This window comes from Faecalispora sporosphaeroides DSM 1294, assembly GCA_000383295.1.
In the GTDB taxonomy this organism is placed as follows: Bacteria; Bacillota; Clostridia; order Oscillospirales; family Acutalibacteraceae; genus Faecalispora; species Faecalispora sporosphaeroides.
Map to the genome: position 1 here is coordinate 344,109 of KB911066.1, position 56,810 is coordinate 400,918.

A 56,810-nucleotide genomic window follows, 5' to 3' on the forward strand; every position below is an offset into this window, starting at 1 on the left:
GGGTCTTTGGGGTTATCCTCTATTTTTTGCCGCAAATTCTTGATGTGACTGTCCACCGTGCGGTCATAGCCGTCAAACGCGCTGCCGAGCGCCACGGCGATCAGATCGTCGCGGGTAAACACCTTGCCCGGGTACTTCATCAGGGCGGCCAGCACCCGCGTTTCAATCGGCGTCAGGTTCACCGGCCGCCCCGATTTTAAAAAGATGTTTTTTTCAAAATCAACCACCAGATCGCCCCCGCAAAATGAATTGCGGGCCATGAGCGGCACCAAATCATCCTGCGCTCTGCGAAGCACCGCTTCCGCCCGCGCGGAAAGCTCTTTCAGGCTAAACGGCTTGGTGATGTAGTCATCCGCGCCGATCCCGAGGCCCGCGACCAGATCGTCCTCTTCCGACTTGGCCGTGAGCATTAAAATCGGCACACGCGAAATTCTGCGGATCGCTTTGCAGACCTCCTCGCCGGAAATATCCGGGAGCATGAGATCGAGAATCACGAGCGCTATATTCTGCGAATGAAAGATTTTCAGCGCTTCGCCACCGCTTTCCGCGGAAAAGACCTGAAAGCCCTTGCTCTCAAAAAGGGCTTTCAGGACTTCCAGAATTTTGGGTTCGTCGTCCACCAGCAGGATATTTTTGTTTTTCGGTGACATTTTCTTCCCCTCAACCGTAAAGGATGCGCCAAACGGGAACCGCACAATCGCGGTTCCCGTGCTCAAATGCGGCAATGTGTTACCTTCAGTTTACCGGATCGGGCGCGATTCGGCAACGTTTATTTTCAGAAAGCGGCAAAGCGCCCAATAAACGCTTTCCCTTCTTCCCGCCCGCCGTCTTCCCGTTTCTTTTAGTCGCAATGCCCATTTTAAAAAAGCTTTGATTCCCTCCCCGCCGAAACGGGGAAGGGAATTGCTTTTATCCTGACTTTTCAAAAAAAACTGAACTATCCCCGAAGCGCTCTTCCTTAGTAGGTCCGCTTCCAGTTTGCAAAGATATCCTTTGATTTTTTCAGAAAATCATACGAGACGGTGATGGATTCCTCTTTCACCGTCTTATCCTGCGCAAAAATCGGCCACGGATTGCAGCCGCCCGCTTCTACCTCCACACGATCCATAGAGAATTTGTTCCCGCAGCTTTGGCAGATGAGCAGATCGCCGGACTGCTCGTAATACCCCCGGCCGGAATCATAGCAGACCTGGCAGGTATTGAACGCCGTGCGGATTGTTCCGTCCGGGGCCTTGACAGCGATGACCTCCATTTTGGTGCCGTCTACCACCACCGGGTAAAAGGCTGCCTGTTCCGTCACGTTCGAGGCGGGGATCACGAGATCGCCGTCCTGTACGGCCGCCTGGCCGGAAGCCTGCTGTGTGCTCTGCTGCTCCGCCGCACCGGCCGGATTTTCGGAGGGCGCTCCGCCGCTCGCGGAACAGGCGGTCAGCGCGAATGTCACCGCAAGTGTGAAAAGGATGGCCGATACCGCCTTGCGCGCCGGTTTTCGACCTGCCGTAATTTGTTTCGTCATCTCCATAACTCCTTCTCTTCCAGGGAATCCTGGGGGGTTCTTTCGTCCGCAGGGAGTTTGCTCTGTGCCCTTTAGTCTCTGCCCGTCAAAGCCAAACCGATCAGAATGGCCGCGGCCGGTAATATGCAATGCCAGTGGAGCAAGAAAAACTGCATGCTGTTCCTGCCTTTCCCGCTATCCGCAGCAGCCGTCGGGCAGTTCATCAGAGCCGTCATCCTGTGCGGCCGCCACCGTACCGTCTTTGCCCACTACCGTAATGCTGGAGCGCACCATACCCATCCAGCAGCTGAACGCAAAGGTTCCGGATCGTTTCGGCGTAAATGCAATCCGATTATCGCCGGTTTTCAGGTCGATTTTCAGATCGTATTCCGGTATCACAATGGATTGGTTGCAGCCGTTCAGGGAACCCTCCGGCGCTTTCAGCGTCCATTTGACGGGAACCCCCTGCTGAACCCGGATCGCCCCGTACCCACCGCTGCTCACCGTGGACGTGACGTATTGCACGCCGTCCTTTACTGTGGACTCAGCCGCCCGGGCCGCGTCGGCGTCCGCTTCCCCCGCGCCCGTCTCAAAGGTCTCCGGCGGCCAGATCATCGTGCGAAACGCCGCCGCTTCTTTTTTGACCGCGGCTTCATCCACGTTTTTCAGGCTGTCCACCACCTTCACGTACCCATAATAGGCGTTGTCTCCGGTGGAGAAATCAAAGCTCTTTTCCGGAGAAAAGAACACCGGGTTCTCCCCTTGATTTACGATGAGCTTCGTGGCATAATCAGGGATTAAAATCTGCGTTGTGCTCTGTTGATCCGAAGCGGCGTTTACGATATTCCACTTGACGTCCATTCCCGACTGAACCACGACAACCGCGGGGCTGAAGCCCTGCTCGGTCAGCTTGACGGTGACCTCCTGTACCCGGTAGCTGCTCGCGTACTTCGTTTCCTTTGCAATGGCCAGCCGGTCGGTCGGGATTTGATACCCGGCAGGAACCGCCCCAGCCGCGTTATTGCCGACCGGGTTCGGGGAAGCGCTTGCCGGAGCGCCCGCCTGCGTTACCGTAATCGAGCCGTGTATCATTCCCATCCAGCAGCTGTACTGGAATTTGCCAGCCGCGGTGGGATTGAATTCAATCACGTTCTCTCCCGTTTGAAAGGAATATTTTGTAATTCCGAATTCCGGAATGTTGATTTGATAATTGCAGCCGTTGATGCTCCCCTCCGGCGCGTTGATCACCCATTTGACGGGAGTTCCCGCCTGTACGGTGATATTGGGGTATTGCCCCGAAGAGAGGGTGCTGGCAACGACCTGCTTGCCGTCCACAATTTGAATTCCGCTGCCCGCGGAACTGCTGCCGGCTGCCGCCGCCGTCGTGCTCCACGTGCTCCACGCGGCTATGGCCATCACCGCCACAACGGACGCCGCGATGGTGGAGGCCGTTTTCTGGTCGGGCTTGCGGAAGGGAACACTGGCCACGACCCCGACCGCGCAAAGCGCTAAAATCACAGCGAGCAGGCGATCCGGCGGCAGGAAGCCCGAAAGGCTCCCCCCCTGGGAGAGCATCGCCAGCCCCAGCACGACAACCAGCACCGCACCGACGCGCATAACCCTGTTCGCGAATTTCTTGCCCAAAGCCGAAACCAGCGAACCAAGCCCCAGCATCAGCGGCACGGTGCCCAGGCTGAACAGCAGCATCGAAAGGGCGCCCGCAAACGGATTGCCGGAGGCCAGCGCGACGATCTGCATGGACTGCAGGGGGCCGCACGGCATGAACCCGTTGAGCAGCCCGACAATCAGGGGGCTTTTGTTTCTCGCCTTTTCCATGTTGACCCTGCGGGCGATAAATCCGGGTACTCTCGGCTGCAATCTGCGCAGCCACGGGAACAGGCCGAGCATATTTATGCCCATGACGACCATGAACACGCCCGCAATCAGCTTTAAAATTCCCTGCGCCAGCACCGGTACCCCCGCACCGGAGCCGCCGCCGAACAGCAGGCCGATCGCCCCCAGAATAAAACCGACGGCAGTGTACGAGACGACCCGCCCCAGGTTATACCAGGCAGCCGGTGCAACGGTGGAAAATCGGCTGGTCTTTGCGTCTTCCGGTGCTCCCGGGCCTTGAGCCTCCCCGCGCGGAATGCATTGGGAAAGATTGATGCCGCCGCACATCGCAACACAGTGGAGCGACGTGATCAGTCCGACCACAAACAGCATTCCGTACCCCATCCGGGTGTCCGCAAGCTGGCTCGGCACGAGCAGATTCAAAATTCCGAACTGCTGTAAAAGCACATACAGCGACACAATAATGACCAGCATCCCGACGATGCCGCCCACCCCCGGCGAGGAGCTTTTGCGTTCGGCAAGCACCTGATAATCCAGCTTTTCGATCACCGCGCAGATGTCGTGCAGAGAAACGAGATCCGTATCGTAGGTGATTTCGGCGATTCCGTCGTTGTAGCTCACCTTCGCGCTTTTCACGCCGGCGGTGTTGCGCAGCTTTGCTTCAATTTTGTTTTGACAGTTGACGCACGTCATTCCGCCAATGTGCAGCCGTTTGCTCTTTACAGCGGATTCCATTGGGAAGCCTCCTCCCGAGTGATTCTGAAAGAAAGTATACCGTGTAAATTTGAAGAAGTTATGAAGGAAAAAGCAGCGGCTTTTGCCGTTACGCCGAACAGCCTTGCGCACTGAAATGCGGTTTTGCCTCCCGATTTGTCAAAATAAAAATGGCACGAATGGGGAATCGCCCGTCATCCATGCCATATCCCAAATTTTTTTTGGCCCTGAAACAGCAACCGTCCGGAGCGCCTGCTGAAAGCGCTCCGGACGGTTCAAAAACGGATTGTATATTTTATAAGGGGACAATTCTGCTTTGGAACAGCCGGTTCAGCCGTATTTTTCCTGCAGCTCCCGCAGCATTTGCAGGTAGGTCTCCTGCGTTTGGGTCTGCTGCGCGTTTTTCTCAAATTCCTGCACCCGCTCATCCACCGACTGCAGAACATCCTGCGCCAGATGCTTTTCCGCGTAGGTATAAACAATCTGGTTTTCTTTTTCGATATGGCGCTGCAGCAGATTGGCATAGCCGGCCGCCTCGGCCAGAATATTCAGCTTGTAAATGGTTTTCGGGTCGTCCCGGTACTGATTGAGCGCTGTTTCCAGATTGGAAAGGTGCAGCCGCCCCAGGTCGTGCTCTACCAACATGCCGTGCTGAATCAGATTGACGCCGATTTGGCCCAGACGCTGCGTCATCTCCTGAAACAGAATCTGCTCCTCCTTGCCATGGTGGTGCTTGTCGGCATAGTTTCGGGCGAAAGCAAGCATCCTGCGAAAATCGCCGTCGTCCACTTTCTTTCCCTCCAGCACACCGCAGCAGGCCTTCCTGATGACAGTCAGCAGCTCCAAAATATGATCGTGTTCCTCTACCATCAATTCAATGCTGTACATTTCGTCATCCCTTTCCAACTGTAAACCGTCCGTTTTCTCCGGCGGAAAAAGTCAGTCCGCTCCCGGAGAGCATCCCCTGTATCATTCTCGCGCGAAGCGCGTAATATACGGCCGCGTCGCCGCCGGCCTGCTCCCAAAATTCGTGATGCAGGCACTGGGTCTGCCGCCACGCGACATGATCCTCCTCCTGCTCCAGAACCTGATTGACATGGTCGCAGGGCATACCGTCCAAAAGGGTGTCGCCAAGGAGCCGGAACGCCCCTGCGGCGCTCGTCCCTTGCGGCACGGCATTGGCCTGCCCAAATCGGTAAGAAATCTCTTCCAGCGCAGAAAGCCGGGAGGCGTCCGCCTTTAAAAGCTCCGTAACGAGCACGGCGAAGCGCGCTTCCTCCGCATGGATTTTCTGCTGCAGCCACCCGTGAATATTCCCCTGGTCGATGCTCTCTTCCAGCGGGCGCAGATCGGCGGGGCCGCAGTCGGCATCCAGCTTTTCGGCAAAGGAGCCCCAGCCGTTTTGCTCCGCCGCATGCAGAATGCTTTGAATCCACTCCTCCTGAAACTGAATCTTATGATAAAGCCAATGGTGAATCGGGCCTAAAAAAGCGCTCATATCGGTATCCTTTCCTGAAAAAGAGGGCTGTGAACGACACACATATGCATCTTTCACGGCCCCCTCTGCTCTGTTTTATTTTAGATTATCTCGCAACCCGCTGATTGAGCTGACCAAGCACCGCTTTCGGGTCAAGACCGTGCACCATGCAGGCCTCCGAAAGGGACTCCATCTGGGAAGAAGGGCAGCCCAGGCAGTGCATGCCGCACTCCACCAGAACGGGGGCGGCGTCCGGATACTGCCGCAGGATTTCGCCGATCAGCATATCCTCGGTGATGGAGGGCTTGCTCGCCGCATCCTTGCCGAAAAACAGCTCCAGGTCGTCCTCTACGCTGCCGATTCCGGCAATGCCGAAGTTCTCAACCAGTACCTTTGCCACATTGGGAGAAAGGAAGGCGGGCAGCGTCGGGCCAAGGTGAATGTTCTTTACGCCGAGGTGCAGCAGCGCCAGCAAAACGATGACGGCTTTCTGCTCGTACCAGGCAATGTTGTATACGATCGGCAGGTCGTTGATATCGTCCAGGCCGAACACTTCCTTCAGCTTGAGCGCGATCACAGCCAGCGAGTAAGAGTCGTTGCACTGTCCGGCGTCGAGCACGCGGGGAATGCCGCCGATATCGCCGAGGGCGAGCTTATTGTATTTGTATTTTGCGCAGCCCGCAGTCAAAATAACCGTGTCCTTCGGCAGTTCTCTGGCAAAATCGGTGTAGTAATTTCTCGATTTCGCACGGCCGTCACAGCCGGCCATGACCACAAACTTTTTGATCGCGCCGGACTTAACCGCATCAACCACGGCGTCTGCCAGAGCCAGCACCTGATTGTGCGCGAAGCCGCCGATGATCTCGCCGCGCTCGATCTCCGCGGGGGAGGCGCAGCGCTTTGCGTGCTCGATGATCTCAGAGAAATCCTTCTCATCGCCGATCTCGCCCGGGATATGCTTGCAGCCGGGGAAGCCTGCGGCGCCTGTGGTATAAAGGCGGTCCTTGTAGCTGGCCTTCGGCGGCACGATGCAGTTGGTGGTCATCAGGATCGGGCCGTTGAAGCTCTCGAACTCTTCCTTCTGCTTCCACCATGCGTTGCCGTAGTTGCCGACAAAGTGGGAATATTTCTTGAACGCCGGGTAGTAATGGGCGGGCAGCATTTCGGAATGGGTATATACGTCCACGCCGGTGCCCTCGGTCTGCTTGAGCAGCATTTCCAAATCGCGCAAATCGTGACCGGAAACGAGAATGCCGGGGCGTGTGCCAACGCCGATATTCACCTTGGTTATCTCCGGGTTGCCGTAGGCGGAGGTGTTGGCCTCGTCCAGAAGCGCCATGCCCTTCACGCCGTACTCACCGGTTTGGAGCGTCAGAGCGATCAGGTCGTTCACCGTCAGGGAATCGTCGAGCGTTTTCGCCAGCGCGCTCTGCAGGAACGCGTCGACCTCTCCGTCGTCCTTCAGCAGCGCATTTGCGTGCTTGCTGTAAGCGGAAAGGCCCTTGAGGCCATAGGTGATCAGCTCGCGCAGGCTGCGCACATCCTCATCCTTTGTGGAAAGCACGCCCACCTCGGCCGCTTTTGCCTGAAAATCCGCACGGCTTGAAGAGGTCCAGCGCGCCGCCTCGGGCAGAGCCTCGGGGTGAGCGACCTGCTTGAGCAGATCCTGCTTGCGGAACAGCGTTTCAAAAACGCGGTCAATGATCGCGTCCTCATCAAAATTCGCGTTGGTGATCGTGGCAAACAGATTCAGCGTAATCAGGTGATTGGTCTCGGCGGAAATCTCCTTGCCCTCTGCCCGCAGCTGTGTGGTAACAGCGGACAGGCCCTTTGTCACATATACCAGCAGATCCTGCATGGCGGCAACCTCCGGATTTTTTCCGCAGACACCCATCTGCGTGCACCCGGTGCAGCCGGCAGTCTCCTGACACTGATAGCAAAACATTTTATTTTCCATGAAAGTATCCTCCTTCATTTTTGCTCGGTGGCCTCGCAGCCTTTTGTTGTTCTCATCATACCAGCCGAAATTAAAAAAATCCGTAACACCGGTTACGGATTGGGAAAATTATCATCCAGTTTTTTGAAAAATTGATTTTGCGTGAAAATAGAAATGTCTTCCCCTGCCGCAGGCGAGAGAAGACATAAACGGCCTATTCAAAATGAAATAACAATATCAATTGTTTTGCAGTGCATCAAAATCGACAATTTGAATCTTTCGTTTTTCGATTTGGATGATTCCCTCCTCCTGCATCTTCATCAGCTCTCTGGATAAAGAGGGCCGCGCGGTGTTCATAAAATCGGCCAGCTCCTCCCGGTTCATTGAGAGCGTCACCCGGCCGTCGGGCGACGCATTTTGCAGCAGCACCTTCGCGATCTTCTGCCGGAGGGTAGCACACGATACGATTTGAAGCTTGCGGTTCAGGTAATACGCCTTCTGCGCAAGAATCGACAGCATATTGGAAATCAGCTTTGTGTGGTAGCCGCAGTTTTCCCCGCAGGTGTTGTACAGAAAATCCCTTGGAATCTGCAAAATCTGCGCGGGAGCAACCGCCTGCGCATAGTGGTCGTATTCCTGCTTGTTCAAAAACAGAAATACCTCCCCAAACAATTCCCCGGGCTGCTCCAGCGTGGCCACAATACTGCGCTTCCCCGAGCTGGAATCGTTGCCTACAACGACCGCCCCCTCCAGCAGCACCAACAGCTTTCGGGGAACATCGTGCTGGCGGAAAATCATCTCGTCCTTTTCGTAGCGCACGATTTCCGACCGGCTGCATGTCAGGCAGTTTTCGATGTCGCTCTCCGACATTTCAAAAAACAGCGGGCTCTTTTTCATTTTTGAAATCATAGTTCATTCCCTTCCTACCGCAATGCCGTAAACCGGAAGACAGTGAAATCCTTCCTCCGCATTTCTATTGTACCATGGCCCCCGCACGAAGCAAAGAGATTCTTATTTCTAAAAATAAATTGAAATACATTGCAGTCAAACACAAAATCAGATATCATCTAGGTGAAGGTGATAACATGACGCATTTGACAGAACAACTGAAGAGCTTTTCCCTTTTTGAGGGAATGGTTCAGGAAAACATACAATCCGTCCTGCATTGCATTGGCTATACCGTTCGCACCTACAACAAAGGGGAATTTATTTCTCTGACCAGCGAACAGGTGAAATGGGTTGGAATCCCGCTCACCGGCTCCGTACAAGTGCTCAAGGAAGATTTGTGGGGCGACAGGGTGATCCTGGCATCCATCTCGCAGGGCCAGGTGTTCGGCGAAACCTTTGCCTGCAGCCGGGACACCGTCTCGACCGTGTCGTTTCTTTCGGCGGAAACGTCGCAGATTCTGTTTCTGCCGTTCCACCAGCTTTTAACCTCCTGCGGCCGTTCCTGCGCGTTTCATCACAGGCTGATTGAAAACATGGTGACGCTGATTGCAGAAAAGAATTTTCAGCTCATGGAAAAAATCGAAATCATTTCCAAAAAGAGCCTGCGGGCAAAGATACTCACCTACCTGGGGCAGGAAGCCCGCCAAAATGGCAGCCTGCGGTTTGAAGCGCCGTTTGGGCGGGTGGCGCTCGCGGAATATCTGGGTGCGGACCGAAGCGCATTGACCCGCGAGCTGCACAGCATGAAAGCGGACGGGCTGATCGAATTCCACAAAAACACGTTCACCCTTCTTCAGCCTCAGGCTGGGGGGTACGACGGCTAACGGGCCATTTTAACCCGCCGTACATTTCGGAAGGGTCATCCCTTCCCGTTTTCTTCGTACAGCCTGCGCAGCTCCTGAACATTGTATTTTAAAATCAGCCCGTGTCCCGGGGCGATGATCTGAATAGGAAGCTTCGTTATCTCGAACACCACTTGTTTTTCTTCCGAAGAAGCGGGGCCGAACACCTTGGTGTAATACTCCTTTGCCGCCTCCAGCAGCCGGCCGGCCGGGTAATCGCGGTCAATCGGCGGCTCCGCCGCGGCATACTGCCCAAACAGGTCATTCGAGAACAAAATACGGGGCGCCTGCCAGAAGGTGACCATGTTGTCGTCCCAGTGCAGGCCCGGCGTTTCAATAAAAGAAAAACGGTGCTCCCCCATTTCTATGGTGTCTCCGGTGTGAACAACCCGGTAATCCGCCGCAGGCAGCACCGCCGAAAGGCGTTTGCGGCAGTTCTCCGTACAATAAACCGGCACATTCGGATTTTTTTGAAGCACCGCAGGCAGCGCGCCGCTGTGATCCTCCTCCGAGTGATTCATGATGACGGCGTCCAGCGGCTTTTCGTCAATCGCGTCTGCCAGCTCCTCCAGGAGCATGGGGGCAAAGCGCTCCGGCAAAGTATCGATCAGAACATTCACCTTCCCGGTGATCAGGTAGGCCAGAAAAGAAAATTCCCTGTCCGGCTTGATAATTGTTTTTGCGATGGTACGGCATTGATTTGAAATGAGATATCTCATTGTTTTTACCTCCTTATTCCTTTGGCATTATTCAAGCAGAAAAAATCCGTCAAAGATGTTGCGTGTGCAACATCTTTCAAAAAATATCTCTTATATACTGTTTTTGATGGAAACAAGTGATACCCTGACCATTTTTCGGTAAACTAACGAAAGATAAATCGAACGGAGGTACTCCAATGGGAAAGAAATTAACAGATAAAGTCAGCTGGGTCGGCAAGGTGGACTGGGAGCTTACCAGATTTCACGGGGATGAATATTCTACACACAGAGGGTCGTCCTACAATTCTTATTTGATACGCGACCAGAAAACCGTGCTGATGGATACGGTGTGGCAGCCCTTTGACAAGGAGTTCGTCGCCCGCCTGAAGCAGGAGGTTGACCTGAACAGCATAGATTACATTGTGATGAACCACAACGAGGTCGACCACAGCGGCGCTTTGCCGGAGCTGATGCGTGAAATTCCGAATACGCCGATTTACTGCACGGCCAACGGCGCAAAGATTTTGAAAGGCCACTACCATGAGGACTGGAACTTTGTGACCGTGAAAACCGGCGACACGCTCGAGATCGGAGACAGCAAGCTGATTTTTGTGGAAGCGCAGATGCTTCACTGGCCCGACACCATGTTCACCTATATGACGGGAGAAAACATTCTTTTCAGCAACGACGCCTTTGGGCAGCACTACGCAACCGAGTCTTTGTATGACGACGTGGTGGATCAGGCGGAGCTGTTTGCCGAGGCTTTGAAATATTATGCCAATATTCTCACTCCGTTCAGCAAATTCGTCACCAAAAAAATTCACGAGGTTTTGGGTCTGAACCTGCCGGTCAGCATGATCTGCCCGAGCCACGGCGTGATCTGGCGGTCTAACCCGACGGCGATTGTGGAGCAGTACCTGAAATGGGCGGACGATTACGAGGAAAACCAGATCACGCTGGTATACGATACCATGTGGAACTCCACCCGCAAAATGGCGGAGGCCATCGCGGCGGGCATCCGCGACACAGACCCCTCCATCACCGTTAAGCTGATGAACTCCGCAAAGGAAGATAAAAACGATATCGTTTCCGAGGTATTCCGATCCAAGGCCATTTTGGTAGGCTCCTCGACCATCAACAACGGCTACCTGTTTTCCATCGGCGGCATGCTCGAGATGATCAAGGGGCTGAAGTTCAAAAACAAGCGTGCGGCGGCCTTCGGCAGCTACGGCTGGAGCGGCGAGGCAGTTAAGCAGATGACCGAAGAGCTGGAAAAGGGAGGCTTTCAAATCGTGAACAGCGGGCACCGGGCCCTGTGGGTTCCCGACGAAGACGAGCTGGAAAGCTGCCGGGAATTCGGCAGGCAGTTTGCCGCCGCCCTTTAAAAAGAAAGACAGGCTTTCACAGGCCGCAATCAGCAGATAAAGGAGGAATTCTATGAGCGCTGAAATCAACAACAGAGAATACCGCCAGCAAGTGTTAAAGGAACTGATTTCTCAGCTGCACGACGGCAAAAGCGTGGATGAGGTAAAAGAACGGTTTGCCGAAGTGTTCGGCAATGTTTCCGCGGAAGAGATCGCGCAGGCAGAGCAGGCTTTGATTCTGGGCGGGCTGCCCGTGGGCGAGGTGCAGCGTCTCTGCGATGTTCACGCCGCGGTTTTTAAGGGGTCGATTGAGGAAATCCACCGGCCGTCCGACCCGGCCAAGATTCCCGGCCACCCGATCAACACGCTGTGGCGGGAAAACCGGGCGCTGGAAGCGCTGATTCAGGACTTGCAGAGCAAGCTGTCCTCCGAAGCCGGCACGCAGAGCGAGCTGAAGGACGGCCTTGCCGGACTGATGGAAATCGACCGGCATTACAGCAAAAAAGAGAATCTGCTCTTCCCTTATCTGGAGCGGTATGGGATCACCGCTCCGCCCAAGGTGATGTGGGGCGTGGACGACGAAATCCGGGACGAGCTCAAGGAGATTGTGAAAGAGCTTGCGGCGGAATCCGCCGGCCGGCTTGCGCCGCGGCTGGAGGCACTGTTCAATCGGATTACCGAAATGATCTTTAAAGAGGAGAACATCCTCTTCCCCATGCTGATTGAAAACCTGACGCAGGACGAATGGAAAACCATCGCCGACGAAATCGCCGACCTGGGGTATTGCCTGATTGACGGCGCCCCCGACTGGAAGCCCGCGGCGGAGAACAAACCGCAGGCGGAGCTGCGGGAGGAGGCCGGCCTCGGCGTTATCACCCTGCCGACCGGCGTCTTGAAAACGCAGGAGCTTGTCCGGATGCTCGACACCTTGCCGATCGACATCACCTTTGTTGACAAGGACGACACCGTAAAATACTTTTCGCAGGGTGCGGAACGGGTCTTCCCGCGGACAAAGGCCATCATCGGGCGAAAGGTTTCCAACTGCCATCCCCCGGCCAGCGTGCACATTGTGGAAAAGCTGGTGGAGGATTTTCGGGCCGGCCGGAAGGATCAGGAGGACTTTTGGATCAAGATGGGCGACAAATATATCCTGATCCGGTACTTTGCGGTCCGAAGCGAGGCCGGCGAATACCTGGGAGTGCTGGAGGTCACGCAGAACATCCGGCCCATACAGGAGATTACTGGGGAAAAGCGGCTCGTTGAGGACGCCGCACAAACAAATTAGGAGGGCATTCATATGAGCGCACAGTATTTGAAAAACATTGAATTTGAAAAGGAACTGGAGCTTTCCTCTTTGGTGCAGTACCAGGAGGGTCAGGTCGTAAGCCGCACTCTGGCCCAGAATCCGGCGGTCAGCATCACGCTCTTCTCCTTTGACCGGGGAGAGGAAATCAGCACGCACTCCTCCGACGGCGATGCCATGGTGACCGTGCTGGAGGGCGATGCGCAGATCACCATTGGCGGGCAGGTGCATTCCGTAACACAGGGGCAGACCATCGTGATGCCGGCGGGAATTCCGCATGCGGTCGCCGCGGAAAAGCCCTTTAAAATGCTGCTGACAGTGGTGTTCCCCTACCCCAGAGCCTGATCATTCTTCGGCAGGCGCTTTCCGTTATGACGAATACCGACAAGCTGAATCAACCGGGCGGCGGCCGTATTCAATGGCCGCCGCTTTTTTATCGGTTGATTTCTCCTTACCGAACAAAATTCAATCACATCAGAAACAGAAATGTGTTTTCATGTTGCAAATCCAACGGAAATGCGCTTTTAAATGAAGTATGATAATACCAGAGTTTTCCACAGACAAGAGCCGTCATAACCCGCATCGAGGAGGAAAAGCATATGGGGAATCTGGATATGCTAAAAAAACAGCACGAAGAAGTTCTTGCGCTTATAAAAACCATCCGTGGCATGGTTGCCGAGCATCCGGAAGAAAAATCGAAGGAGATTGCATTCCATATCAACGCCTTGTCCGGCAAATTAAAAATGCACCTGATGTCGGAGGATCAGTTCCTTTACCCCTCACTGATGCAGAGCAGGAGCCAGACCATTCGGAACACGGCGCAGACCTTCAACCGCGAAATGGGAAATCTTGCGCAATTATTTCATTCCTTTGCGCAGCAATACAACACCCCCTCCAAAATCATTCAGAACAAACATCAGTTTATTGCGGAAAGCCAGAAGATTTTTCGGCTGATTGAAGAGAGAACAAAAAATGAAGACACTAAGCTGTATCCGCTGATCACAGCGAAATAATGCGAATACACTGGGATTTGACCCCATTGCCCACCCCCGGCGCGCCGCGAAAAAGCGGCGGGAAAAAACAATGTAAATGCACAGAGACGAAGGGACGGTTTCGGTACCGCCCCTTTTTTGTTTGCGGATATAGGGAAATCCACAACCGCATTTCCATATTTGATATCCACCCGGTGTCATCCAATCCTCATATTCCATTCTGTCTGTTCTATGGATGATGGATCCCGGAAAAAACGAACCGAGCCAACGTTCTTTGGTTAAGCCCCCTTCACATGCTTGTATTTTCCAACATAGTATATTTCATATATCAACACCTGTGAAAAAGGGGGGCGATCCGTTGGTAACTTTAAGCTATCTACACATCTTATATATCGCGCTGATCCTCGTTATGCTCGTCCTGATGGCCTTTCGCAAAAGCATTGTTCTGCCCTGCGTGGCAGGCATACTCATCATCGGTTTGGCAGCTTCCCAAAGCGCGATCGGCGGCATACAGGCGCTGTTCAACGCGCTTGTCTGGTCCGGGGGAGAATTCTGGGGCGTTATCGCCGTGATATCACTCGTCGTGGCAATGTCCAAGGCACTCTCTGCCCTCGGCGCGGATGCGCTGATGATCCGCCCGTTCAGCCGCTACATGAAAAGCAGGAGCGTAACCTTCCTCCTGCTGGGCTTCGTCATGTTTGCCGTTTCCATCTGTATATGGCCTTCCCCGGCAGTCGCGCTCGTAGGGGCCGTCATTCTGCCCCTTGCACTTGAGACGGGCATCCCCGTTGTGTGGGCCGCGGTAGCGATGAACCTGTTCGGCCACGGCATGGCGCTTTCGGGAGATTTCTTCATACAGGGCGCCCCCACCATCACCGCAAAAGCCGCAGATACAACGGTTGGCGCGCTGATGCGAGAAAGCGTTGTGCTCTGGGCCGTGATGGCCGTTGTCACCGCAACGGTGGCGTTCATCATGTTCCGGCGCGATGTGAAGGGACTGCCGCCGGTCAAGGTGGAGCGGGCCGCCGTTTCTGCGGAAAAACCCCAACCGGCCGCGGTGGCGATCGCGATCGCCACGCCCGTCGCATTCTTGCTGGACGTTATATTCATGCTGTCCTTCAAGCTGCAGGGCGGGGACGCCACAGCGCTTGTGGGCGGCACGGCGCTGCTGATCCTCGTGGCCGCAACCTGCGTCAACGGCGGTGTTATGAAGGCGTTCGACAAGGTCATAGAGCATCTTAAGGCAGGCTTCGGCTTCGGCATCGACATTTTCACGCCGGTCATCTTCATTGGGGGATTTTTCTTTCTCGGCGGTGCGGACGGCGCGAAGGCCGTTCTTGGCAGCGATACGGGCATCATGAATGATATCGGCCTCTACCTTGCGCAAAACGTGCCGATTTCGCGCGTGCCCGTGGTGATTGCGGAGGCGCTCGCGGGCTTTGTCACCGGGCTTGACGGCTCCGGCTTCTCCGGGCTGCCCATTGTCGGCGCGACAGCAGCCACCTTTGCGCAAGCGCTGCCCGTCAACAAGGAAATGCTCGCCGCTCTCGGCCAGATCGTCACCATATGGGTGGACGGCGGTACGCTCATTCCGTGGGCGGTCATTCCCGTCGCCGCGATCTGCGGTGTAAGACCGGAGGATCTGGTGCGCAAAAACCTCCTCCCCGTGTGCTCCGGGCTCGCCGCGACCATCCTCGTCGCCTGCATTCTTGTGTAAATGAAATAAGATGATAATGCCCTATTGCCTTGGTATCCTCCCACAACCGAGGTTCTCCGGGTACGGATTCTTCGCTTTGGGGCACCCGTTTACCTGCCGCACTTCCATTGTGAATTCAAGATGCAAAAGAGCGGTTACAAAATACACCTGCCGAAAAACAGTGTACAAAAATGCGCGTTGATCCGGCATGCCGAATCAATGCGCATTTTCCTGTTTTTTTCGTCTGTTCGTCTGTTTGAATCTGCCTGTTTCCATAAATCAGGCTCCCCCTTTCGGGGCGGTCTCAATTCGCCGCACGCTCTGGCAGGCTGTTCATTCAAAGTGTTCAGGGGGCGGTCCGCCGAGGCATATTCCGGATTGGGGTCGGGTCAGGGCTCGATGATCGGACGGGCCTTCTCTTTTGTATGCTTCGCTTTCCCTTGCAGCTCCGGAACAGGCGGAACATCGTTTTTGGGCAGATGCGTTTTGTGATTGCTCTCTGTTCCGTGCGGCTCCTTCGGGTCAGGCCGGCGCATTCCTGCTTTTGCCATAGACTTGCTCCTTTCGTTTGTTTTTCTTAGCATTCCCGCACCGGCGCGGCGTCATCCTCCCGTTTTGTTTCTAAAAAAAGCGACTGCGCCTAACGCCAAAAAGCCGGATGCAAAAAGCATCCGGCGCTAAAACAATTCCGCAGCGTCAGCTGCGGTTCTTTACCAGCTTGTTGAGTTCGTCCATAAAGGTGTTAAGATCTTTAAACTGCCGGTATACCGACGCAAAACGGACATACGCAACCTCGTCGATATTCTTGAGCTTTTCCATCACGTACGTTCCAATCAGGCTGGAGGGAACCTCACGATCCAGAGAATTTTGCAGCATCGTTTCGATCTCGTCCACAACGCGTTCGAGCGTATCAATGGAGACCGGACGCTTCTCGCATGCACGCAAAAGGCCGTTGAGCAGCTTGTTGCGGTCAAACGTCTGACGGGATTTGTCCTTTTTAATCACCACAATGGGAACCGTTTCGATCACCTCATAGGTGGTAAAGCGTTTGGCGCATTTCAGGCATTCCCTGCGGCGCCGGATTCGCTCGCCCTCGTCCGTTGGGCGGGAATCGATTACCTTGCTTTCCTCAAAACCGCAATACGGGCATTTCACAGGCATGACCCTCCTCTGTTCTTTTACAGCAGCTTTTAAAATTATAGCATTATCCTTGCGTAATTTGCAATATTTTCGGCGATTTATTTCACCAGTTGTTCTACAAAATGCCTGCTGTGAAGCAAATGATCCAGATTCGGGAAGCTTTTCCGGTAAACCTCGATGATAAAATCTCCGCTGTACCCGAAGTCATCCAGCAGCCTCATCAGCCGCGCATAGTCCATGGTGCCGTCGCCGGGCAAAAGGCAGTCGGATTTGCCGTTGTTGTCATTCAGATGGATGTGCACCAGCCGATCCCCCATGGCGCGGCACATCTCATAGGGGTCCTTGCCGGCGCGCACGGCCTGCTTGATATCGAACACAAAGCAGCAGCCATCGCCCAGATACTCCCGCATTCGGCGGATAAAGCCGGGGTCTTCGCTGCGAAAGCGATTGACGTTCTCCTGCGCCACCTGTATTCCGCATCGGCGGCCGGCCTCATGGAGCAGCGCGTACCGCTCGAAGTATTCTTCTTCGCTCAGCGTGCTGTACAGGTAATCGCGCTGGCCGTGCAGCACCAGAATTTCAGCCCCGAGCCGGCCGGCGGCTTCAAAATATTTACGGTAAAAATCCAGAGAATCCGTAAAGCGGCTGTCGTAATCCGAAAAGAACATCATGCTTTCAAAGCCGGATGTAAAGGGGTGGATCGATTTGACAGCTGATCCCGAAGAATCCAGAATCGATTTCAAATTGTTCAGATAATCCGGCCTGAGCTCGCCATAGGTATTAAAAAAGATCTCGAATAACCGAAACCCCATATTGGTCAGCTGGGCCAAGGACCGGGCGGTCTCCTGCGGATACAGGCACGCCGTAGATATACCGTATTGGATAAGCAGTCCCCTCCTTTGGCGGTGATACTTGTACACAGGTACATAAGTTTATTATATCATCTGCTGCCCTGTTTGGTGCAACAAACAGGCAGAATGTTTTGTTTTTTCAATGATTCAGGGTTGCATTTTCCCGATCGCCCGGCGGTTCGCATGCCCCGGCCTGTGGGGCATGCCCGCGCAAGCGGAATCTCACGCGGGGGAGCACTCACAGAAAAATGGCAGAAAAAACAAATCAATGCTTTGGCTCGAAAAGCAAGCCTTGCGCCGGCAGCATTCACCTTCAGCGAAACTTAAAAAATTGAACGCAACCATGTGGTTATTATATCACCGACGCTGCAAAAATGTCCACAAAATTGCCCGTTTTCCCTCAAAGGAGCCGATGTTGCGCGTTGTTCTTGATTTCATCGCGAAATTCCTCTATAATAATATGGAAAGAGAAGCGGCGGCCGGTCTACGGCCTTTGGGCGGTTGAACACCGCCTTTTCTATTGTTCTGCCGTTTTAAGAAGGAGCTTGCATTAACATGGCTTTGCTGAGTACGAGCAATTTAAGAAAGACATTCGGCGCCGAGGATCTGTTCAGCGGCGTCTCCTTTGAAATACAGTCCGGCGACCGGATTGGCCTTGTGGGGGTCAACGGCTCCGGAAAAACCACCCTGTTTAAGATGCTGACGGGCGATCTGCCGAGCGACGGAGGAGAAATTCACCTTTCACGCGACGCTGTGATCGGCTATATGGAGCAGCATGTATGCAATAATCTGGAGCAAACTGCTTACGCCGAGGTGCTCAGCGTATTCGCCCCCCTGCTCGGGATGGAGCGCGAGCTCGAGGAGCTCAGCCTTGCTCTGCAGGGCAAGCCGCAGAACCAGGCCGAGCTGATTGAGCGCCAGATGCTTCTCAATGAGCGCTTTCTGCGTGAAGGCGGCCTTACCTGCCGCTCTCGTGCCCGCTCCGCACTGCTGGGCCTGGGGTTTGACGACGAGCAGGCCGCCATGCCGGTCGGCGTGCTGAGCGGCGGGCAAAAGGCCAAGCTGCAGCTGGCAAAGCTTCTGCTTTCCGGCGCGAATCTGCTTTTGCTGGATGAGCCGACAAACCATCTGGACATCGCCTCCGTCGAATGGCTGGAGGATTTTCTCAAAGGGTATTCCGGCGCTTTTCTGGTCATTTCGCATGACCGTTATTTTTTGGACCGCGTGACGGGGCGTACCTTTGAACTGGCAAATCACCGGCTGACGTGCTATAAGGGGAATTACACCGCGTATCTGGCGCAAAAGCAGGAAAACGACCTGACGGCGCAAAGAAAATACGAGAACACCAAAAAAGAAATCTCCCGCCTGGAGGGAATGGTGGCGCAGCAGCGGCAATGGAACCGCGAGCGCAACATCCGCATGGCGGAAAGTAAAATGAAGGTGATCGAGCGGCTCGAAAGCACGCTCGTAAAGCCCGACGAGGCGGAGGACAGCATCCGCTTCCGCTTTGAGCCCTCGCAGCGCGGCGGCAACGATGTTCTGGATGCCGCGGGCCTTTCGCTGAGCTTTGACGGAGCCCTCCTGTTCCGCAATGTCAATCTGGAAATCCGACGCGGCGAGCGCATTTTTTTGATCGGCCCAAACGGCTGCGGCAAGACCTCTTTGCTGAAAACGCTGCTCTCACGCTACCTGCCGGACAGCGGCGAAATCCGCTTCGGCGCGGGGATCGACGTCGGCTACTACGACCAGATTCAGGAGGATCTGCACCCCGAAAAAACCGTGATCGACGAAATCTGGGATTCGTACCCGTCCATGACGCAGACGGAGGTTCGCAACGCGCTGGCGATCTTCCTGTTTCAGGATGACGACGTATTCAAGCCGGTCGCCGCTTTGAGCGGCGGGGAGCGCGCCCGCGTTCTGCTGCTGCGCCTGATGCTCTCGCGCGCGAATTTTCTGCTGCTGGACGAACCGACGAACCATTTGGACATCGGCTCCTGCGAGGCGCTGGAAAACGCGCTGCAAAATTACGAGGGCACTTTGCTGATCGTGTCGCATGACCGCTACCTGATCAACAAGCTGGCCGACCGAATCTATTTTCTGGACAAAGACGGTACCACGGAATACATCGGCAATTACGACGCGTACCTGGAACGCGCCAAGGAGACGGCCAAGGAGCCTGTGAAGGAGCAGCAGGAGCCGGAGCAGAAAAGCCTCTACAAGCAGCGCAAGGAACAGGAAGCAAAGCTGCGCAAAACCCGCGCCGCCATCAAACGCGCGGAGCAGGAGATGGAGCGGCTTGAGCAGGAAATGGAGCGGGTGCAGGCCCGCCTGCACGCACCGGAAATCGCTGCCGACTACGAAGCGGTGATGGAGCTGACGAAGGAGCTGGCCCGGCTGAAGGAGCAGGCCGATTCTGTCTTTTTCACCTGGAGCGAGCTGTCCGAGGAGCTGGAGCAGGCAGGCGAAAGCGCATAAAAAAAGCCCGGAATATCCGGGCTTGAGACTGCTGAAAAAACGTGCGGCCGCGGTACTTGCCGCCCTGCCCCACGCAATTTTCGGCAGTCTGCGTTCCTATCACCATGCGATCTACTATGCGTTCTTATGCGTTCTGCGGCTGAAATTCCGCAAGCTCCGCAATAAAATGTTCCGCCTGAGGCCCTTCAAGCTCTACCGTGACCGGTTTGGACAGGTCTAAGCTGAATACGCCCATAATGGACTTTGCATCTATTGTGTACTTGTCGGTTCTTAGATTGATCGGAAAATCATATCGGTTCGCCAAAGTGACAAACTTTTTGACTGCTTCTATGCTGGACAACAGAATATCGGTCGTATACATGGTCGACATCTCCTATTCTTTGAATCAATCTGTGAAGATCTGTACGATTCCTATCATAGCGTACAGTCGTCTGTTGGTCAATATCAAAAATCCAGTTATTTCTACTTGTTTTGACATTTTTTTGGATTTTGATCAATTATCTTCCTTTATCTTCATTTTTGTCGGGGACGGCCTTCAAAAGATTTTTCTAAAATGAAATCAGGAGAATCCGCCGATCTGACAATGAAAAATTTTCCCTGAAAGGATCCTTCCATGAAAGTACATGTGATTACACTGGGCTGTAAGGTCAATCAGTATGAATCGCAGGCGATGCTTCAGCAGCTGCTGCACGCCGGATTTTCCCCTTCGATGGGGGAATCGGCGGACGTGGTGCTGATCAACTCCTGCACCGTGACCGCAACCAGCGACCATAAGGTGCGCCAGACGCTGCACCGCGCCCGTCGGCAGAACCCCGGCGCGGTGATCGTGCTGACCGGCTGCATGCCGCAGGCGTTCCCCGAGGAGGCCGAGGCCCTCACGGAGGCGGACGTCATTCTCGGCAACTCGAACCGCGGCTCCCTGCTGCCGGATATTCTGACGTATCTTTCAACACACCAGAGGATTGTGGATATTGTTCCCCACGAGCGCAAGGGTTCGTTTGAGCCGATGCAGATCGAGGACTTTCAGGAACGCACCCGCGCCTTCATTAAAATTCAGGACGGGTGCAACCGGTTCTGCTCCTACTGCATCATCCCCTATGCCAGAGGGCGGGTGCGCTCAAAGCCGCTGGAGGATTTGGAGCGGGAGCTGCGGCTTTTGGGGGAACGGGGCTTCCGCGAGGTCGTTCTGACCGGCATCAACCTTTCCGCCTATGGGCAGGAGCTCGACCTGCACCTGTGCGACGCGGTGGAAGCGGCGTGCCGCACGCCGGGCATCGAGCGGGTGCGGCTCGGCTCGCTGGAGCCGGAGCAGCTCAGCCAGCCGGTGATTCAGCGGCTGGCGGCACAGAAAAAGCTGTGCCCGCAGTTTCACCTCTCCCTGCAGAGCGGCTGCGACGCGACCCTGCGCCGCATGAACCGCCACTACGACACCGCGGAATACCGCGAGATCGTTCGGAATCTGCGTGCGGCATTCCCGAACGCGGCCATCACGACCGACATCATGGTCGGCTTTGCCGGGGAAACTGAGCAGGAATTCTCCGAATCCCTCGCGTTTGCCAAAGAAATCGGCTTTGCGAAGGTGCATGTATTCGCCTACTCCCGCCGCCCCGGTACCGCGGCCTATTCCGCGCCGGATCAGCTGACAAAGGAAATCAAGGACCGCCGCAGCAAGGCGATGATCGAAGTGACCCTCGGCACCATGCGGGAATTCTTTCAGAGGCAGGTTGGTCAAACCGCCGGCGTCCTGTTTGAGCGGGAATGCGCCCCCGGCGTTTACGAGGGCTACACCGAAAACTACACCCCGGTCACGGTTTCCTCCGAACAGCCGCTGCACGCGCAGATTCTGCCGGTACGCATCACATCTGCCGGCAGGGACGGCTGCACCGGAGCGCTTCTTTCTCATTGATAAGCCGGACGGATGGTGAAAAGAATACGGGCCCGCGCGGCCCGACCCGGTCAATTGAGCAGCTTGATGACATTCTGCACCTCTTCGCGGCTGTGCTCGGCGTCGAGCTGATCGTAGGCGTAGAACATAAATCCGCCGCCGCCGATCTGCCGCCCCAACTCCACCTGCTTTTGCAGAATATCATTGGATTTTTTCCAGGTGCCCTCATCCGCATCGGAGCCGGCCTTGTAGACCGCGAGCCCGAAATACAGCTGCACGCCTTTGGCCGTGACCATCTGCCGCCACTGCTTGGCGCCGTCGTCAAACGGGAGGATGGGGTGTTCAAAATTCACATACAGCTGCGGGCATATGTAATCGACGTACCCGGCTGTGGAAGCCCACGAAACCACATCCGCACCCATGCGCAAGTCGTTCTGCACATTCCCCTGCGGAGAAATTCCGAACACCACGCCCGGCTTGATGCTCTTGATCTCGCGGTACACCATCGACACCATTTTGTTGATATTGGCGCGCCGCCACTCGAACAAATCCATGGCGCTGCCGTTCTTCTTCGCCTCGGCCAGGTAAGCCCCGTAGGAGCCGGTATCGAAGATGCTGCTTTCCGTGGGGTAAAAATAATCGTCGAACTGCACGCCGTCCACATCGTATTTTTTCACGATTTCGGCCACACCGTCGGTGATGAGCTTAAGCACCTCAGGGTATGCGGGATTATAATAAATGCCGTTGTCGAGCGTCACCGTCCGCCCCGAAAGCTTTTGGAGCTGCCATTTGTTATAGGGATTGCTCTGCGCGAGCGCCGTGGGCGTATTGTTTGTCCGAATGCGAAGCGGATTGATCCACGCGTGGATTTTCAGGCCCGCCTTGTGCGTGGCCTGTACCATATACGCGAGCGGGTCGTACCCGGGGTTGACCCCCTGCACCCCCGTTAAAATGTGCGACCACGGAAAATAATCCGACGGATACAGTGCGTCCCCGAACGGGCGCACGTGAACAATCAGGGCGTTCATCCCCTTGCTTTTGGCATTCGCCACAATCGCGTCGAATTTTTTCTGAAAGGCGGCCTTGCTTTGATCTGCCTGCGCATTCATCGCCAGACTCATATAGGGAACCCATACGGCCCGCATTTCGTCCTTCGGAACGGTGTTCACCGGATTGCCGCCGGAGCCGGGCGACGACTCCGAGGCAAAGGGCGCTGCGGAGGACGCTGCTGGCTCCCGGCCGGATGACTCCGAACCCGATTGTTCCCGCCCGGGAGGCCCTCCCTGCACCGCCATGGTCAGAAGAACCGAGGCGATCAGCAAAGCCACCGCCGCCACGCTGGCCCCGCAGCCCTGCCAAAGACGCTCGTGTTTCATTTTTACAATCCTCCCTTTTTGAAAAATCAATTCGCTTTCAGAATCACTGTACGCGAAATCAACAGCTTTTGTAAAGGACTGCCAAACCTGTCCCTGCCGTTCTCTATATTTATAATGCGGCACTCGCCAAAAAAGACCTGTCCGCTCTTATTTGAGGAAAAATTCGGACAAGAAAGAGAGTACAAATATGTTTGAGCTTATTTTCTCACACCCGACGGGAATCGTTTTGTACCTGGGCGTGATCAATCTGATCGCCGCCGCGGTGACGATATACGATAAAAAGCAGGCCCGCACGCACGGGCGGCGCATTCCGGAAAAGGATCTGTTCACCCTGGCGATCCTCGGCGGTTCGCCCGCCATGCTGGTCACGATGCACATCATCCGCCACAAAACCCAGCACAAGCGCTTTATGCTGGGCCTGCCGCTCATCCTTCTGGCGCAGCTGAGCATCGCATCGCTGGTGTATCAGTTCACCCGTTAAAGGTATTTACCGCGAGCGAAAAATGCGTTATAATAGCCTCACGCCGCAGGCAAAAGCAAAGCTTTTGGGCGGCGGAGCGACTGTACTGATGGTACCATATTCCCCGGCCGCCGCTCAACGGAAAGTTCTGGGCAGCAATCCTGCCGGCCCGGGGCGGTCAGTAAAATAGAACTCTCTTTCATATTCATTTTCATTACACAGACCATGCCGCGCAGAAAACGGCAAACAGGAAAGGAAGCCTCGGAATGCTCAACGAATTTTCAAGAACACAGCTCCTGTTGGGAGAAGACGGCATGCAGCGCCTGCACCGGGCAAAGGTGGCGATTTTTGGAATCGGCGGAGTGGGCGGCTTTACCGCGGAGGCTCTCGCGCGCTCCGGAATCGGCAGCTTTGCGCTGTTTGACGACGACCGCATCTGCCTGACCAATATCAACCGCCAGATCATCGCCACCCGAAAAACGGTCGGCAAAAAGAAGGTTGAGGTGATGAGAGAACGCATTCTCGACATCAACCCCAAGGCACAGATTGAAATCAACGAGGTGTTTTACGGCGCGGAAAACGCAGACCAGTTTGACCTGAGCGAATATGACTACTTGGTCGATGCCATCGACACCATTTCTTCCAAGCTGGTGCTGATTGAGCGCGCCAAAGCGGCGAATGTGCCGATCATCAGCTGCATGGGGGCCGGAAACAAGCTTGACCCCACCCGCTTTGAGGTCACAGATATCTATAAGACCTCCGTGTGCCCGCTGGCCCGCGTCATGCGCAGCGAGCTGAGAAAGCGCGGCATCGATTCCCTGAAGGTGGTCTATTCCCAGGAGCCTCCCCTCACCCCCATCGACGACGACGAAAACAGCTGCAAGCACCACTGCATCTGCCCACCGGACACCAAGCGCAAATGCACCATCCGCCGGCAGGTGCCGGGCAGCATTTCGTTCGTCCCCTCCGTGGCCGGGCTGATTCTGGCGGGAGAGGTCGTAAAGGATCTGACAAACGCGTAAGGAATACCACCGGCTGACACGGTGGTATTCCTTATATGGATATCGCAGTGATAAAGCCTTCGACATACATCCTTAAACAGAACAAAATTGAAAAATATGAAAATAAAAGGACTTAGCCGGATGAAAATTAACAGACCTTATTAGCTGGAATACTAATCGCCATATCCATTGTGATTGCCGGCATATTGATTGCAAATGCGATTCAAACTGGTCTGGATTCGCTCTACATGGGCGTGACTTCGTTGCAGTAGCTGATTAAAGCTACGTTTTCATCATAAAAGCGTCAGGATTGATATCCCGCCGCTTCAGGCAGAAGAAAAAGCTGCGCAGCCGCAAATTGCAGAGCAATTCTGCTCCCTGTGCTGCTCTTTACCTGCAATTTCGGTCACATACACAGAGTGTGCTCCCTCATTTGCGGTGCTTGCCGCCTTTGCCGTGCACGATTTTCGGCGGCTGTTTGCCGAAAAACTGAAAAGACCCGTTCCGCCTTAGGCGGAACGGGTCTTTTTCATCTTTTATGGCTGGGCGTCTGTGCCGTAAATAAACTCGCGCAGCGCCTTGCTGTTTTCTTCCAAATCGGGGTCGAGCACATCGCCGACACCGGGAATTGCATTCCCGTTTTTTTCGCTTCGATCGATATACATCCCGCTCTCCGGCATGTGCATCGTCTCCATCGGGTAGCTCATAATGCTCATCGCACTGGCGGCCAGACTGAGCATCTCACCGTCGGAAAGGTTCGTCGTCACATAACCCATATAATCGTGCAACAAAGAAGAAAGCTCGATGGGGTTCTTTGATTTGAGCTTGTCCACCATACAGCCGATCACCTTTCGCTGGCGGTTGGTTCGCCCAAAATCGCTGTCGATGATCCGGATGCGCGAATAATACAATGCCAGCGTACCGCGCATATGATTGGTACCCGCGCTCATCTGCGCATGCTTTACCCGATTCATCTCGTCGGCTTCTGCCTGACTGATATTGACCTCGATCCCGCCCATCTTGTCAATGATCTCGGCGAAGCTGTCGACATCAATGGAAACGAATTTATCGATATTGATACGGAAGTTATTCTCAATCGTCTGCATCGTCAGCGCGGCGCCGCCGTTGCTGTAAGACGCGTTGAGTTTATTTTTGCCGACACCGGGAATCTCTACATACAAATCGCGCAGAAAGGAGGTCAGCTTCACTTTTTTACTCTTGTTGTCGATCGAGACCAGCATCATGGTGTCGGAGCGTCGCAGGCCGTCCTTCACGCGGTCGGTACCGATCAGCAGAATATTCGTCACCTGCTTGTCCGAGAGCACATCCCACTGCGGCGCGTCGGAAGGCTGCTGCACATAGCTGTTGGCGTCTGTGTTGTCGCGGTTGATCTGCGACAGCAGGGAGGATGCGTAGGCGTAAACGGCCGCACACAGCAGAAGAACCACCGCTAAAACAATCACCCCGACTTTTCTGCCCCTCTTTTTCTTCGGCGGGCGGCGCCTTTGGGATGATTTTCTTGACGAAGCGGCAGAGCTGTATCCATCGCGGTCGCTGCTGCTGTAAATGTCGCGGTCTACATAATTATAGCGGTCTATCTCTCCGCTCGGCCTGCGGCTCGCGCCGCGGCTGCTGCGATTATCCTCTTTTCTTGCCATATCCTTCTCCTGTTCTTCACCTTCCATGTTAACAGAAACCATTCTATTGCAAATAGTATCGCTTGTCAAGCATGAGGGCCCTTTGATCGATTTTGCGATTTCTTATTATTTGTTTACAGCTCGGTAACATATAACCCGATTTTTTTAGGTATAATACAAAAGGTTATGAATGGAGGGAGAACGTATGCCGCAGCAAAAAAAGACAAACGCAAGCAGTCAGGCCCTTTGGGTGCGAATCGTTGCGCTAATCTGTGCCGTACTGATCGCCGGCTCTGTTCTTTCCATCGTATTTTACCTGTAAACCCAGTTAAGAATACCTTGGGCGCCCATCGTAAGCCTGCCGGAGCTTTCCTGCAGGTTTATTTTTCTGTGTTTATTTTCAATATTCAGGAGGTCAATTCATGTTTGAGTACGACGTAATTATCGTGGGGGCCGGCCCTGCGGGCATTTTTGCGGCGCTGGAGCTGGAAAAAACCGCTCCGCAGGCAAAAGTTCTGATGATCGACAGCGGCAGCACCATTGCGCGCCGGGCCTGTCCCGCAAGAACGAGAGGCATCTGCGCGCACTGCAACCCCTGCCATATTATGAACGGATGGGCCGGCGCCGGCGCCTTTTCCGACGGCAAGCTCTCGCTTTCTTACGAGGTGGGCGGCAATGTAACCGATTATCTGCCGCGTGAAGAGGTCACTGATCTGATCCATTACGCAGACGGAATCTACCTGGGCTTCGGCGCGCCGGAAACCGTATACGGCCAGGGCGACAAATTCGCGGACAAAATCGCCTACGACGCGAAGAAGCACAATGTTCAGCTGGTTCCCTGTCCCGTTCGCCATATGGGAACCGAATATTCCTACGAGGTACTCAGCCGCATGTACGATTACCTGAATGCGAAGGAAAATTTCACGTTCCTGGAATACACGACCGCCGAAACGATTCAGAATGAGAACGGCAAGGCCACCGGCGTGTGGGCGGTCAACAAGCAGGGCGAGCGCAAATGCCTGACGGCGCCGTACATTGTTCTGGCCCCCGGCCGCGGCGGCGCAGACTGGCTGACCCGCGTTGCGGCGGAGAACGGGATCTCCACCACAAACAACGCGGTGGATATCGGCGTGCGCGTCGAGGTGCCGAACGCGGTGATGGACCCGCTGACCACCCACCTGTACGAGGCAAAGCTCGTATATTACTCCGACACCTTCGAGAGCAAGGTGCGCACGTTCTGCATGAACCCGGGCGGAATCGTCAGCGAGGAGCATTACGAGGGCGGCGTGGGCGGAAACGGAATCGCGGTGGTCAACGGCCACAGCTATGCAGACGAGGGCCGCCGGACGGACAACACCAACTTTGCGCTGCTGGTTTCCACCAACTTTACCGAGCCGTTCCACCAGCCCATTGAATACGGCCGTTATATCGCCCAGCTGGGCAACATGCTGACCGGCGGCGGCATTATGGTACAGCGCCTGGGCGATCTTTTGATGGGCCGCCGCACCGATGTTTCCCGCCTGAAGCGTTCGACGACAGTGCCTACCCTGAAAAACGCGGTACCGGGCGATTTGTCGTTCGTTCTTCCTCACCGCCACCTGACCAGCGTGGTGGAGGGCCTGCGCGCGTTTGACAAAATCGCGCCCGGACTGTATTCCAAAAACACACTGCTGTATGGCGTTGAGGTAAAATTCTACTCCTCGAAGGTCAAGGTCAAAAACACCTTTGAAACGTCTGTGGAAAATCTGTACGCCATCGGCGATGGCGCGGGTATTACCCGCGGCCTGATGCAGGCCTCCGTGACCGGCGTAGTGGTCGCGCGCAACATTGCGAAGAGCATGCAGAAGCAGAAGTAATCTTTACACCATCAATCCCCTTTTGGCGGTTTACTCCGCCTGAGGGGATTTTTTCTTTTTTCATTTTGATTGGAAAGAGTTGGTTTTTGAGGGGTACCACCGCGTGTGGTTCCGCTTACGCAGGCTTGCCCTCGTGCCGGGGCAGACTTTTTCTTTTTCTTGGTATGAAAGAACTGATTTTCAGCAGGTGCCCCCGCGAAGGAAATATGGTATAATAAAAATAAAAAAACTGCCGAAGGCTGGCACAGAAATTACGTGGAGGAATGTATTATGACGCTGCAGCAGCTGAAATACATTATTGAAATTGTCAACAGCGGTTCCATCAATGAAGCGGCTAAAAAGCTGTATATTACCCAGCCGAGCCTTTCCAGCGCGGTCAAAGAGCTGGAATCTGAAATGGGGATTGAGCTTTTTCTGCGCACGCCCAAGGGGATCACGCTTACCTCCGACGGCGCGGAGTTCCTCGGCTATGCGCGTCAGGTCGTCGAACAGGCCAGCCTGCTGGAGCAGCGGTACCTCAACAAAAAGCCCTCGCGTCAGCTATGCTCGATTTCTACCCAGCACTACGCCTTTGCGGTCAACGCGTTCGTCAATATGATCCAAAAAAGCGGAGCCGACGAGTATGAATTCACGCTGCGCGAAACCAGAACCTACGAGATCATTGAGGATGTCAAAACGCTGCGCAGCGAGCTCGGAATTCTGTACCGCAACCCGTTTAACCAAAAGGTGATCGACAAGCTGCTCAAAGAGAATCATTTGGAATTTCACCCGTTGTTCACAGCGGAGCCGCATATCTTTACCAGCTCGAGCAACCCTTTGGCAAAACGCCCATCCGTTACGCTGGAGGATTTGGAGGAATACCCCTACCTGTCTTATGAACAGGGCGATTACAACTCCTTCTATTTTTCGGAGGAAATTTTAAGCACGGTTTTTCATAAAAAGAGCATCCACGTCAGCGACCGCGCAACGATCTTTAACCTGATGATCGGTCTGGACGGCTACACCATTTCCACCGGAATCGTCAGCGCCGACCTGAACGGCGACAACATCACCTCGGTTCCGCTGATTGTTGACGATAAGATTCAGGTGGGCTGGATCTCTAACCGTCAGATTCAGCTGAGCAAACAGGCTCTTTCGTATGTGGAAGAGCTGCGCGATGTGATTAGTGGGTATGGACTTACGCTGGAAGAATGAGTTTGAAAGCGGCACACAAAACCGGGCAGCCATCCCACTTCCCGCGCGGCATCCGTTGTCTGCCGGCCTACCGCTGAAAAAAGCTTCTTTTGCATCTTCTGCCCTACGGCTGCTAACGCAGTTATTAGCCGGCACAGCCGGGAGTGTTCGTTTGACAAACAAAGAGGCTGTTGCAAAACAAATTTGTGATAGCAAATGGAACGAAGAAATAGCCTCAAAAATAAGGAAATGCGCCTTGGAATGACTTTTACCGGTCAGACCAAGACGCATTTTTGTGTATATTTTTAGATAAGGCTGTTTTGCAACCGTCTCTGTTTGACATGCAAAACAGCATGACTGTATTTGCTTACAGGCAGGTTCAGAGCAGGGCGAGAATATCGGCCTCCAGATTTTCCGGTTTGTCCGACGGCGCATAGCGGGCAATCACATTGCCGTTTCTGTCCACCAGAAACTTTGTAAAATTCCATTTGATATTGGAGCTTAGAACTCCCTTTCGCTGAGACTTCAAATACGAATACAGCGGGGATTCATTCGGGCCGTTGACCTCAATTTTTGCAAACTGAGGAAAGGTGACATGATAGGTCAGCTGACAGAAGCTTTGAATCTCCTCTTCGCTGCCCGGCGCCTGATGACCGAACTGATTGCATGGGAAATCGAGAATCTCAAACCCGCGGTCTCGATACTTTTGATATAAAAGCTCCAGCCCCTCATACTGCGGGGTAAATCCGCACCCGGTTGCGGTGTTCACAATCAGCAGCACCTTGCCTTGATATTGAGAAAGCGGCACCGGCTGTTTTTTCATGTTCAGCACGCTAAAATCATAGATACTCATTTGGATGATCCCCCTGTATTATCAATATTAATTGTTTCCTATTTAATAGTACACAATTTATATGAAGTCGTCAAGTGCTTTTCTTGACCTTTTCAAATAAATTTGATACTATTTAATTGTGCAATAGATAAGAGAGGGGTACCCAATGAACAATACCGATGAGATTTTAAGGCTGGATAACCAGCTTTGCTTTGCCCTTTATGTCAGCTCGAAAGAGATCATTCGCAGGTACAAACCGCTTTTGGAGCCGCTCCATTTGACCTACACCGGTTATATTACCATGATGGCACTGTGGGAGAAGGACGACATTTCCGTAAAGGAGCTGGGGAACCGCCTGACACTGGATTCAGGCACTCTGACACCGCTGCTCAAAAAGCTGGAGTCACTCTCATATATTGAACGGATCCGTAGCGGCGACGATGAGCGGAGCGTGCACATTCGCCTTACGGAAGCCGGACGCAGCTTAAAAGCGAAGGCCGCGTCGATTCCGGAGCAGATGATCTGCTCCGCCGGCCTTACGCCTGAAACACTCGGCCCGCTGTTAAAAAGTCTGCGGGCTTTTATCGGCGACCTTACGGCTGAATCCTAAGCAAATATTCAAGCAAACTGAAAGAGCGGTTGAGGAGAGGATTTTTTCTAATCGCTCTTGAAAATCTGTTTGCCGCATGCTATAATATTGTTTGTTACATGATCGCTTTTTGGGAATGAAGTTCTCCCACGGCATTGCCGAAACTGCTTATTGAGCTGATGACTTCTGCGCTGGCAGAAGCATCGGCTTTTTTGTTTGCTTTTTATTTCAGAGGGTTCTGATGAATATTTGGCATGACATTTCTTCAATGATGTGACACTGCCATTTCAGTGATCAAAAACGGCATCACCCGGTATCACAAAGTCTTTTACAAAGGAACAAATCCATGAGAAAATATATTTTCCTTGCCTGCGGGTCAATCGTCGGCGCGATTGCAAGATACCTGATGGAAAGGGTCAAAATTCCCGGCTACCACGAAGCTCTTCCGCTCAACACACTGTTTATCAACATCACAGGCGCTTTTTTAATCGCCTTTCTCCTGACCATCGGCCTTGAAATCCGGGAGTTTGATCCCGACGTTCGTCTCGGCCTGACGACTGGCCTGATGGGAGCGTACACCACCTTTTCCACCCTGTGCAAGGAGGCCTCAGCACTGCTGCTTCAGGGAGAATACATCTCTGCGGCCTCTTACCTGACCGCAAGCGCCGCGCTCGGGCTGGGAGCCGTTGCTTTGGGAGTCACAGCCGCCCGGGCGCTGGGAACAAGACTGCCAAAACAAGGCGGAGCGGAATCTGCTTGCCATTCCAATGAAAACGAGGTGGATTAGTTGGAGATTGCTCTGGTCGCGGTCGGCGGGCTTTTCGGCGGGCTCTGCAGATTTGAATTGGGACGGTTTATTCTACAGAAGGCCGGCACCCGATTCCCGCTTGGAACCTTTATCATCAACATAACAGGCGCATTCCTGCTCGGCGTGTTGACGGGCTCCGAGCTCCCTGCGCAGGCCTATGTTCTGCTGGGAGACGGTTTTCTGGGCGCGTATACCACCTTCTCTACCTTCATGTATGAAGGCTTTCAGCTGTTTGATCAAAAGGAACGAAACGCCTTTCTTTACATTTTCAGCTCTCTGTTCATCGGCGTTATCGGGTATGTATGCGGCTACGCGCTGGCAAAGGTATTTTAATTTTTGTACACACCTTTCCTGAAAGTAAACCAGCAATGAACATAGCAAAACGGGGCTGCTGCAAAACGAATTTGCGATCGCAAATAGCATAAGGCAACAGCTTTAATCATAAGAAAACGCACCTTAAAACAGGCTTTGAAAGCCCATGTAAGGTGCATTTATGTGCATTGTTTTATTGAGAGACTGTTTTGCGTTTGGGGCAAAGCACAAATAAAACTATTTTCTTTGCAGAATGAGTTTATTCAGAAAACAGCGGAGTCGAGAGATACCGCTCGCCGGTATCCGGCAGAATGGCAACGATCACCTTGCCCGCGTTCTCGGGGCGCTTTGCCAGCTCTGTCGCCGCCCAAATGGCAGCGCCGGAAGAAATCCCCACCAAAAGACCCTCTTCCTTAGACAGCTCCTTGCCGGCAACAAAGGCGTCCTCGTTCTTCACGCGGATGATTTCATCATAAATGGTGGTGTTGAGCACCTTGGGCACAAAACCCGCTCCGATTCCCTGAATCTTGTGGGGGCCGGACTTGCCCTCCGACAATACCGGAGAAGAATCGGGCTCTACGGCAACCACTTTCACATTCGGATTCTTTGATTTGAGGAACTCGCCCGCACCGGTGAGTGTTCCGCCCGTACCGACGCCGGCTACCAAAATGTCCACCTTGCCGTCGGTGTCCTCCCAAATTTCAGGACCGGTCGTTTTTCTGTGAATATCCGGGTTCGCGGGGTTTACAAACTGGCCGGGAATAAAGGAATGCGGAATTTCCTTCGCCAGCTCGTCAGCTTTGGCAATTGCGCCGGACATGCCCTTCGCGCCCTCGGTCAGAACAAGCTCCGCGCCGTAGGCCTTGAGCAGATTTCTGCGCTCAACGCTCATGGTCTCCGGCATCGTGAGAATAATACGATAGCCGTGCGCGGCCGCCACGGAAGCGAGACCGATACCGGTGTTTCCGCTGGTGGGCTCGATAATGACGGACTCGGGATTCAAAAGGCCCTTTTCCTCGGCGTCTTCGATCATCGCCTTGGCAATTCTGTCCTTCACGCTCCCGGCCGGATTAAAATATTCCAGCTTGCCAATCACCGTTGCCTGCAGTCTGTGCTTCTTTTCATAATTGGAAAGTTCCAAAAGAGGGGTTTTTCCGATCAGATCCGTCAGATTCTTAAAAACCTTTGCCATAAGACGACCTCCTAAAATCATTTAATCATATATGATATATATGTTTTGTTGCTATTATAATACAGCACTTTTTGGAAAATGTCAACCATGAAACTCATATTATTTTTATCGATTGGATGCAATGTAAGCATGCGATGTTTGCAGCATTTCATTTAAAATCATGTGATCCTGTAATCATATTGGAATCAGCGCTCCCACCTGCATTGGCTATTGACAAACGCGGTTTTTTCTCTTATTATCTATTACATATAATACATATTATTTTTATATGAAATAGGTGATTCTATGAAAATATCCACAAAGGGTCGTTACGCTTTGGCAGCTACCATTCATATGGCGCGGTACTATCAATGTGGTGAATATATTACGGTCTCCAGCATTGCGGAAAGCCTGGGAATCTCTAAAATTTATCTGGAGCAGGTTTTTTCCATGCTCAAGCAGGCGGGAATCATTTTTTCTGTGAAAGGCGCTCAGGGAGGCTATCAGCTTGCGCGGCCGCCCTTTCAGATCACCGCGCTGGATGTTCTCGCCTGCGTAGAGCTTTCTTTATTCAAGAATACACAGGAAACCGTTGCCCAGCGAGCTCCCGATATTGAAAAGGCTCTGCGGGCGTCCGCCTTTGATCTGCTGGATCAGGCAGTGCGGGGTACCCTGAGCGAAATCACGCTCTCTGACCTTGCCGCGGAGGCGGTAAAGAACGAGGGAGAACATACCATCATGTTCTATATTTAGAAAAAGATCAAAGAAAGGTCTGTTTGCCAACAGGCGCAGCGGCGGCTTTTTGCAATCCTCCATCAGGGGGTACGGGCCGGCCCATCGGCGGCATCTAGAAAGATTCCATTCACTCATTCTCAAATCAAACCGCGTTTTGGGGGAAAGCACAGTTCAGGTGCTTTCCCCTTTTTTGTTCTGCAGAAGATGTTTCTGCCACATTTTACATTTAACATATATGTAAAATGTAAAATATTGTCTAAGCTGACAAGTTTTATCCAAAGTTGATTTGTTCGTTGTCCCAAAGATGCCGAAACACCCCGTATTTCCATTGACAACCAAAAACCGAATACATATAATGCTTATAAGCTTAATATGTATTATATCAATCGCAGAATGGAGGAACCACCATGGCAAACAGAAAAAGCTTCGCCGCAATGAATTGTACCTTGATGGGGATGCAGAGCTCCTGTATCCTCTGTTGTGCCATGTGTCAATATGATACCCTCAGCGGATAGGTCTATTCTTGCGCATGCTTTCGGGCAGTCGGGATTAGAAAATCCCGACTGCCCTTTTTATTTTTAGGAACGCACGGAAAGGACAGGATGCTTTTGATTGAACTCGTAAACGTAAAGAAAAGCTACCGGAACGCCACAGGACAGATTGAGGCCCTGAAGGGAGTGTCCCTGAAGGTTGACCGCTCCGACATTTACGGGGTGATCGGTTACAGCGGGGCGGGAAAAAGCACGCTGATCCGCTGCATCAACCTTTTGGAGCGCCCGGACAGCGGCCAGGTGCTGCTCTCCGGAAGCGACATCACCGGGTCTTCTCAGACTCAGCTCGAGAAAACGCGCCAGCAGATCGGGATGATTTTTCAGCACTTTAATCTGCTTCGTTCCAAAACGGTATTTGAGAACATCGCGTTTCCGCTCCGGTACCTGCGAAAGAGCAGGCAGGAGATTCGGCAAAAGGTAGAAGAGCTGCTGCAGCTGGTCGACCTGAGCGACAAGGCGGACTGTTACCCCTCCCAACTGAGCGGCGGGCAAAAACAGCGGGTTGCTATTGCCAGAGCGCTGGCCAACGACCCACAGATCCTGCTCAGCGACGAGGCAACCTCCGCCCTCGACCCACAGACCACGGATTCGATTTTGCAGCTTCTGCTGGAGCTCAACCGTCGCCTGGGCTTGACGATTGTAATCGTCACCCACGAAATGCATGTGGTTCAGGAAATCTGCAACAAGGTCGCCGTGATGGAAAACGGGCTGATCGTGGAGCAGGGCGATACCTTTGAGGTGTTCTCCTGCCCGCAGACCAAAACAACCAAGTGTTTCACGGCCTCGTTATTCCGGGAGGGGAATGTTGAAAAGCTGATCGAGCAGATCGATCAGAATCTGGGAACTCTCCCGAATCGGAAGCTACTGCACCTGCTGTTCGTAGGGCCCAAAGCGAATAACGCGTATATCTCTCACGTGATCAAGCGGTTTGAGGTGGAGGTCAGCATTCTTTACGGGTCTATCGAGCTGGTGCAGTCCCGGCCCATCGGCAGCCTGTTTGTCGCCATAAGCGGCGATGAACTCAAGATTTTTGCGGCAATGGAGTACTTAACCACAGAAGGCGTCGGCGTGCATATTTTGCAGGAGCTCCCCTGTGACGGCCGGGAGGAGGTTGCGGTTTGAAGGAATTTCTCATTAAACTCTTCCCAAACGTGTACGAAATGTTCGGCGATTTGCTCGATTCCATCTGGCAGACCTTTGTGATGGTCGGCATCGCGGGAATTTTCGGGATCACCATCGGGACGCTGCTTGGAATCGCACTGGTCGCTTCCGCCAAGGGCGGCCTGTATGAAAACGACCTGTTCAACAGCATTCTGGGCAAAATCGTGAATACCATCCGCTCGATTCCGTTCGTCATTCTGATTGCGCTGATGGTTTCCCTTACCCGCTTCCTCGTCGGAACCTCCATTGGCGTTCGGGGCGCGATCGTCCCCATGATCGCCGGGATCATTCCCCTTGTGACGCGAATGACCGAGCAGGCCCTGCTGGAGGTAGACCCGGGCGTGATGGAGGCCGCCCGTTCCATGGGGATTTCGCGGGCCTACATTATCGTTCACATTCTGTTGCAGGAAAGCCTGCCGGGGCTTCTGCGCTCGCTCGTTACCAGCTTCATCAGCCTGATCGGCCTTTCCGCCATGGCCGGCAGTGTGGGCGGCGGCGGAATCGGCAACTTTGCCATCCGTTACGGCTACTCGCGGTATATGAACGACATCACCGTTGTGACCGTGCTGCTGCTTTTGCTGATCGTCAACATCGTGCAGAGCGTCGGCAACCGCGCGGCACAGCGGCTGACACACTGAACGCTCCCCAATATTCCCTGTTTTAAAATCAACAGATCAAATTCGTATCAGGAGGATGAACTACCATGAAAAAACAAAATCAACTTTCCCGGATCGGCTCCGTGTTATCCGTACTGCTGGCAGCCAGCGTATTTCTTTCCGCGTGCAGCGGCGCCGCCGCAAATGCCGGCATGTCCGCGGCCTCCAACGCCCCGGCATCTTCCGCCCAGCCCAAACCGGTGACGGTGAAAATCGGCACTACGTCCGACGAACCGCGCGTGTGGAAGGCGGTGCAGGCCGAGCTCGACGCCGAAGGCGCAAACATCAAAATTGAGACGATCAATTTGGCGGGCGGTGAGCCGAACAAGGCCCTGGCCGAAGGAGAGGTCGATTTGAACGCATTCCAGCATTACGCGTATTTCAACAAAAACAAAGCGGAGCTCAAGCTTGACCTGACCGCGATCGGCGACACCCTGATTGTGCCGCTGAACCTCTTCTCCCAAAAGCACAAATCGCTGGAGGAGCTGCCGAACGGCGCGCAGATCGCGATCCCTGATGACCCCACCAATCAGGGGCGCGCGCTGAACGTTCTGAAAAACGCCGGCCTGATTAAGCTGGATGAGAAAGCCGGAAACAACGCACTGATCAAGGACGTAACGGAGAATCCAAAGAAGATCAAATTTGTGGAGATCACCGGAGCTCAGCTGCCCCGCTCGCTGCAAGACGTGGACGCGGCTATCATCAACTGCGGCTACGCCGTGGATTCGGGGCTGGACCCGGTGAAGGACCCGATCTACAAAGACGACATCGACCTGAAAAATCCGGAACAGCAGCCGTTTATCAACCTGATCGCGGCCAGAACGGCAGACAAGGATAACCCGGCCTACCTGAAAATCGTGGAGGCCTACCATACCCAGAGGGTGGCCGACGCAATCGCCGAGGTGTATTCCAATGCGGCGGTTCCCGCCTTTGAGGTCAAATAATTCTGAGGAGGCGGGTTCCATGCCCAAAACACTTTATGAGGAAGCGCTCGAGCACCAACCGGAAACAACCGAGCTGCGAAGATGGTTTCACAGCCACCCCGAACCAAGCTTTGGGGAATACGAAACCGCCGCACGCGTGCGGGAAGAGCTGGACCGGCTCGGCATTCCATTTGTCACGGCGGGCGAAACCGGCACCGTCGGCATCCTCCGCGGGAAATCTGAAAAACCGGTGATCGCCCTTCGCGCGGACATCGACGCTCTCGAGATCGAAGAAAAAAACGAGGTTCCCTACCGCTCCCAAAACTCGGGGCTGATGCACACCTGCGGACACGACGCGCACACCTCTTCCCTGCTGACGGCGGCAAAGCTTCTGCTCCGCCGCCGGGAGGAGCTGCCCGGCACGGTCAAGCTGATTTTTCAGCCCGCCGAAGAGGTGGGCCGGGGCGCGAACTCGGTTATTTCATCGGGTACGCTGGACGATGTGCAGGCTTTCTTCGGGCTGCACGTGCGGGCGGGTCTCCCGGTTGGTAAGGCCGCCTTGCAGGCAGGGCCCATCATGGCGGGCGCCAACTCTCTGAAAATCGATGTGTTCGGGAAAAGCGGGCACGCCGGCCACCCGGACAACGCCATCGACGTGATCGCCGCGGGCGCGGAGATTGTGGAAGCGCTGCAGCACATCGTCTCCCGCGAAATTCCGCCCACGGAAGCGGCGACGATTTCGGTCTGCCAGTTTCACGCGGGAACCCGGGATAACATCATCGCAAATCACGCCGGAATTTCAGGTACCGTGCGTGTGACAAGCGAGCAGACGCGGGAGCAGATTGCGAAGGCCGTTCACCGCGTGGTGAACGGAATCAGCGCGGCGCACCGGGTGACCGCACAGGTAGAATGTGAATTTGCCACACCCATTCTCATCAATTCCGCCGAGCTGTACCAGACGGCGCGCGCCGCCGCACAGGAGGTTTTGTCGCCGGAAGGGGTGCAGGGGGTTCTCCCCCAGCTCGGGACAGAGGATTTCAGCGCATACGGGCAGATTGCCCCGGCCTTCTTCACCTTTGTGGGTTCCGGCGGCGAATACCCGCACCACCATGAGAGGTTTGACATCGACGAGCGGGTTCTCTCCATTTCAGCGGCGCTGTATATGGCTTTTGTCCTCCACTATTTTAACTTGAATGAAAAGAGTGATTTGGATGCCTAAGGTAGAAAGCTTTGCATTGGACCACACCATCGTACAGGCGCCTTATGTGCGCGTGGCCGGTGTGGAACACAACGGAAAAGGAGCCACCGTTCAAAAATTCGACCTGCGCTTTTTGCAGCCCAATACCGACTCCATCCCTACGGGGGCGCTGCACACGCTGGAGCATTATCTCTCCATCTTTCTACGGGAGGAGATCGACGGGCTGATCGACATTTCCCCCATGGGCTGCCGGACAGGATTTTATCTGGTGGTGTGGGAGGAACACCCGGTTTTGGAAATCGCCCTCGCCCTGCATCACGCTCTGCAAAGAGTGCTGGAGCAGACGGAGGTGCCTGCAGCCACCGCGAAGGAATGCGGCAATTACAGGGATCATTCGCTGTTCTCCGCAAAGGAATACGCCCGGCAGGTGCTTATTCAGGGAATCAGCACAGACCCCTTTGACCACAGCCGGCTGATTCAGGCGGACTGAGACCCCGATCATTCTAGTAAAAAGGAGAAATGCAGTATGTTCTTCCGGAACAGCAAAGCTGCAAGACGCCAGTATGTTGGATGAATATATTCAGATCTCTGATCTGCACAAAACCTATGTCACGCACGGGGCATCGCTGCAGGTGCTCAGGGGGATCAATCTTTCCGTCAAAAAGGGGGAGATTTTCGGGATCATCGGTTTCAGCGGCGCGGGAAAATCCACACTGGCGCGATGCATCAATCGGTTGGAAACACCCGACAGCGGTCGGATTCAGGTCGGCGGAGTAGACATTCTGCGCCTGCCCAAAAAGGCCCTGCTCAAAGAGCGCAGAAAAATCGGGATGATTTTTCAGACCTTCAACCTGTTTGAAGCCAAAACGGTGTACCGCAACATCTCTTACCCGCTGGAAATCAGCGGCGTGCCGAAAGAGGAAATCAAAGACAGGGTGCTGCGGACAGCCGAGCTCGTCGGGCTGACGGATAAGCTCGAGGCTTACCCGGGCGGGCTCTCCGGCGGGCAGAAGCAGCGGGTGGGAATCGCGCGGGCTCTGGTCAACAATCCCGATCTTCTGCTCAGCGACGAGGCGACCTCTGCCCTCGACCCGCAGACCACGCTTCAAATTCTGGACCTGCTGAAAAAGATCAATCAGACCACCGGCATCACCATCCTGATGATCACGCATGAGCTGGACGCCATCAAATACACCTGCGAACGCATGGCGGTGCTGGAGGATGGGCTGATCATTGAATCCGGCCCGGTAAGCGAAATCTTCAGCAACCCGCACAGCCGCACCGGCGAGCTCTTTGCCAAAGTGTTTTTTGAACTGCAGCATTCGGGCGAACTGGTAAACGGCGAGGGAATTTAAAAGACAGATCGCCCCGATTTTAAAGTGAAAGGAGTGGTTCTTTGAGTTTATTGGATCATTCGATATGGGAGGTCATTATCGCCTCCTTCGCGCCGGACATCTGGCAGCGCATGGGCTCCCCCGTGCTGGAAACCTTGTACATGGTGGCCCTTTCCTCCGCCATCATGCTGTTTTGCGGCCTGCTGCTCGGGATACTGCTGACCGTGACAAACCCCGACGGCCTGGTGCCGTTAAAGCCGCTGTATGCCAGCTCGGGGTGGCTGATCAACTGTCTCCGCTCTCTGCCCCAGATGATCATGATCATCCTGATGATCCCGGTGGCCCGCCTGTTCTTTGGAAAATCCTACGGAACCAACGCCTGTATCATCGCCATTGCCGCCAGCTGCATCCCCATGTACGCCCGCATTGTGGAAAGCAGCCTGCTGGAAATTGCCAAGGGCAAGGTAGAAGCGGCAAAGTCCATCGGCAGCACCAACGTGCAGATCATCTTTCGCATTCTTCTGCCGGAAACCATCCCCTCCCTCATTCGCGGCTTTACCGTCGCTGTGATCGCCGTCATCTCGATGACTGCTCTGGCCGGGATGTTCGGCGCGGGCGGCATCGGGGACATCGCGGTACGGTTCGGCTACCAGCGCTTTCAGCACGATGTGCTGTTTGCAGCCGTTTATATTCTGATCATCCTGGTTCAGTTGGTTCAGTGGGTTGGGGACCTTACCTCCAAGCAAATCCTGAAAAAGCGAAATTTGATTTAATTATGTGGTTTTTTCGCCTCCTGCGACGGAAAAAGAACCGAAAAAATTCATCTGCGTTTATTAAAACTCTGTAAAAAAACATAGTAGGAGAATTCATTATGAAATCGATCAAAGCAGCATCTGCCCTTTTCGCGGCGGCCCTTTCTCTCAGCCTGCTGGCCGGGTGCGCCGGCACCGCCGGCGGTTCTTCCTCTCAGGCGCAGTCCGCACCCGCCGCGTCCGGCGACAGCTCGCAGCAAACCGTTACCCTCAAAGGAATTGTCGACCTTGTCCCCCACTCGGAAATCATCAAGTACGTTACCCCAAAGCTGGCAAAGCAGGGAATCATCATCGACCTGGTGGCAACCGCAGCAGACAACACCACAAACGAAAAGCTCGCGAAGGGCGAAATCGACTTTAACTACTTTCAGCATGAACCGTACCTGCAGGAATGGAACAACACGAACGGCTTCAATCTGGTCAATGCCGGGGATATTCACGTGGAGCCCATTACAGCCTATTCCGACAAATACAGCTCTACGGATAAAATTCCGGAAAACGCGACTGTCGCCATCCCGAATGACGGCACCAACGAGTACAGAGCCCTGCTCATTTTAGAGCAAAACGGCTTTATCAAGCTGAACGAAAAAACCGCCACCTCTCTGAGCGCATCGGTAACGGATATTCAAAGCTATGTGCGCCCGATCAAAATTGTAGAGCTGGATTCGGCGCAGATCATTCCCACCAAAGCCGACTACGACTTCTTCATCACGAATACCAACAAGGCGCTGGAAGCGAAGATCACCTCCACCAAGCTGTTCAGCGAAAGCGGAGACAGCCCCTACGCCAACATCATTGCCGTGCGGGAAGAGGATAAAGACAATCCCGCGATTGCTGCTCTGGTGAAAGAGCTGCAGTCGGAGGATACCAGAAAGTTTATTGAGGACACCTACAAGGGCGCTGTCATTCCGGCCAAACTTGGTTCCTGATCCCCTGCTGCCGGTCGGTCCAAAACAGGAAATCTGTTCCGTCATTTTATGCAAGCTTACCGTCGAACCATTTTTACATTGGGAGGGATTGTCACTTGAAACATTATGAATTTATCGAGTCCGCACTGATTCATGGCGGCATTTACGGTGATGAACGCACCGGCGCGGTCAGCACGCCGATCTACCAGACCTCAACCTTCATGCAGGATGAGCTGGGAAAGCACCGAGGGTACGAGTATTCCCGAACCGGGAACCCGACCCGCGAGGCTCTGGAGGCGCTGATCGCCGAGTTAGAGGGCGGTGAAGCCGGTTTTGCCTTTGCGTCCGGCATGGCGGCGATCACCGCCGCACTCAGCCTGTTCCAAAGCGGCGACAGGATCGTGATTTCCAGCAACGTATACGGCGGAACCTTCCGTGTTCTGGATCAGATCTTCCGGCACTTCGGCTTTGCGTACACCATTGCGGACACCACTGACTTGGAGGCGTTGGAAGCGGCCGTTACGCCGGATGTAAAGGCCCTGCTGGTCGAAAGCCCGGCGAACCCGCTGCTGACCGTAACCGACCTTGCGGCGGCCGCCGAAATCGCGCACCGCCACGGCGCGCTTCTGATTGTGGATAACACCTTCATGACCCCTTATCTTCAGCGGCCCCTGGAACTGGGCGCAGACATTGTTCTGCACTCGGCCACCAAATATCTGGGCGGCCACAGCGATGTGATCGCCGGGCTGGCGGTTGTAAAAACAAAGGAGCTGGCCGAGCGGCTTCATTTTATTCAGAATGCCACCGGCGGAATTTTACAGCCGTTTGATTCCTATCTGCTGATCCGCAGCATTAAGACCCTCGGCGTGCGGATGGACCGGCACGTGGAAAACGCCGAAGCACTCGCCAAACTGCTGCGTGATCACGAGGCGGTAAAAACCGTGTACTACCCCGGTCTGCCGGATGCGCAGGGCTTTGAAATCAATGGGCGGCAGGCCAAAAACGGCGGCGCCATGATCTCGTTTGAGCTGAACGACGGCTATGACATCCGCCGGTTCTTTACCGGTCTGCGCCTGATTGCCCTGGCGGAAAGCCTGGGCGGCGTGGAATCGCTGGTGTGCCACCCGGCCAGCATGACCCATGCCTCCATTCCCAGAGAGATTCGCCAGAAGGTCGGGATCACCGACGGGCTGATCCGCCTTTCGGTGGGCATTGAGAATCTGCGCGATTTGATACAAGACCTGCGAATGTCGGTGGAGGGGGCAAAAGTATGAGTTTGTACCCCTCCATGCAGGAGCTGATCGGGAACACGCCGCTCGTGCGGCTCTCGCAGCTTGGGTTTCCGGAGCGGCTGAACGTCTACGCCAAGCTGGAGCTGTATAACCCGGCGGGCAGCGTCAAAGACAGAATCGGCAAATCGATGATTGCGGACGCCGAAAGGCGCGGCATTTTAAAGCCCGGCAGCACCATTATTGAAGCTACCGCAGGCAACACCGGGCTCGGCATTGCCTTTGCAGCCTTAAACCGCGGCTACCGGCTGATCTTTGTGGTGCCGCAGAAATTCTCTCAGGAAAAACAGACGCTGATGAAAGCGCTGGGCGCCGAAATTATTCACACCTCAACGGAGGAAGGAATGCTGGGCGCGGCCCGAAAAGCAGAGGAGCTGCGCACAGAGATTCCCAACTCCGTCTCTCTGGAGCAGTTCAAGAACCAGAGCAACCCGCAGGCCCACTACGAAACGACCGGGCCGGAGATTTACCGCGACCTTGACGGCAAAATCGATTATGTGGTGGCCGGCGCCGGAAGCGGCGGCACCTACACTGGTGTTCTGCGGTATTTAAAAGAGCAAAATCCGGCGATCAAGGGCGTTCTGGCCGACCCGATCGGCTCCACCATCGGGGGCGGAGAGCACTCTGACTATGAAATTGAGGGCATCGGGAACGACTTTATCGCCGACACAATGGATATGAGCCTTGTTGATCAGGTCATCAAGGTCAGCGATGCGGAAGCCTTTGAACAGGTAAGAATCGCCGCGAAGAAAGAAGGCATCTTTGCAGGCTCATCGTCTGGGGCCGCGCTGGCTGCTGTGAACAAGCTGTCAAAAACCGTTTCTTCCGGAACGGTCGTCGTCATCCTCCCCGACAGGGGTGAACGCTATTTCAGCAAGCACATTTTCGGTGAATAGGATTTTTCAGAGTTCTTCCTTTCGGGCAGACAGGCGGGGTACCGCTGTATTTCCGGTACCCCGCGCTCATAAGCATACTATTTATAGATGCTTACTATTATTCGATTCCAATATTGAATCAGGAGGAATACCATGAGTAAAATTAATTTGCAAATACCGGAGGTTTCCATCCGGGAAATACGCCTTGGCTCGATCACGGGCTTTCAGGGCGGCGCAGAAGAACTGGTAAACTGTTCGCGCTGCGGACTGAAGGACAAAAGCCGTTCCTTCTCCCAGTGCCTTGGCTGCTCTACCTCACAGGCAGCGTGTATGGTGATTTTGGTGCAGGATGCCGCCGTGATCAGCCACGGGCCGGTCGGCTGCTCCTCCTGCTTCCATGAATTCGCGTTTACCTACCGGGTTAACTCCCCCCTGCGGGGAGTGGAGCACCCGACACAGCGGAAGATATTCTCCACCAATTTGCAGGAGACAGACACCGTATACGGCGGCGCGCAGAAGCTCACGAAGGGAATCCACGAGGTGTATGAACGCACGCACCCGAACGCCGTATTCGTGCTGACCACCTGCGCGGCCGGGATCATCGGCGACGATGTGGAGAGCGTGTGCGTCGAAGCGGAGGCGGAGCTGGGGGTTCCCGTCATCGCCATTTTCTGCGAGGGCTTCCGGTCCAAGGTCTGGACGACGGGCTTCGACGCCAGCTACCACGCCATCGCGAGAAAGCTGATTCAGCCAGCCCGCGAGCGCCGGAGCGATATGATCAACGTGATCAATTTCTGGGGCTCGGATGTGTTCGGCGACTGGTTCGAGGCATTCGGCGCAAAGCCCAATTACATTACGCCCTACTCCACCATCGAAAATCTGCGCCGTTCCTCAGAGGCCGCCGCCAGCGTTCAGATCTGCCCCACCCTCGGCTCTTACCTCGGCGCCGCTTTAGAGCAGGAATTCGGCGTTCCCGAAATCAATGCCGCGCCGCCCTACGGCATCGCGCAGACGGACCGCTGGTTCCGCGCACTGGGGAAGCTGCTGCACAAGGAAGAGGAGGCCGAACGCCTGATCGCGGCGAAGCGGGCGGAATATCTGCCGAAAATAGAAGCGCTGCGGGAAAAGCTGCGCGGAAAAACCGCATATGTCACGGCCGGTGCGGCCCACGGCCACGCGCTGCTCAATCTGCTGGGCGAGCTTGGAATGAAAGCAAAGGGTGCGGCCATCTTTCACCACGACCCGATCTACGACAACGAGAACGAGGAAAGCGATCTGCTGGTGAACCGAGTGAAGGAATACGGGGACGTCCCGAACTTCAATATCTGCAACAAGCAGGAATTTGAACTGGTGAATATGCTCAACCGCCTTCAGCCGGATGTTCTGCTCGCCCGCCACGGCGGCATGACCCTGTGGGGCGCGAAGCTCGGCATCCCCTCCCTTTTGATCGGCGACGAGCATTTCAGCATGGGCTACGAGGGAATCGTCCGCTATGGCGAACGCATTCTGGAAACGATCGAGAACGATGAGTTCGTGAAAAATCTGAAACAGCACGCGGTCAATCCCTACACCAAATGGTGGCTGGATCAGGAGCCCTATACCTTTTTGAAAGGGGGTGCGGCGAAATGAGCGGCATCATCGAACAGGAGCGCTACACCTGCGCCATCGGCGCGCTGCAAAGCGTGGTCGCGATTCCCCGGGCCGTGCCGATCCTGCACTCCGGCCCCGGCTGCGGCAACATGATTCAAGGCTTCTTTGAGCGCTCCACCGGGTACGCCGGGGGCAGCACCTCCCCCTGCACCAATTTCACGGAAAAGGAAGTGGTGTTCGGCGGAACCGACCGCCTGCGCGAAAACATCGCCAACACCTACAAGATTCTGGACACCGATCTTCAGGTGGTTCTGACCGGCTGCACCGCCGGAATTGTGGGCGACGACATAGAGCCCGTGGTAGAGGAATTCCGCGAGGAGGGAAAGCCGATCGTCTCTGTGGAAACAGCGGGGTTCAAGTGCAGCAACCTGGAAGCCCACAGCCTGGTGGTCAACGCGGTCATCGACCAATATGTCAGCCGCTTTGAAGAGGGAAATCCGTTCCGCAGCGAAAAGAATACCGTAAACCTGTTCGCCTCCCTCCCCTATCAGGACCCGTTTTGGAAGGGGAACCTGCGGGAATACAAGCGCCTGCTGGAAGGGATCGGACTTTCGGTTCACGTGCTGTTCGGCCCGGAATCGGGAGGCGTTCGCGAATGGCAGCAGATTCCGAAAGCGAATTTTAATATTCTCGCTTCCCCCTGGTACGGTCTGCCGATCGCAGAGCATCTGGAAGAGGTGTACGGCCAGCCGTTCACCCAATACCCCAACATCCCGATCGGCGCCAACGAAACGGAGCGCTTTCTGCGCCAGGTGCTGGCCTTTGCGAACGAGCAGGGCGCGGAGCTGGACACAGATGCCGCGGAGGAGTTCATTCGGCATGAGCGCGAAGCCTACTACGAGGAAATCGACAATCTGGCGACCTTCCTGCTGGAATTCCGCTACGGCCTGCCCAACCATGTGCATATCGTGCACGATGCCGGTTATGTTCTGGGGCTTTCCAAATTCCTGCTGCACGAGGTCGGCATCGTTCCCAAGGAACAGTTCGCGGTAGACAATACCCCGAAGAGATTTCAGGAGCAGATTGCGGCGGAGCTGCAGAGCACCTCCGATAAAAAGGTGATCCCTCTTACTTTTGAGCCGGACGCCGGCAAGGTGCAGGACGCCATCCGTTCGCTTCATCACGGAGGCCGGGGTCTGCTCATCGGCAGCGGCTGGGATAAGGAGCTGGCGCGGGAAAAGGATTACGATTTTCTCTCCGCCTCCGTTCCCACCCCGTACCGGCTGGTGATGACGACCAATTATGCCGGGTTTTCCGGCGGGCTGCGGGTGATTGAAGACATTTACGGTGCGGTTCTCGCAACCTACCGGTGAGGAGAACGCGAATGAGTACACGAATTGCCTTTGCAAGCACAGACGGCTTTGAGGTCGACCAGCATTTCGGCAGGGCGCGCATCTTCCAGATTTACGAAACGGACGGTTCGGATTATCAGCGGGTGGAAACCCGAAAAACGGACGCTCTGTGCCAGGGAAGCTGCGAAGGCGGCTTTGATCACCTGTTTCAGGCGCTTTCGGACTGCGACGCGGTCTTTGTGCTGAAAATCGGCCAGGGGGCCAGCGCGTACATGATCAGCCGCGGGAAGCGGGTATTTGAAGCCTACGGCTCTGTGGATGCGATTATGGAAAAGGTGATCGAAGAAAACCTGTTTCAGAAAGGGTGAATCATTTTGGCAAAAACATTTCGAGAGCTGACGCTGACGCATCCCTGCTTTTCGGTTGGCGATAAGGTCAATAAGGGCCGCGTTCATCTGCCCGTATCGCCCGGGTGCAACATCTGCTGCCGCTTCTGCGACCGGAAAATCAACGACGTGGATATCCGGCCGGGAGTGGCGTCGATGATCATCACACCGCAGGAAGCGGTGGAGGTGGTCCGCCGGGCCGTGGAGCTTTGCCCGGACATTACAGTGGCCGGGATCGCGGGGCCGGGCGACACGCTGGCCACGCCGTACGCGCTGGAAACCTTCCGGCTCATCAAGCAGGAATTCCCCGACATCATCAAATGTATGAGTACGAACGGCCTGCTTCTGCCGGAGCACGCACAGGAGGTCATCGACGTGGGGATCGACACCCTCACCGTCACCGTCAACGCGCTGGACCCGGAAACTCAGGCACGGATTTGCAGTGGGATCGTGTACCACGGCAAGCGCTACGAGGGGGTGGAGGCCGCGGAAATCCTGATCGAAAACCAGCTCAAGGGGATCGAAATCGTTTCGGAGGCCGGCATTACCGTAAAGGTCAACACAGTGCTGATCCCGGAGATCAACGCCGACCACATTGAAGCCGTTGCCCAAACGGTCGCCGAGGCGGGAGCAAGAATTTACAACATCATTCCGCTGATCCCGCAGCACGAGCTTTCGTGGTGCTCGGCTCCGGGGTGCGCGGTACTCAATCAGGCGCGCTGCGAGGCGGAAACATATATCGATGTGTTCCGGCACTGCCAGCGCTGCCGGGCCGACGCGGTCGGAATCCCCGGAGGAGAAGATTTTGCCCGGCAAATCTACGTTCGTCCGGTGGTACAGCAAAACACTTTTTCTCACGGGTAAGGCTCTTGCGGGAAACCGGGAGGAATTAGAAGCAAAAGGGGGTGGTGTTATATGATGTGTGACTGTGAGCTTGCGGATTGTAGCCGTTTTTTAAAACCGAAAGGAGACTCGACATGTCAAATGACACAGTGCCCAAAACATACTTATTCGATACTCTGAAGGTTCGGGCGGGGTATGACCCGAAAGACCATAACTACGCCGTCTCGCCCCCCATTTACCAAACCACAGCCTATGAATTTCGGGACGTGGAGAACGCCAAAGGTTTGTTCAGCTTTCAGGAGGCGGGCTATCTGTACACCCGCATCGGCAACCCAACCGTAACGGTTCTGGAGGAGCGGGTGCGGATTCTTGACGGGGCCGCCGCGGCCATAGGCATCGGTTCGGGAATGGCGGCCATCAGCTACACTCTGCTGAATCTGGCCGAGGGCGGCGGAAGGATTCTGACCTCCCCTTTCTTATATGGCGGAAGCGCCGACAGCTTTAAAAAGATTTATCCCAAACTGGGGATTTATTTCGACCAAGCCAAAAATATCGAACACCCCGAACGGCTGGCGGAGGAAATCACGCCCGATACCAAAGCCATCTACATTGAAAGCATCAGCAACCCCAGTGCGGTGCTGCTGGATGTGGACGCAATCGCGAGGGTCGCGCACGAGCACGGCATTCCGCTCGTCGTCGACAACACGGTAGCGACGCCTTACCTTTACAACCCCATTGCCCACGGCGCGGACATTGTGGTTTACTCCGCCACCAAGGGTCTAAGCGGCCACGGCAACCTGATCGCCGGACTCATACTGGAAAGCGGTCATTTTGATTTTTCATCAGAAAAATTCCCTCAGTTTTCAGAAAAACACTATACCCTGCGCGATCAAAGCGGTACCCCGCGCAGCTATCTGGAGGTGTTTGCGGTCTCTCCCTTTACATCGCGCATCCGCCTGAATTACCTCAACTATTTTGGCGCTGCGCTCTCCCCCTTCGACGCCTACCTGGGCATTCTTGGGCTGGAAACACTGTCGGAGCGGCTGGGCAAGCAATCCCGCACGGCGCATACGCTGGCCGAATACCTGTCATCGCACGAGGCCGTGGAGTGGGTACGGTATCCCGCGCTGAAATCCAGCCCCTATCACGCGCTGTATGAACGCGATTTTGGAAAGGGCGCAGGCGGAATCCTGACCTTCGGGTTTAAGGGAACGCAGGCACAGCGCGAAGCGTTTCTCAATGCCGTCAAGCTGTTCCACTACCATGTCAATATTGGGGACGCGCGTTCTCTGATCGTAAACTCCCCCCAGACAACGCATGGAGAACTGGAACCGCACGAAAAAGTGCCGGCCGATATTCCGGATAACCTGATCCGGATTTCCGCCGGACTGGAGGACCCGGCGGACCTGATTGCGGACCTGGAACAGGCCTTTGGGCAGGCCTTTCAAATCAAGTAAGGAAAAGGGAGAAATGAAGATGAAAAAGACAAAGAGAGCGATTTGCTCTGTATTAGCGCTTGCAATTGCCGTGAGCACGGCGGCCTGCTCGTCCGGCTCCACCGTTTCCAAAACTGCCTCGGTCAGCCCGGCGTCAGCGGCCCAAACCCAATACAAATATGGAAAAATCGACATTCCGGGCAAAGACGGCGCACTTTGCGGAGCCCCGATCTACATTGCATACGACAAGGGCTTTTTCGCGGAGGAGGGGTTCGACGTCAACCTGATCTCCGCCGATTCCGAAACCCGCAAGATCGGCCTGAACAACGGAACAATCCCGCTGGTCAACGGTGATTTTCAGTTCTTCCCTTCCATTGAAGAAGGCGTTCAGGTCAAAGTGGTAGACGGCCTGCATAATGGGTGCATCAAGTTCGTCGTTCCCAAGGATTCCAAAATCACCGGCGTCAACGACCTGAAGGGCAAAAAGATCGCCGTTGATGAAATCGGCGGTACGCCGCATCAGGTAGCGAGCGTATGGCTGGAAAAGGCAGGGATTTCTGCCAAGCAGGAGGACGGCGAGGTTACCTTCGTCCCGTATACGGACGGAAACCTGGAGCTGGAGGCCGTAAAGAAGGGCGACGTAGACGTGGCCGCGCTGTGGGATCCGCTGGGTTCGGTCGCGGAGGAAAGCGGCAATTACCGCGTGATTTTCGATTTGTCCAAAGACCCCACCTTTGCCGGGAAATACTGCTGCTTCCTGTATGCCTCTTCCAAGGTTCTGAAAGACGACCCGGAAAAGGTAGCCGCTCTGCTTCGCGCCGTTCGGAAGGCACAGGATTGGATTTCCCAAAATCCGAAGGAAGCGGTCGATATTATTTCAGACAAGAAATATTCCGCGATTGAAGATAAGAAGCTGGCGGAAAAGCTGGTTTCCAGCTACGAATATCCGTCCACGGAAGACCGCAAGGCGAACCCGGAGCGCGTAAAAGAAAACGTGCAGTATTTTGTGCAGCAGCTGAAGAACATCGGCTACCTGAAAACAAACGACCCGGATGCCTTCGCCAACCAGATTTTTGAAGAGGTAGACGTCTCCTCAGGGAAATAAAAGGACTTCTGTTGGGAGGTTATTCTGTGAGCATCCTTTCTTTGATTGCAAAGGGTACGGCGCTGCCTCGGCCAAAGCCGGGGCGGCTCCCCCACCTCTTTGTATCCAATTCCAGATATTTGTTTGAATCCGCGGTATCCGTTACCGGGTTTGTCGCCGCCATACTGGTCAACGTCCTCTTCCCGCAGGTTGCCGAAATCGAAACAAAGGTGTACCCTGTCGGCGGCCTGGAGCTGACGGCGAATCTGGCTTATCGCCTTGTGCTTTCGGGAATTGTGCTGCTGTATGCCGGGCTTTCCGTCTTTTCCCTTTTCGACCCGGCGCGAAAAGAAAAATTTCTAAGCCGCGTCTCTTTCTGCTTTGCCAGCGGGTTGGCACTGGCCCTTTGGGATATTCTCGGAACAAAGCTGCAATGGCTGCCGATGCCCTTTTTCCCCGGGCCATCCAGAATCATCGAATCGTTCTTATTGGAAGGTGGATTCATCTTTCAGAACACGCTGTATTCCCTGCGCCTTTTCACCGTAGGCTTTGTGTCTGGCGTCGCGTTTGGGGTCGGCACGGGGATTCTGATCGGCTGGTTTCCGAAGGTCTATTACTGGGTTTTCCCGGTTCTGAAAATCACGGGAGTCATTCCGGCTGTGGCCTGGATGCCCTTCGCGCTGACGCTCTTCCCCACCCCGTTTTCAGCGGCCGCTTTTCTGATCGTCATCTGCGCGTGGTTCCCCGTGGCCTTTTTAACGGCGCAGGGAATTGCCAGCACCCCCAGAACCCTCTTTGAGGTTGCACGTACTCTGGGCGCAAAAACGCCCTATCTGGTTTTTCACGTGGCGATTCCCCACGCCACGCCGCAGATTTTCACCGGTATCTCTACGGCCAACGGGTTTGCCTTTACCACGCTGGTCATGTCGGAAATGATGGGCCAGCCCGGCGGACTTGGGTATTACATCAATGCCTCCAAGGTATGGTCCGCCTATTATAAGGTCTTTGCGGCCATTCTGGTGATGGCGATCCTGTTTTCGGCGATCATGAAGGCCATTGGAGCGATTCAGGGCCGTGTTCTGCGGTGGCAGAAAGGAGTGGTGAGATGAGCGGCGAAATTTTGCTTAAGATTGAATCCGTCAACCGGACTTACCTGGATACCGACGAAAATTCGGTGGAAGCCCTTCGGGATATTCATCTTTCGGTTCGGCGCGGGGAATTCATCTCCATTATCGGGCCCTCCGGCTGCGGCAAAACAACGCTGCTGCGGCTGATTGCCGGCCTGGATTTCCCGGAATCCGGGAAAATCACATTGAAAGGGGAACCCATAACAGACCCCAGCCCCGACCGGGGCTATGTATTTCAGCAGGGGAGTCTGTTCCCCTGGCTGACGATATCACAAAACATCGCATCGGGATTAAAGGCTCGAAACACATATCAGGCCTGCAAAGGAGAAGTACCTCAGTTTATTAAACTGATCGGGCTGAACGGCTTTGAAAAGGCGTATCCCCATCAGATTTCCGGCGGCATGGCCCAGCGGGTGGCCATTGCCCGGGCCCTCATCAATCACCCGACTGTTTTACTGCTGGATGAACCCATGGGCGCGCTGGACGCTTTTACAAGAGCGGATTTACAGGATAAGCTGCTCGAGCTGTGGAAAAACAACGAAACAACGATGATACTGGTGACCCACGACGTAGATGAAGCGCTCTATTTCAGCGACCGGATTGTCATCATGACACCCCGGCCCGGAAAAATCAGCGAAATACTGGAGGTTCCCCTGCGCCGCCCAAGGCCGAGGAACAGCCATGATTTTGCGGCAATGCGCGGCAGCATCCTGGAAAAGCTGCACCTGGCCAGCGCTGCCCCGCAGCCGGAATACACCATTTAAGGAGATTATAGCATGTCAGACAAAAAGCCACTCAGACAGATTGCCATTTACGGCAAGGGCGGAATCGGAAAATCCACCACAACACAGAATTTAACAGCAGGATTGGCGGAAAGCGGCAAAAAGGTGATGGTCGTAGGCTGCGACCCAAAGGCCGATTCCACCAGACTGCTTTTGGGCGGACTGTCCCAGAGAACCGTGCTCGATACCCTGCGCGAAACAGGAGATTCCATTGAGCTGCCCAATATTCTGCGGGACGGATACCTTGGAATCAAGTGCGTGGAATCCGGCGGGCCGGAGCCCGGCGTGGGCTGTGCCGGTCGCGGAATCATCACCTCGATCAATCTTCTGGAACGGCTCGGAGCATATACGGAAGAGCTCGACTACGTTTTTTACGACGTGCTGGGCGATGTGGTATGCGGCGGGTTTGCCATGCCGATCCGGGAAGGAAAAGCAAAAGAAATCTATATCGTCGCCAGCGGCGAAATGATGGCCCTCTACGCCGCGAACAATATTTCCAAAGGAATCGCACGGTATGCCAGAACAGGCGGTGTGCGGCTTGGCGGAATCATCTGCAACAGCCGGAACGTGGACCGCGAGCTGGATTTGCTGCGGGCCTTTGCCGCGGAGCTGGGTACCCAGCTGATCTACTTTGTTCCCCGCGACAACGTGGTGCAGCGGGCGGAGATTCGCCGCAAAACCGTGATCGAATTCAACCCGGGCTCCCTGCAGGCGCAGGAATACCGCAATCTTGCCAAGGCCATTGACGCAAATACGCAGTTTACGATTCCGAAACCGATGACACAGGCCCGGCTGGAGGAAATCCTTTTAGAGCACGGGCTGATGGATTCGGTGGAGGATTACGCAATTTAAACCAGGCCGGGGCCTCCTACCCGGTTTTGGCGGGGCCAATCCCGAAAATTGGCCCAAACTCATCAAAGTCCGCCGGTGCTGCCGGCGGACTTTGATTTTGCGCTTTTATTCACTTGGCGAATTTTCCAAACGCGCTCCCGCTTCCGCATCGGGGCCGCAGAAAATGCGGATAAAGTTCTCCGCGACCGGCGAAAGAGACACGTCCTTTCTCCAAATGACCGCCGTGCCCGTCATCAAAAGCGGCTCCTCCACCCGCACCGCACGCACCCCGCTCTCCGGCTTCCAATGAAAACGAGGCTGCGGGATGAGGCACACGCCCATGCCGGTTGCGGCCAGAGTCAGCATGGAGCGCACATCGTCACACCGGCAGAACAGGTTCGGCACAAATCCATGGGCCGTACACGCCTGCGTCACATTCTGCTCGTGCCGGCGGTGAATGATCAGCGGCTTATTTTTCAGCAGATGGAGCGGCAAATCCCCGGCTCCAAAATCCGGAATCCACTGCGGCTGAAAAACGGCCAGCATCGGGCTGCGGTTCCCGGAGCCGTCATCCGCATAGCTGTAATTTCCAAAGGAAAAGGGGGTGCGGATGATTCCGATCTCCGCAACGCCCTGATCCACCAAACCGGCGACCCGGTTTGTGTCCCCCTCCCACAATTGCAGCCGGGCCTGCGGGTAGCGGCTGTGGAACACCGGCAGGCAGCTTTGCAGAACAAACGCGGAAGAGGACATCACCATGCCAAGGCGCAGGGTTCCCTGACGCCCCTCCCCCATATGGTAAAGATCCCTTTCCGTAGTGCGCACCAGAGCCAGAACCTGCTTTGCCCGCTCGTACAAAAGCGCCCCTGCCTCCGTTGGGAAGATGCGGTGGCCGTTTCTCTCGAGCAGAGCGGTACCGGCCTCTTCCTCCAGCTTTTGAATCTGCTGGCTCAGCGGCGGCTGCGCCATATTCAGGCGGCGGGCCGCCTTTGTAATCTGCCCCTCCTCGCATACCGCGAGAAAATATTCCATTTGACGGATATCCATCCGGCTCCTCCCCTTTGAAACGAAATACATATCAATTGATATGTAACCGATATTTTACTCCTCTTTTACGGCATGCTATACTGAATTAGTATTCATAGAAGATCTCCCGCCGGAACGGGATTCATGATTTGTCCATTCCGGGTGGGACAATTCAAAAAAACAAAGTGAGATTCGAGGTTTTTCTGCTTGAAAAAAGGGTATCTTTACATTCTTTTGGCAACCGTTCTGTTCAGCTCCATGGAAATTGCGCTGAAGCTGACCGCCGCATCGCTCAACGCGATTCAGCTGACCTTTCTGCGCTTTTTCATCGGCGGGCTTATTTTGCTGCCACTGGCCGCAAAGGAGAAGAAAGAGAAAAAATTAAAGCTGCAACGGTCAGATTTCGCCTTCTTCGCTTTTACGGGATTCATCTGCGTTGTCGTGAGCATGATTCTGTTTCAGCTCGGGATTTTGTACTCGAAGGCTTCTGTTGTAGCGGTTCTGTTCAGCTGCAATTCCGTTTTTACCGTCCTGTTCGCTTACCTGATGCTGGCGGAAAAGGTGTATCGGCACACCATCCTTTCCATTCTTCTCAGCGTGATCGGAATGCTCACCATCATCGACCCGCTGCATCTGGCGCCCTCCAACTTTATCGGCATTCTGTTCACCATCGGCGCGGCCCTGACCTTTGCGCTGTACAATGTGATTGGCCGCACGCGCAGCGGGCGGTACGGAGGGATCACGCTGACCTGCCTGAGCTTTTTGTTCGGATGTGCCGAAATGCTCCTTCTGATCGGGATCGGGCACATCGGCCCGGTTGCGGACGGTTTGAACGCCGCCGGCCTCAGCCTGTTTGCCCGCGTTCCGCTGATCAGCGGAATCGGCCTTGGCACGCTGCCCGGCCTTTTGTACGCCGGTATTTTCGTTACCGGGCTTGGGTATACCTTCTACTTTTTGGCGATGGAACAAACATCGGCCGCGACAGCTGCGCTTGTATTTTACATCAAGCCGATCCTCGCGCCGCTTTTCGCCTTCCTCATTCTGAAAGAAGCGATCACGCTCCCCATGACGGTGGGCATCCTCTTTATTTTGACCGGCTCCGTCGTTGCGTTTGTCCCCGGAATCCGGCTCCAGCGCAACAAGGGGCTTTCTGAGGATTTGAAAGAGGACGTGGAGGAAATCATCAGCGAAGCGCAGGCGGAGATCGACGAAACCTCGATCAAGCCGTAATCCCATGATACGCCTGTATCCGGCCGGAACAAGCTTTTCCTCTCATGTATGGCCGGAACGGGAGCTTCCCATACAAAATATTTACAAGCTTCAAAGCTGATGGAAAAGGGCGGCGCGATTCATCCCTTAGTGGAATCGGAACAAAAAGGGCAAGCAGATTTTTTGAAAAGAGCCTCCCGCTGCGTTGCCTTTCACGCGCGTATCGCCCTTTATTGCTTTGGGGGCTGTGAATGTGCTTTCCCCCAATCGCACATGGCGATAACGATCGGAATCAGGCTTTCCCCTTTGGGAGTGAGAGAGTATTCCACCTTTGGAGGCACCTGAGGATATTCCTTTCGGGAAACAATACCTTGCGATTCCAGCTCCTTCAGCTGTGTGCTTAACATTTTATGGGTAATTGCGTCTATATTCTTTTTCAGGAAATTGTATCTTGCTGGAGCAGTACAGGCAAGGAGGTAAATAATTTTTAATTTCCATTTTCCGCTTACAATAGATAATGTATATTCAAACGGCTCCTTGTTGCTGACAAAGCATATTTTTTCAGCCATCGTTTCACTCTCCTTTTCGTAAGTATCCTACAAAAAAGTGCATTCTTCCTTTTCTGTACAAAACAATTATAATACAAAGGAAAGGATCCTTCAACTTACAGAAAAGGGGATATTTTTATGATCATCGACGGGCACTCCCACGTTACCTTGCCGGTTCAGGAACATATAAAAGCGATGGACGCGGCCGGGATCGATAAAACCGTTTTATTCTCCACAGCCTTTCACCCGGAGGCAGCCAAGAACTTTGCCGAAGTGAAATCCTCTATGGAATTTCTGAATGACCTGTTGGCCGGGAAAAAGGGGTCTATGGTAGAGGAGCGGCAAAAAGCCGTATTGGAGCTTAGGGACGCGATCCGGCAATATCCCGACCGCTATATCGGGTTTGGCGCGGTTCCGGCAGGCCTTGAACGAAAGCCCACGCTTCAATATGTTGATGAAACGATTCAAAAAAACAATTTGGCAGGGATGGGTGAATTCACACTCGGAAGCGGCTAAATCCGTCTTTTAAAAAATATTTTTTGTGCTTCACAGGAGTTTCACAATCTTCCAATCTGGATACACGCTTTTTTTCCGCTGACAGCCGCGGATATAAAAAAAATTTCAGAGCTGGCAAAAGATTACCCGGAAACTCCTGTCATTTTAGGGCACCTGGGCGGGAGCAACTGGCTTGCAACGGTGGCGCTTGTAAAAGAAATTCCCAATTTATATCTGGATACCTCCGCATACTATTCAACCTTTGTTTTGGCGAGCGTTATCAATGAAGTGCCAAAGAAATGTTTCTTTGGGGTCGACCGCCCCTTTGGCGATTTGCAGCTGTCTAAAAATGCCGTTTTGCAATTTGCCAGGACCTCTGCCGTAGCAAACGCGGTTTTAGGTGAAAACATAGCCCGGCTGCTGAAGCTAGCGTAAGTATCCGCCAGAAAGACAAATGCTCTTATTTGCCATGAACCGAAAGGAATGTAAATGGTATGTTCGATATATTTAGTCCGATTCAAGTAAAAAACGTCTATTTCACAAACAGGATTGTTATGGCCCCCATGGTACGCTTCGGCTTGCCGAGCGAAAACGGCGTCATGGGGGAAAAATTGCTGCAGGATTATCTGGTGCGGGCGGATAAAGGGATCGGCCTGATGATCAGCCAGACGCTTGGTGTTTCAACCGAACGGGAGACAGCGGGCGGGGCCGGCGCTTATTCTGATCAGCACATCGGCTACCTGAGCAAAATAGCGAAAGCCTGCCACACAAACG

Annotated in this window: 59 protein-coding genes and 1 riboswitch (2 of these 60 cut by a window edge); of the genes, 41 read left to right on the top strand and 18 right to left on the bottom strand. The window is 54.4% G+C overall.

Annotated features, from left to right (window positions below; genetic code table 11):
• The 7 genes from G340_RS0101800 to G340_RS0101830 all read right to left on the bottom strand — a co-directional run.
• Positions 1-650 carry the 5' portion of a response regulator transcription factor gene (locus tag G340_RS0101800; RefSeq protein ID WP_027103819.1) on the bottom strand. Its footprint begins 52 nt before the window's first position, so only the first 650 of its 702 coding nucleotides appear in the window; its start codon is at positions 648-650; its stop codon lies beyond the left edge, outside the window.
• Positions 651-958: 308 nt separating this feature from the next.
• Positions 959-1,516 (bottom strand): DUF2318 domain-containing protein, encoded by a 558-nt coding sequence (locus tag G340_RS0101805; protein ID WP_020071944.1) that lies wholly within the window; start codon positions 1,514-1,516, stop codon positions 959-961.
• 174 nt (positions 1,517-1,690) lie between these two features.
• On the bottom strand, positions 1,691-4,084 hold the full coding sequence (locus tag G340_RS0101810) for an urease accessory protein UreH domain-containing protein (protein ID WP_020071945.1): 2,394 nt from the start codon (positions 4,082-4,084) through the stop codon (positions 1,691-1,693).
• 309 nt (positions 4,085-4,393) lie between these two features.
• Positions 4,394-4,951 (bottom strand): hemerythrin domain-containing protein, encoded by a 558-nt coding sequence (locus tag G340_RS0101815; RefSeq protein WP_020071946.1) that lies wholly within the window; start codon positions 4,949-4,951, stop codon positions 4,394-4,396.
• A gap of 4 nt (positions 4,952-4,955) precedes the next feature.
• The gene (locus G340_RS0101820; RefSeq protein ID WP_020071947.1) at positions 4,956-5,561 is read right to left on the bottom strand and encodes a hypothetical protein; all 606 of its coding nucleotides are present in this window, start codon (positions 5,559-5,561) and stop codon (positions 4,956-4,958) included.
• Positions 5,562-5,646: 85 nt separating this feature from the next.
• Positions 5,647-7,497: a hydroxylamine reductase gene (gene hcp, locus G340_RS0101825; RefSeq protein WP_020071948.1), complete on the bottom strand. Its 1,851-nt coding sequence runs from the start codon at positions 7,495-7,497 to the stop codon at positions 5,647-5,649.
• Positions 7,498-7,713: 216 nt separating this feature from the next.
• A complete protein-coding gene (locus G340_RS0101830; protein ID WP_020071949.1) occupies positions 7,714-8,385 on the bottom strand; it encodes a Crp/Fnr family transcriptional regulator in 672 nt (223 codons plus the stop codon).
• A 176-nt stretch (positions 8,386-8,561) separates the two neighbouring features.
• Here G340_RS0101830 and G340_RS0101835 point away from each other — a divergent pair, with 176 nt between their 5' ends.
• On the top strand, positions 8,562-9,248 hold the full coding sequence (locus tag G340_RS0101835; protein WP_020071950.1) for a Crp/Fnr family transcriptional regulator: 687 nt from the start codon (positions 8,562-8,564) through the stop codon (positions 9,246-9,248).
• A gap of 35 nt (positions 9,249-9,283) precedes the next feature.
• On the opposite strand, the gene G340_RS0101840 is transcribed toward G340_RS0101835, so the two are convergent.
• Positions 9,284-9,985 (bottom strand): FprA family A-type flavoprotein, encoded by a 702-nt coding sequence (locus tag G340_RS0101840; RefSeq protein WP_020071951.1) that lies wholly within the window; start codon positions 9,983-9,985, stop codon positions 9,284-9,286.
• 176 nt (positions 9,986-10,161) lie between these two features.
• Between G340_RS0101840 and G340_RS0101845 the strand changes: the two genes are divergently transcribed.
• The 5 genes from G340_RS0101845 (at position 10,162) to G340_RS0101870 (ending at position 15,340) form a co-directional block, all read left to right on the top strand.
• Positions 10,162-11,349, top strand: a complete 1,188-nt coding sequence (locus tag G340_RS0101845) for an anaerobic nitric oxide reductase flavorubredoxin (RefSeq protein WP_020071952.1) — start codon at positions 10,162-10,164, stop codon at positions 11,347-11,349.
• Positions 11,350-11,401: 52 nt separating this feature from the next.
• Positions 11,402-12,613, top strand: a complete 1,212-nt coding sequence (locus G340_RS0101850; protein ID WP_020071953.1) for a DUF438 domain-containing protein — start codon at positions 11,402-11,404, stop codon at positions 12,611-12,613.
• A gap of 12 nt (positions 12,614-12,625) precedes the next feature.
• A complete protein-coding gene (locus tag G340_RS0101855) occupies positions 12,626-12,976 on the top strand; it encodes a cupin domain-containing protein (protein WP_020071954.1) in 351 nt (116 codons plus the stop codon).
• Between the two features lie 254 nt (positions 12,977-13,230).
• Positions 13,231-13,644 (top strand): hemerythrin domain-containing protein, encoded by a 414-nt coding sequence (locus G340_RS0101865; RefSeq protein ID WP_020071956.1) that lies wholly within the window; start codon positions 13,231-13,233, stop codon positions 13,642-13,644.
• Positions 13,645-13,981: 337 nt separating this feature from the next.
• On the top strand, positions 13,982-15,340 hold the full coding sequence (locus G340_RS0101870) for a hypothetical protein (protein ID WP_020071957.1): 1,359 nt from the start codon (positions 13,982-13,984) through the stop codon (positions 15,338-15,340).
• Between the two features lie 368 nt (positions 15,341-15,708).
• On the opposite strand, the gene G340_RS18170 is transcribed toward G340_RS0101870, so the two are convergent.
• From G340_RS18170 to G340_RS0101885, 3 genes are all read right to left on the bottom strand, one after another.
• A complete protein-coding gene (locus G340_RS18170) occupies positions 15,709-15,870 on the bottom strand; it encodes a hypothetical protein (protein WP_009062929.1) in 162 nt (53 codons plus the stop codon).
• Between the two features lie 145 nt (positions 15,871-16,015).
• Entirely contained in the window at positions 16,016-16,474 is a 459-nt protein-coding gene (nrdR, locus tag G340_RS0101880) for a transcriptional regulator NrdR (protein ID WP_020071958.1), read from the bottom strand.
• Positions 16,475-16,557: 83 nt separating this feature from the next.
• On the bottom strand, positions 16,558-17,289 hold the full coding sequence (locus G340_RS0101885) for a sugar phosphate isomerase/epimerase family protein (protein WP_020071959.1): 732 nt from the start codon (positions 17,287-17,289) through the stop codon (positions 16,558-16,560).
• A 163-nt stretch (positions 17,290-17,452) separates the two neighbouring features.
• Between G340_RS0101885 and G340_RS0101890 the strand changes: the two genes are divergently transcribed.
• Positions 17,453-17,815: a hypothetical protein gene (locus G340_RS0101890; protein WP_020071960.1), complete on the top strand. Its 363-nt coding sequence runs from the start codon at positions 17,453-17,455 to the stop codon at positions 17,813-17,815.
• 50 nt (positions 17,816-17,865) lie between these two features.
• A complete protein-coding gene (locus tag G340_RS0101895; RefSeq protein ID WP_020071961.1) occupies positions 17,866-19,785 on the top strand; it encodes an ABC-F family ATP-binding cassette domain-containing protein in 1,920 nt (639 codons plus the stop codon).
• Between the two features lie 124 nt (positions 19,786-19,909).
• Here G340_RS0101895 and G340_RS0101900 read toward each other — a convergent pair whose 3' ends face one another.
• A complete protein-coding gene (locus tag G340_RS0101900) occupies positions 19,910-20,146 on the bottom strand; it encodes an HPr family phosphocarrier protein (protein ID WP_009060989.1) in 237 nt (78 codons plus the stop codon).
• 252 nt (positions 20,147-20,398) lie between these two features.
• On the opposite strand from G340_RS0101900, the gene mtaB reads away from it, so the two are divergent.
• Positions 20,399-21,691, top strand: a complete 1,293-nt coding sequence (gene mtaB, locus G340_RS0101910; protein ID WP_020071963.1) for a tRNA (N(6)-L-threonylcarbamoyladenosine(37)-C(2))-methylthiotransferase MtaB — start codon at positions 20,399-20,401, stop codon at positions 21,689-21,691.
• Between the two features lie 50 nt (positions 21,692-21,741).
• On the opposite strand, the gene G340_RS0101915 is transcribed toward mtaB, so the two are convergent.
• A complete protein-coding gene (locus tag G340_RS0101915; protein ID WP_020071964.1) occupies positions 21,742-23,046 on the bottom strand; it encodes a glycoside hydrolase family 10 protein in 1,305 nt (434 codons plus the stop codon).
• Between the two features lie 187 nt (positions 23,047-23,233).
• Between G340_RS0101915 and G340_RS0101920 the strand changes: the two genes are divergently transcribed.
• Positions 23,234-23,527 (top strand): DUF1294 domain-containing protein, encoded by a 294-nt coding sequence (locus G340_RS0101920; RefSeq protein ID WP_020071965.1) that lies wholly within the window; start codon positions 23,234-23,236, stop codon positions 23,525-23,527.
• Positions 23,528-23,772: 245 nt separating this feature from the next.
• A complete protein-coding gene (locus G340_RS0101925) occupies positions 23,773-24,528 on the top strand; it encodes a tRNA threonylcarbamoyladenosine dehydratase (RefSeq protein WP_020071966.1) in 756 nt (251 codons plus the stop codon).
• Positions 24,529-25,043: 515 nt separating this feature from the next.
• Here G340_RS0101925 and G340_RS0101935 read toward each other — a convergent pair.
• Positions 25,044-26,165: an LCP family protein gene (locus G340_RS0101935; protein ID WP_020071967.1), complete on the bottom strand. Its 1,122-nt coding sequence runs from the start codon at positions 26,163-26,165 to the stop codon at positions 25,044-25,046.
• A gap of 401 nt (positions 26,166-26,566) precedes the next feature.
• Here G340_RS0101935 and G340_RS0101945 point away from each other — a divergent pair, with 401 nt between their 5' ends.
• The 3 genes from G340_RS0101945 to G340_RS17700 all read left to right on the top strand — a co-directional run bounded on the left by G340_RS0101945 (position 26,567) and on the right by G340_RS17700 (position 29,438).
• Positions 26,567-28,000 (top strand): NAD(P)/FAD-dependent oxidoreductase, encoded by a 1,434-nt coding sequence (locus G340_RS0101945; protein WP_020071969.1) that lies wholly within the window; start codon positions 26,567-26,569, stop codon positions 27,998-28,000.
• A 270-nt stretch (positions 28,001-28,270) separates the two neighbouring features.
• Positions 28,271-29,194, top strand: a complete 924-nt coding sequence (locus G340_RS0101950) for a LysR family transcriptional regulator (protein ID WP_020071970.1) — start codon at positions 28,271-28,273, stop codon at positions 29,192-29,194.
• On the top strand, positions 29,172-29,438 hold the full coding sequence (locus tag G340_RS17700) for a hypothetical protein (RefSeq protein ID WP_154653063.1): 267 nt from the start codon (positions 29,172-29,174) through the stop codon (positions 29,436-29,438). The genes G340_RS0101950 and G340_RS17700 overlap by 23 nt, the downstream gene beginning before the upstream one ends.
• A 114-nt stretch (positions 29,439-29,552) precedes the next feature.
• Here the strand turns inward: G340_RS17700 and G340_RS0101955 are convergent, their stop codons facing one another.
• Complete coding sequence (locus G340_RS0101955) at positions 29,553-30,026, bottom strand: glutathione peroxidase (protein WP_020071971.1); 474 nt, start codon at positions 30,024-30,026, stop codon at positions 29,553-29,555.
• Between the two features lie 145 nt (positions 30,027-30,171).
• Between G340_RS0101955 and G340_RS0101960 the strand changes: the two genes are divergently transcribed.
• From G340_RS0101960 to crcB, 3 genes are all read left to right on the top strand, one after another.
• On the top strand, positions 30,172-30,615 hold the full coding sequence (locus G340_RS0101960; RefSeq protein WP_020071972.1) for a MarR family winged helix-turn-helix transcriptional regulator: 444 nt from the start codon (positions 30,172-30,174) through the stop codon (positions 30,613-30,615).
• Between the two features lie 102 nt (positions 30,616-30,717).
• A riboswitch (Fluoride riboswitch) is annotated at positions 30,718-30,790 on the top strand.
• 150 nt (positions 30,791-30,940) lie between these two features.
• On the top strand, positions 30,941-31,381 hold the full coding sequence (locus G340_RS0101965) for a fluoride efflux transporter FluC (RefSeq protein WP_020071973.1): 441 nt from the start codon (positions 30,941-30,943) through the stop codon (positions 31,379-31,381).
• A complete protein-coding gene (gene crcB / locus G340_RS0101970) occupies positions 31,382-31,735 on the top strand; it encodes a fluoride efflux transporter CrcB (RefSeq protein WP_020071974.1) in 354 nt (117 codons plus the stop codon). It begins immediately after the preceding gene.
• 238 nt (positions 31,736-31,973) lie between these two features.
• Here the strand turns inward: crcB and cysK are convergent, their stop codons facing one another.
• Positions 31,974-32,906: a cysteine synthase A gene (gene cysK, locus G340_RS0101975; RefSeq protein ID WP_020071975.1), complete on the bottom strand. Its 933-nt coding sequence runs from the start codon at positions 32,904-32,906 to the stop codon at positions 31,974-31,976.
• Between the two features lie 285 nt (positions 32,907-33,191).
• Here cysK and G340_RS0101980 point away from each other — a divergent pair, with 285 nt between their 5' ends.
• The 20 genes from G340_RS0101980 (at position 33,192) to nifH (ending at position 52,779) form a co-directional block, all read left to right on the top strand.
• Entirely contained in the window at positions 33,192-33,638 is a 447-nt protein-coding gene (locus G340_RS0101980; protein WP_020071976.1) for an RrF2 family transcriptional regulator, read from the top strand.
• Between the two features lie 584 nt (positions 33,639-34,222).
• Positions 34,223-35,293, top strand: a complete 1,071-nt coding sequence (locus G340_RS0101985) for a methionine ABC transporter ATP-binding protein (RefSeq protein WP_020071977.1) — start codon at positions 34,223-34,225, stop codon at positions 35,291-35,293.
• The gene (locus tag G340_RS0101990) at positions 35,290-35,970 is read left to right on the top strand and encodes a methionine ABC transporter permease (protein WP_020071978.1); all 681 of its coding nucleotides are present in this window, start codon (positions 35,290-35,292) and stop codon (positions 35,968-35,970) included. The genes G340_RS0101985 and G340_RS0101990 overlap by 4 nt, the downstream gene beginning before the upstream one ends.
• A 65-nt stretch (positions 35,971-36,035) precedes the next feature.
• A complete protein-coding gene (locus G340_RS0101995; protein WP_020071979.1) occupies positions 36,036-36,932 on the top strand; it encodes a MetQ/NlpA family ABC transporter substrate-binding protein in 897 nt (298 codons plus the stop codon).
• 19 nt (positions 36,933-36,951) lie between these two features.
• On the top strand, positions 36,952-38,130 hold the full coding sequence (locus G340_RS0102000) for a M20 metallopeptidase family protein (protein WP_020071980.1): 1,179 nt from the start codon (positions 36,952-36,954) through the stop codon (positions 38,128-38,130).
• The gene (locus tag G340_RS0102005) at positions 38,123-38,599 is read left to right on the top strand and encodes an S-ribosylhomocysteine lyase (protein WP_020071981.1); all 477 of its coding nucleotides are present in this window, start codon (positions 38,123-38,125) and stop codon (positions 38,597-38,599) included. Before G340_RS0102000 ends, G340_RS0102005 begins: the two co-directional genes overlap by 8 nt.
• Positions 38,600-38,672: 73 nt before the next feature.
• On the top strand, positions 38,673-39,464 hold the full coding sequence (locus G340_RS0102010; protein ID WP_020071982.1) for a methionine ABC transporter ATP-binding protein: 792 nt from the start codon (positions 38,673-38,675) through the stop codon (positions 39,462-39,464).
• A 41-nt stretch (positions 39,465-39,505) separates the two neighbouring features.
• The gene (locus G340_RS0102015) at positions 39,506-40,216 is read left to right on the top strand and encodes a methionine ABC transporter permease (protein WP_027103820.1); all 711 of its coding nucleotides are present in this window, start codon (positions 39,506-39,508) and stop codon (positions 40,214-40,216) included.
• A gap of 98 nt (positions 40,217-40,314) precedes the next feature.
• Positions 40,315-41,184, top strand: coding sequence for a MetQ/NlpA family ABC transporter substrate-binding protein (locus G340_RS0102020; protein ID WP_020071984.1), 870 nt, complete (start codon positions 40,315-40,317; stop codon positions 41,182-41,184).
• Positions 41,185-41,279: 95 nt separating this feature from the next.
• On the top strand, positions 41,280-42,437 hold the full coding sequence (locus G340_RS0102025) for a trans-sulfuration enzyme family protein (RefSeq protein WP_020071985.1): 1,158 nt from the start codon (positions 41,280-41,282) through the stop codon (positions 42,435-42,437).
• Positions 42,434-43,348 (top strand): PLP-dependent cysteine synthase family protein, encoded by a 915-nt coding sequence (locus tag G340_RS0102030; protein WP_020071986.1) that lies wholly within the window; start codon positions 42,434-42,436, stop codon positions 43,346-43,348. Before G340_RS0102025 ends, G340_RS0102030 begins: the two co-directional genes overlap by 4 nt.
• A gap of 132 nt (positions 43,349-43,480) precedes the next feature.
• Positions 43,481-44,956, top strand: a complete 1,476-nt coding sequence (locus G340_RS0102035) for a nitrogenase component 1 (protein WP_020071987.1) — start codon at positions 43,481-43,483, stop codon at positions 44,954-44,956.
• Positions 44,953-46,290, top strand: coding sequence for a nitrogenase component 1 (locus tag G340_RS0102040; protein ID WP_020071988.1), 1,338 nt, complete (start codon positions 44,953-44,955; stop codon positions 46,288-46,290). Before G340_RS0102035 ends, G340_RS0102040 begins: the two co-directional genes overlap by 4 nt.
• A gap of 11 nt (positions 46,291-46,301) precedes the next feature.
• Positions 46,302-46,637, top strand: coding sequence for a NifB/NifX family molybdenum-iron cluster-binding protein (locus G340_RS0102045; protein WP_020071989.1), 336 nt, complete (start codon positions 46,302-46,304; stop codon positions 46,635-46,637).
• Between the two features lie 6 nt (positions 46,638-46,643).
• Positions 46,644-47,519 (top strand): radical SAM protein, encoded by an 876-nt coding sequence (locus tag G340_RS0102050; protein ID WP_020071990.1) that lies wholly within the window; start codon positions 46,644-46,646, stop codon positions 47,517-47,519.
• Between the two features lie 113 nt (positions 47,520-47,632).
• Entirely contained in the window at positions 47,633-48,955 is a 1,323-nt protein-coding gene (locus G340_RS0102055; RefSeq protein ID WP_020071991.1) for an O-acetylhomoserine aminocarboxypropyltransferase/cysteine synthase family protein, read from the top strand.
• Between the two features lie 13 nt (positions 48,956-48,968).
• Positions 48,969-50,039, top strand: coding sequence for an ABC transporter substrate-binding protein (locus G340_RS0102060; protein WP_020071992.1), 1,071 nt, complete (start codon positions 48,969-48,971; stop codon positions 50,037-50,039).
• A gap of 26 nt (positions 50,040-50,065) precedes the next feature.
• A complete protein-coding gene (locus tag G340_RS0102065; protein ID WP_020071993.1) occupies positions 50,066-51,127 on the top strand; it encodes an ABC transporter permease in 1,062 nt (353 codons plus the stop codon).
• Positions 51,124-51,909: an ABC transporter ATP-binding protein gene (locus tag G340_RS0102070; RefSeq protein WP_020071994.1), complete on the top strand. Its 786-nt coding sequence runs from the start codon at positions 51,124-51,126 to the stop codon at positions 51,907-51,909. Before G340_RS0102065 ends, G340_RS0102070 begins: the two co-directional genes overlap by 4 nt.
• 12 nt (positions 51,910-51,921) lie before the next feature.
• Complete coding sequence (nifH, locus tag G340_RS0102075) at positions 51,922-52,779, top strand: nitrogenase iron protein (protein ID WP_020071995.1); 858 nt, start codon at positions 51,922-51,924, stop codon at positions 52,777-52,779.
• A 105-nt stretch (positions 52,780-52,884) separates the two neighbouring features.
• Here nifH and G340_RS0102080 read toward each other — a convergent pair whose 3' ends face one another.
• On the bottom strand, positions 52,885-53,805 hold the full coding sequence (locus G340_RS0102080) for a LysR family transcriptional regulator (RefSeq protein ID WP_020071996.1): 921 nt from the start codon (positions 53,803-53,805) through the stop codon (positions 52,885-52,887).
• 186 nt (positions 53,806-53,991) lie between these two features.
• Here G340_RS0102080 and G340_RS0102085 point away from each other — a divergent pair, with 186 nt between their 5' ends.
• Positions 53,992-55,014: a DMT family transporter gene (locus tag G340_RS0102085; RefSeq protein ID WP_020071997.1), complete on the top strand. Its 1,023-nt coding sequence runs from the start codon at positions 53,992-53,994 to the stop codon at positions 55,012-55,014.
• Positions 55,015-55,223: 209 nt separating this feature from the next.
• Here the strand turns inward: G340_RS0102085 and G340_RS0102090 are convergent, their stop codons facing one another.
• Entirely contained in the window at positions 55,224-55,562 is a 339-nt protein-coding gene (locus G340_RS0102090; RefSeq protein WP_020071998.1) for a winged helix-turn-helix transcriptional regulator, read from the bottom strand.
• Between the two features lie 117 nt (positions 55,563-55,679).
• On the opposite strand from G340_RS0102090, the gene G340_RS18335 reads away from it, so the two are divergent.
• The 3 genes in view from G340_RS18335 to G340_RS0102100 are tightly spaced (at most 59 nt apart) and all read left to right on the top strand, a layout consistent with a single transcriptional unit that may run on beyond the window.
• Positions 55,680-56,057 (top strand): amidohydrolase family protein, encoded by a 378-nt coding sequence (locus tag G340_RS18335; RefSeq protein WP_020071999.1) that lies wholly within the window; start codon positions 55,680-55,682, stop codon positions 56,055-56,057.
• A gap of 54 nt (positions 56,058-56,111) precedes the next feature.
• Positions 56,112-56,471, top strand: coding sequence for an amidohydrolase family protein (locus G340_RS18340; RefSeq protein WP_326522313.1), 360 nt, complete (start codon positions 56,112-56,114; stop codon positions 56,469-56,471).
• Positions 56,472-56,530: 59 nt separating this feature from the next.
• Positions 56,531-56,810: the start of an oxidoreductase gene (locus G340_RS0102100; RefSeq protein WP_020072001.1), read on the top strand. 743 nt of this gene lie beyond the right edge of the window; only the first 280 of its 1,023 coding nucleotides appear in the window; its start codon is at positions 56,531-56,533; the stop codon falls past the right edge of the window.

What these genes read in the sequence shown, in the direction of transcription:
- G340_RS0101850 (WP_020071953.1), top strand. Translation starts at nt 11,402, where the DNA reads ATGAGCGCTGAAATCAACAACAGAGAATACCGCCAGCAAGTGTTAAAG.
- G340_RS0101845 (WP_020071952.1), top strand. Translation starts at nt 10,162, where the DNA reads ATGGGAAAGAAATTAACAGATAAAGTCAGCTGGGTCGGCAAGGTGGAC.
- G340_RS18335 (WP_020071999.1), top strand. Translation starts at nt 55,680, where the DNA reads ATGATCATCGACGGGCACTCCCACGTTACCTTGCCGGTTCAGGAACAT.
- G340_RS0101920 (WP_020071965.1), top strand. Translation starts at nt 23,234, where the DNA reads ATGTTTGAGCTTATTTTCTCACACCCGACGGGAATCGTTTTGTACCTG.
- G340_RS0102005 (WP_020071981.1), top strand. Translation starts at nt 38,123, where the DNA reads ATGCCTAAGGTAGAAAGCTTTGCATTGGACCACACCATCGTACAGGCG.
- G340_RS0101840 (WP_020071951.1), bottom strand. Translation starts at nt 9,985, where the DNA reads ATGAGATATCTCATTTCAAATCAATGCCGTACCATCGCAAAAACAATT.
- G340_RS17700 (WP_154653063.1), top strand. Translation starts at nt 29,172, where the DNA reads ATGGACTTACGCTGGAAGAATGAGTTTGAAAGCGGCACACAAAACCGG.
- G340_RS0102010 (WP_020071982.1), top strand. Translation starts at nt 38,673, where the DNA reads ATGTTGGATGAATATATTCAGATCTCTGATCTGCACAAAACCTATGTC.
- G340_RS0101830 (WP_020071949.1), bottom strand. Translation starts at nt 8,385, where the DNA reads ATGATTTCAAAAATGAAAAAGAGCCCGCTGTTTTTTGAAATGTCGGAG.
- G340_RS0101980 (WP_020071976.1), top strand. Translation starts at nt 33,192, where the DNA reads ATGAAAATATCCACAAAGGGTCGTTACGCTTTGGCAGCTACCATTCAT.
- G340_RS0101805 (WP_020071944.1), bottom strand. Translation starts at nt 1,516, where the DNA reads ATGACGAAACAAATTACGGCAGGTCGAAAACCGGCGCGCAAGGCGGTA.
- G340_RS0101925 (WP_020071966.1), top strand. Translation starts at nt 23,773, where the DNA reads ATGCTCAACGAATTTTCAAGAACACAGCTCCTGTTGGGAGAAGACGGC.
- G340_RS0101960 (WP_020071972.1), top strand. Translation starts at nt 30,172, where the DNA reads ATGAACAATACCGATGAGATTTTAAGGCTGGATAACCAGCTTTGCTTT.
- G340_RS0101890 (WP_020071960.1), top strand. Translation starts at nt 17,453, where the DNA reads ATGATTCAGGGTTGCATTTTCCCGATCGCCCGGCGGTTCGCATGCCCC.
- G340_RS0101895 (WP_020071961.1), top strand. Translation starts at nt 17,866, where the DNA reads ATGGCTTTGCTGAGTACGAGCAATTTAAGAAAGACATTCGGCGCCGAG.
- G340_RS0102030 (WP_020071986.1), top strand. Translation starts at nt 42,434, where the DNA reads ATGAGTTTGTACCCCTCCATGCAGGAGCTGATCGGGAACACGCCGCTC.
- G340_RS0101935 (WP_020071967.1), bottom strand. Translation starts at nt 26,165, where the DNA reads ATGGCAAGAAAAGAGGATAATCGCAGCAGCCGCGGCGCGAGCCGCAGG.
- nifH (WP_020071995.1), top strand. Translation starts at nt 51,922, where the DNA reads ATGTCAGACAAAAAGCCACTCAGACAGATTGCCATTTACGGCAAGGGC.
- G340_RS0101815 (WP_020071946.1), bottom strand. Translation starts at nt 4,951, where the DNA reads ATGTACAGCATTGAATTGATGGTAGAGGAACACGATCATATTTTGGAG.
- G340_RS0102045 (WP_020071989.1), top strand. Translation starts at nt 46,302, where the DNA reads ATGAGTACACGAATTGCCTTTGCAAGCACAGACGGCTTTGAGGTCGAC.
- G340_RS0101915 (WP_020071964.1), bottom strand. Translation starts at nt 23,046, where the DNA reads ATGAAACACGAGCGTCTTTGGCAGGGCTGCGGGGCCAGCGTGGCGGCG.
- G340_RS0101810 (WP_020071945.1), bottom strand. Translation starts at nt 4,084, where the DNA reads ATGGAATCCGCTGTAAAGAGCAAACGGCTGCACATTGGCGGAATGACG.
- G340_RS0101950 (WP_020071970.1), top strand. Translation starts at nt 28,271, where the DNA reads ATGACGCTGCAGCAGCTGAAATACATTATTGAAATTGTCAACAGCGGT.
- G340_RS0101965 (WP_020071973.1), top strand. Translation starts at nt 30,941, where the DNA reads ATGAGAAAATATATTTTCCTTGCCTGCGGGTCAATCGTCGGCGCGATT.
- G340_RS0101900 (WP_009060989.1), bottom strand. Translation starts at nt 20,146, where the DNA reads ATGTATACGACCGATATTCTGTTGTCCAGCATAGAAGCAGTCAAAAAG.
- G340_RS0102090 (WP_020071998.1), bottom strand. Translation starts at nt 55,562, where the DNA reads ATGGCTGAAAAAATATGCTTTGTCAGCAACAAGGAGCCGTTTGAATAT.
- G340_RS18170 (WP_009062929.1), bottom strand. Translation starts at nt 15,870, where the DNA reads ATGGCAAAAGCAGGAATGCGCCGGCCTGACCCGAAGGAGCCGCACGGA.
- hcp (WP_020071948.1), bottom strand. Translation starts at nt 7,497, where the DNA reads ATGGAAAATAAAATGTTTTGCTATCAGTGTCAGGAGACTGCCGGCTGC.
- G340_RS0101855 (WP_020071954.1), top strand. Translation starts at nt 12,626, where the DNA reads ATGAGCGCACAGTATTTGAAAAACATTGAATTTGAAAAGGAACTGGAG.
- G340_RS0102070 (WP_020071994.1), top strand. Translation starts at nt 51,124, where the DNA reads ATGAGCGGCGAAATTTTGCTTAAGATTGAATCCGTCAACCGGACTTAC.
- G340_RS0101995 (WP_020071979.1), top strand. Translation starts at nt 36,036, where the DNA reads ATGAAAAAACAAAATCAACTTTCCCGGATCGGCTCCGTGTTATCCGTA.
- G340_RS0101985 (WP_020071977.1), top strand. Translation starts at nt 34,223, where the DNA reads ATGCTTTTGATTGAACTCGTAAACGTAAAGAAAAGCTACCGGAACGCC.
- G340_RS0102035 (WP_020071987.1), top strand. Translation starts at nt 43,481, where the DNA reads ATGAGTAAAATTAATTTGCAAATACCGGAGGTTTCCATCCGGGAAATA.
- G340_RS0102000 (WP_020071980.1), top strand. Translation starts at nt 36,952, where the DNA reads ATGCCCAAAACACTTTATGAGGAAGCGCTCGAGCACCAACCGGAAACA.
- G340_RS0101945 (WP_020071969.1), top strand. Translation starts at nt 26,567, where the DNA reads ATGTTTGAGTACGACGTAATTATCGTGGGGGCCGGCCCTGCGGGCATT.
- G340_RS0101955 (WP_020071971.1), bottom strand. Translation starts at nt 30,026, where the DNA reads ATGAGTATCTATGATTTTAGCGTGCTGAACATGAAAAAACAGCCGGTG.
- cysK (WP_020071975.1), bottom strand. Translation starts at nt 32,906, where the DNA reads ATGGCAAAGGTTTTTAAGAATCTGACGGATCTGATCGGAAAAACCCCT.
- G340_RS0102020 (WP_020071984.1), top strand. Translation starts at nt 40,315, where the DNA reads ATGAAATCGATCAAAGCAGCATCTGCCCTTTTCGCGGCGGCCCTTTCT.
- mtaB (WP_020071963.1), top strand. Translation starts at nt 20,399, where the DNA reads ATGAAAGTACATGTGATTACACTGGGCTGTAAGGTCAATCAGTATGAA.
- G340_RS0102055 (WP_020071991.1), top strand. Translation starts at nt 47,633, where the DNA reads ATGTCAAATGACACAGTGCCCAAAACATACTTATTCGATACTCTGAAG.
- G340_RS0102080 (WP_020071996.1), bottom strand. Translation starts at nt 53,805, where the DNA reads ATGGATATCCGTCAAATGGAATATTTTCTCGCGGTATGCGAGGAGGGG.
- G340_RS0101865 (WP_020071956.1), top strand. Translation starts at nt 13,231, where the DNA reads ATGGGGAATCTGGATATGCTAAAAAAACAGCACGAAGAAGTTCTTGCG.
- G340_RS0101835 (WP_020071950.1), top strand. Translation starts at nt 8,562, where the DNA reads ATGACGCATTTGACAGAACAACTGAAGAGCTTTTCCCTTTTTGAGGGA.
- G340_RS0101820 (WP_020071947.1), bottom strand. Translation starts at nt 5,561, where the DNA reads ATGAGCGCTTTTTTAGGCCCGATTCACCATTGGCTTTATCATAAGATT.
- G340_RS0102060 (WP_020071992.1), top strand. Translation starts at nt 48,969, where the DNA reads ATGAAGATGAAAAAGACAAAGAGAGCGATTTGCTCTGTATTAGCGCTT.
- G340_RS0102040 (WP_020071988.1), top strand. Translation starts at nt 44,953, where the DNA reads ATGAGCGGCATCATCGAACAGGAGCGCTACACCTGCGCCATCGGCGCG.